At 41.2% G+C, this 57,671-nt stretch carries 45 protein-coding genes (1 of these 45 running past the window's edge); 22 read left to right on the plus strand and 23 right to left on the minus strand.

Annotated features, from left to right (window positions below):
* Window positions 1–908 precede the first annotated feature (908 nt).
* Window positions 909–1,178: a hypothetical protein gene (locus tag RMX98_RS26360; RefSeq protein WP_322676450.1), complete on the plus strand. Its 270-nt coding sequence runs from the start codon at window positions 909–911 to the stop codon at window positions 1,176–1,178.
* Between the two features lie 72 nt (window positions 1,179–1,250).
* Here the strand turns inward: RMX98_RS26360 and RMX98_RS26365 are convergent, their stop codons facing one another.
* Both RMX98_RS26365 and RMX98_RS26370 read right to left on the minus strand, forming a co-directional pair.
* Window positions 1,251–1,817: a hypothetical protein gene (locus RMX98_RS26365; protein WP_322676449.1), complete on the minus strand. Its 567-nt coding sequence runs from the start codon at window positions 1,815–1,817 to the stop codon at window positions 1,251–1,253.
* Between the two features lie 214 nt (window positions 1,818–2,031).
* Window positions 2,032–2,727 (minus strand): class I SAM-dependent methyltransferase, encoded by a 696-nt coding sequence (locus RMX98_RS26370; RefSeq protein ID WP_322676448.1) that lies wholly within the window; start codon window positions 2,725–2,727, stop codon window positions 2,032–2,034.
* A gap of 458 nt (window positions 2,728–3,185) precedes the next feature.
* On the opposite strand from RMX98_RS26370, the gene RMX98_RS26375 reads away from it, so the two are divergent.
* A complete protein-coding gene (locus tag RMX98_RS26375; RefSeq protein ID WP_322676447.1) occupies window positions 3,186–3,311 on the plus strand; it encodes a hypothetical protein in 126 nt (41 codons plus the stop codon).
* 101 nt (window positions 3,312–3,412) lie between these two features.
* Here RMX98_RS26375 and RMX98_RS26380 read toward each other — a convergent pair whose 3' ends face one another.
* The 3 genes from RMX98_RS26380 to RMX98_RS26390 form a co-directional block, all read right to left on the minus strand.
* A complete protein-coding gene (locus RMX98_RS26380) occupies window positions 3,413–4,759 on the minus strand; it encodes an NAD(P)/FAD-dependent oxidoreductase (RefSeq protein WP_322676446.1) in 1,347 nt (448 codons plus the stop codon).
* 445 nt (window positions 4,760–5,204) lie between these two features.
* Window positions 5,205–6,536: a TonB family protein gene (locus RMX98_RS26385; RefSeq protein ID WP_409881537.1), complete on the minus strand. Its 1,332-nt coding sequence runs from the start codon at window positions 6,534–6,536 to the stop codon at window positions 5,205–5,207.
* A gap of 188 nt (window positions 6,537–6,724) precedes the next feature.
* Window positions 6,725–7,267, minus strand: coding sequence for an NADPH-dependent FMN reductase (locus RMX98_RS26390; protein ID WP_322676444.1), 543 nt, complete (start codon window positions 7,265–7,267; stop codon window positions 6,725–6,727).
* A 504-nt stretch (window positions 7,268–7,771) separates the two neighbouring features.
* Here RMX98_RS26390 and RMX98_RS26395 point away from each other — a divergent pair.
* The 4 genes from RMX98_RS26395 (at window position 7,772) to RMX98_RS26410 (ending at window position 14,890) form a co-directional block, all read left to right on the plus strand.
* Complete coding sequence (locus RMX98_RS26395; RefSeq protein ID WP_322676443.1) at window positions 7,772–9,229, plus strand: MFS transporter; 1,458 nt, start codon at window positions 7,772–7,774, stop codon at window positions 9,227–9,229.
* A 200-nt stretch (window positions 9,230–9,429) separates the two neighbouring features.
* On the plus strand, window positions 9,430–10,233 hold the full coding sequence (locus RMX98_RS26400) for a phytanoyl-CoA dioxygenase family protein (RefSeq protein ID WP_322676442.1): 804 nt from the start codon (window positions 9,430–9,432) through the stop codon (window positions 10,231–10,233).
* A 120-nt stretch (window positions 10,234–10,353) separates the two neighbouring features.
* Window positions 10,354–11,616: a glycosyltransferase family 4 protein gene (locus tag RMX98_RS26405; protein WP_322676441.1), complete on the plus strand. Its 1,263-nt coding sequence runs from the start codon at window positions 10,354–10,356 to the stop codon at window positions 11,614–11,616.
* 2,077 nt (window positions 11,617–13,693) lie between these two features.
* Window positions 13,694–14,890 (plus strand): glycosyltransferase family 4 protein, encoded by a 1,197-nt coding sequence (locus tag RMX98_RS26410; protein ID WP_322676440.1) that lies wholly within the window; start codon window positions 13,694–13,696, stop codon window positions 14,888–14,890.
* Window positions 14,891–15,043: 153 nt separating this feature from the next.
* Here RMX98_RS26410 and RMX98_RS26415 read toward each other — a convergent pair whose 3' ends face one another.
* A complete protein-coding gene (locus RMX98_RS26415) occupies window positions 15,044–15,496 on the minus strand; it encodes a DUF1392 family protein (protein ID WP_322676439.1) in 453 nt (150 codons plus the stop codon).
* 355 nt (window positions 15,497–15,851) lie between these two features.
* Between RMX98_RS26415 and sugE the strand changes: the two genes are divergently transcribed.
* Window positions 15,852–16,172 (plus strand): quaternary ammonium compound efflux SMR transporter SugE, encoded by a 321-nt coding sequence (gene sugE, locus RMX98_RS26420; RefSeq protein WP_322676438.1) that lies wholly within the window; start codon window positions 15,852–15,854, stop codon window positions 16,170–16,172.
* Window positions 16,173–16,194: 22 nt separating this feature from the next.
* Here sugE and RMX98_RS26425 read toward each other — a convergent pair whose 3' ends face one another.
* The gene (locus RMX98_RS26425; protein ID WP_322676437.1) at window positions 16,195–16,560 is read right to left on the minus strand and encodes a Lin0512 family protein; all 366 of its coding nucleotides are present in this window, start codon (window positions 16,558–16,560) and stop codon (window positions 16,195–16,197) included.
* A gap of 160 nt (window positions 16,561–16,720) precedes the next feature.
* A complete protein-coding gene (locus tag RMX98_RS26430; RefSeq protein ID WP_322676436.1) occupies window positions 16,721–17,089 on the minus strand; it encodes a cyclic nucleotide-binding domain-containing protein in 369 nt (122 codons plus the stop codon).
* A 293-nt stretch (window positions 17,090–17,382) separates the two neighbouring features.
* On the opposite strand from RMX98_RS26430, the gene RMX98_RS26435 reads away from it, so the two are divergent.
* Window positions 17,383–18,894 (plus strand): DUF1565 domain-containing protein, encoded by a 1,512-nt coding sequence (locus RMX98_RS26435; protein ID WP_322676435.1) that lies wholly within the window; start codon window positions 17,383–17,385, stop codon window positions 18,892–18,894.
* A 227-nt stretch (window positions 18,895–19,121) separates the two neighbouring features.
* The gene (locus RMX98_RS26440) at window positions 19,122–19,904 is read left to right on the plus strand and encodes a hypothetical protein (RefSeq protein WP_322676434.1); all 783 of its coding nucleotides are present in this window, start codon (window positions 19,122–19,124) and stop codon (window positions 19,902–19,904) included.
* Window positions 19,905–19,955: 51 nt separating this feature from the next.
* Here RMX98_RS26440 and RMX98_RS26445 read toward each other — a convergent pair whose 3' ends face one another.
* Window positions 19,956–22,025 carry a tetratricopeptide repeat protein gene (locus RMX98_RS26445; protein WP_322676433.1) on the minus strand — a complete coding sequence of 690 codons (2,070 nt, stop codon included), beginning with the start codon at window positions 22,023–22,025 and terminating at the stop codon, window positions 19,956–19,958.
* A gap of 528 nt (window positions 22,026–22,553) precedes the next feature.
* On the opposite strand from RMX98_RS26445, the gene RMX98_RS26450 reads away from it, so the two are divergent.
* Both RMX98_RS26450 and RMX98_RS26455 read left to right on the plus strand, forming a co-directional pair.
* Window positions 22,554–22,814, plus strand: a complete 261-nt coding sequence (locus tag RMX98_RS26450; RefSeq protein ID WP_322676465.1) for a hypothetical protein — start codon at window positions 22,554–22,556, stop codon at window positions 22,812–22,814.
* Window positions 22,815–23,235: 421 nt separating this feature from the next.
* Window positions 23,236–23,895 carry a class I SAM-dependent methyltransferase gene (locus RMX98_RS26455; RefSeq protein ID WP_322676432.1) on the plus strand — a complete coding sequence of 220 codons (660 nt, stop codon included), beginning with the start codon at window positions 23,236–23,238 and terminating at the stop codon, window positions 23,893–23,895.
* A 223-nt stretch (window positions 23,896–24,118) separates the two neighbouring features.
* On the opposite strand, the gene RMX98_RS26460 is transcribed toward RMX98_RS26455, so the two are convergent.
* Window positions 24,119–25,075, minus strand: coding sequence for an aldo/keto reductase (locus RMX98_RS26460; protein ID WP_322676431.1), 957 nt, complete (start codon window positions 25,073–25,075; stop codon window positions 24,119–24,121).
* Window positions 25,076–25,678: 603 nt separating this feature from the next.
* On the opposite strand from RMX98_RS26460, the gene RMX98_RS26465 reads away from it, so the two are divergent.
* A complete protein-coding gene (locus RMX98_RS26465; RefSeq protein WP_322676430.1) occupies window positions 25,679–26,419 on the plus strand; it encodes an SDR family oxidoreductase in 741 nt (246 codons plus the stop codon).
* 252 nt (window positions 26,420–26,671) lie between these two features.
* On the opposite strand, the gene RMX98_RS26470 is transcribed toward RMX98_RS26465, so the two are convergent.
* From RMX98_RS26470 to acsF, 3 genes are all read right to left on the minus strand, one after another.
* On the minus strand, window positions 26,672–27,718 hold the full coding sequence (locus RMX98_RS26470; RefSeq protein WP_322681935.1) for a cyanophycinase: 1,047 nt from the start codon (window positions 27,716–27,718) through the stop codon (window positions 26,672–26,674).
* Between the two features lie 834 nt (window positions 27,719–28,552).
* A complete protein-coding gene (locus RMX98_RS26475) occupies window positions 28,553–29,740 on the minus strand; it encodes a glycosyltransferase family 4 protein (protein ID WP_322681936.1) in 1,188 nt (395 codons plus the stop codon).
* A gap of 635 nt (window positions 29,741–30,375) precedes the next feature.
* A complete protein-coding gene (gene acsF / locus RMX98_RS26480) occupies window positions 30,376–31,452 on the minus strand; it encodes a magnesium-protoporphyrin IX monomethyl ester (oxidative) cyclase (protein ID WP_322681937.1) in 1,077 nt (358 codons plus the stop codon).
* Window positions 31,453–32,139: 687 nt separating this feature from the next.
* Here acsF and RMX98_RS26485 point away from each other — a divergent pair.
* On the plus strand, window positions 32,140–32,637 hold the full coding sequence (locus tag RMX98_RS26485) for a TM2 domain-containing protein (protein ID WP_322681938.1): 498 nt from the start codon (window positions 32,140–32,142) through the stop codon (window positions 32,635–32,637).
* Window positions 32,638–32,811: 174 nt separating this feature from the next.
* Here RMX98_RS26485 and RMX98_RS26490 read toward each other — a convergent pair whose 3' ends face one another.
* The 3 genes from RMX98_RS26490 to RMX98_RS26500 form a co-directional block, all read right to left on the minus strand.
* On the minus strand, window positions 32,812–33,450 hold the full coding sequence (locus tag RMX98_RS26490; protein WP_322681939.1) for a DUF2996 domain-containing protein: 639 nt from the start codon (window positions 33,448–33,450) through the stop codon (window positions 32,812–32,814).
* Between the two features lie 181 nt (window positions 33,451–33,631).
* Complete coding sequence (locus RMX98_RS26495) at window positions 33,632–34,000, minus strand: pentapeptide repeat-containing protein (RefSeq protein WP_322681940.1); 369 nt, start codon at window positions 33,998–34,000, stop codon at window positions 33,632–33,634.
* A gap of 117 nt (window positions 34,001–34,117) precedes the next feature.
* Window positions 34,118–34,645 (minus strand): hypothetical protein, encoded by a 528-nt coding sequence (locus tag RMX98_RS26500; protein WP_322681955.1) that lies wholly within the window; start codon window positions 34,643–34,645, stop codon window positions 34,118–34,120.
* A gap of 482 nt (window positions 34,646–35,127) precedes the next feature.
* On the opposite strand from RMX98_RS26500, the gene RMX98_RS26505 reads away from it, so the two are divergent.
* Window positions 35,128–38,709 (plus strand): AAA-like domain-containing protein, encoded by a 3,582-nt coding sequence (locus tag RMX98_RS26505; protein ID WP_322681941.1) that lies wholly within the window; start codon window positions 35,128–35,130, stop codon window positions 38,707–38,709.
* A gap of 250 nt (window positions 38,710–38,959) precedes the next feature.
* Here RMX98_RS26505 and RMX98_RS26510 read toward each other — a convergent pair whose 3' ends face one another.
* Window positions 38,960–40,045, minus strand: coding sequence for a response regulator (locus RMX98_RS26510; RefSeq protein ID WP_322681942.1), 1,086 nt, complete (start codon window positions 40,043–40,045; stop codon window positions 38,960–38,962).
* Between the two features lie 2,024 nt (window positions 40,046–42,069).
* Here RMX98_RS26510 and RMX98_RS26515 point away from each other — a divergent pair.
* Window positions 42,070–42,534, plus strand: a complete 465-nt coding sequence (locus tag RMX98_RS26515; protein ID WP_322681943.1) for a helix-turn-helix domain-containing protein — start codon at window positions 42,070–42,072, stop codon at window positions 42,532–42,534.
* Window positions 42,535–42,625: 91 nt separating this feature from the next.
* Here RMX98_RS26515 and gatA read toward each other — a convergent pair whose 3' ends face one another.
* Entirely contained in the window at window positions 42,626–44,086 is a 1,461-nt protein-coding gene (gatA, locus tag RMX98_RS26520) for an Asp-tRNA(Asn)/Glu-tRNA(Gln) amidotransferase subunit GatA (protein WP_322681944.1), read from the minus strand.
* A gap of 406 nt (window positions 44,087–44,492) precedes the next feature.
* Between gatA and RMX98_RS26525 the strand changes: the two genes are divergently transcribed.
* A complete protein-coding gene (locus RMX98_RS26525) occupies window positions 44,493–45,845 on the plus strand; it encodes an OB-fold nucleic acid binding domain-containing protein (RefSeq protein WP_322681945.1) in 1,353 nt (450 codons plus the stop codon).
* 202 nt (window positions 45,846–46,047) lie between these two features.
* Window positions 46,048–46,644: a hypothetical protein gene (locus tag RMX98_RS26530; RefSeq protein WP_322681956.1), complete on the plus strand. Its 597-nt coding sequence runs from the start codon at window positions 46,048–46,050 to the stop codon at window positions 46,642–46,644.
* Window positions 46,645–46,759: 115 nt separating this feature from the next.
* Here the strand turns inward: RMX98_RS26530 and RMX98_RS26535 are convergent, their stop codons facing one another.
* The 5 genes from RMX98_RS26535 to RMX98_RS26555 form a co-directional block, all read right to left on the minus strand.
* On the minus strand, window positions 46,760–47,362 hold the full coding sequence (locus RMX98_RS26535; protein WP_322681946.1) for a heme-copper oxidase subunit III: 603 nt from the start codon (window positions 47,360–47,362) through the stop codon (window positions 46,760–46,762).
* A 96-nt stretch (window positions 47,363–47,458) separates the two neighbouring features.
* Window positions 47,459–49,120, minus strand: a complete 1,662-nt coding sequence (gene ctaD / locus RMX98_RS26540; protein ID WP_322681947.1) for a cytochrome c oxidase subunit I — start codon at window positions 49,118–49,120, stop codon at window positions 47,459–47,461.
* Between the two features lie 13 nt (window positions 49,121–49,133).
* Window positions 49,134–50,060, minus strand: a complete 927-nt coding sequence (locus RMX98_RS26545; protein ID WP_322681957.1) for a cytochrome c oxidase subunit II — start codon at window positions 50,058–50,060, stop codon at window positions 49,134–49,136.
* Between the two features lie 101 nt (window positions 50,061–50,161).
* The gene (locus tag RMX98_RS26550) at window positions 50,162–50,779 is read right to left on the minus strand and encodes a DUF2231 domain-containing protein (RefSeq protein WP_322681948.1); all 618 of its coding nucleotides are present in this window, start codon (window positions 50,777–50,779) and stop codon (window positions 50,162–50,164) included.
* Window positions 50,776–51,276 (minus strand): DUF2231 domain-containing protein, encoded by a 501-nt coding sequence (locus RMX98_RS26555; RefSeq protein ID WP_322681949.1) that lies wholly within the window; start codon window positions 51,274–51,276, stop codon window positions 50,776–50,778. Before RMX98_RS26555 ends, RMX98_RS26550 begins: the two co-directional genes overlap by 4 nt.
* Window positions 51,277–52,070: 794 nt before the next feature.
* Between RMX98_RS26555 and RMX98_RS26560 the strand changes: the two genes are divergently transcribed.
* From RMX98_RS26560 to RMX98_RS26580, 5 genes are all read left to right on the plus strand, one after another.
* Entirely contained in the window at window positions 52,071–53,069 is a 999-nt protein-coding gene (locus RMX98_RS26560; protein WP_322681950.1) for a metal ABC transporter substrate-binding protein, read from the plus strand.
* Window positions 53,070–53,218: 149 nt separating this feature from the next.
* Complete coding sequence (locus RMX98_RS26565; protein WP_322681951.1) at window positions 53,219–54,001, plus strand: metal ABC transporter ATP-binding protein; 783 nt, start codon at window positions 53,219–53,221, stop codon at window positions 53,999–54,001.
* 41 nt (window positions 54,002–54,042) lie between these two features.
* Window positions 54,043–54,906 carry a metal ABC transporter permease gene (locus RMX98_RS26570; RefSeq protein ID WP_322681952.1) on the plus strand — a complete coding sequence of 288 codons (864 nt, stop codon included), beginning with the start codon at window positions 54,043–54,045 and terminating at the stop codon, window positions 54,904–54,906.
* 77 nt (window positions 54,907–54,983) lie between these two features.
* Entirely contained in the window at window positions 54,984–55,556 is a 573-nt protein-coding gene (locus RMX98_RS26575) for a chemotaxis protein CheB (RefSeq protein WP_322681953.1), read from the plus strand.
* A gap of 4 nt (window positions 55,557–55,560) precedes the next feature.
* Window positions 55,561–57,671 carry the 5' portion of a response regulator gene (locus RMX98_RS26580; protein WP_322681954.1) on the plus strand. The gene runs 109 nt beyond the window's last position, so only the first 2,111 of its 2,220 coding nucleotides appear in the window; it begins with the start codon at window positions 55,561–55,563; the stop codon falls past the right edge of the window.

Raw genomic sequence — 57,671 nt, forward strand, 5'->3', positions numbered from 1 at the left:
ATTGCAAGTAATTTGCAACTTTCCCAATTATTGAAATGCTGTAATTATTGATTTGTCAAGGTTATGGCGATTTTGGCAGATCCCCCAAGGTTTTAGCGCCGCTTTGACTTGCCAAACATCAAACTGATTCAATCATCATAAGACTATTGTTTGCTCTTGTCGAGGAATTTCGGAACCGTATCTAATTCTTCGTTTGATTGCGATCGCTGTTATTACTTTGTGATACTATCTAAAACAACAGACAGAACCTTGAAAACTTAATCTAACGTTTCCAAATGAATCTCAAAGTACTTGTTTTTACTTTGTGTACGTAAATTTTTCGCGGGGGTGAGGCGATCGCCAAAACTCTTATGATTTCGTTGATCCCCGCGAAAAGCTTTCTGAGTAAGCTTTTGAGAAGGGTCTACTATAACTAAATTCTCAATAAATGTAGCTTCTTGACAGGTAAATTAGACCCACCACGAAAATGGGTATCTGTAACCCTGTCTGCATAAGGCTTCTAAATGGGTAGGGTTTTAATTCCTTTACCCCTCACGGGGATGGAAACCAAAATATTTCACCGCCAAATCCATTGCCTCTTTGCAGTTGTTTTAATTCCTTTACCCCTCACGGGGATGGAAACCTGCTAGAGTGAATCAGGTTCATGATCAAGCCGTGACGGGTTTTAATTCCTTTACCCCTCACGGGATGGAAACCAGTAGGTGCTGCATTTAAAGCGTATCTTTGTAAATAGTTTTAATTCCTTTACCCCTCACGGGGATGGAAACTTTCCTGTATTTTTGTACTGAATCGTCATCAATACAGGATTTTAATTCCTTTACCCCTCACGGGGATGGAAACCTCAGCTCGATACTGAGCACAATAGTTGAAATAACGAACAGGTTTTAATTCCTTTTCCCCTCACGGGGATGGAAACATCGCATCAAATAACGCCAGGACGTTTTCCTTGCAATGTTTTAATTCCTTTACCCCTCACGGGGATGGAAACCTTTGTGTCATTTCTTCTTCATTGGCTTTCAATGAGTTTTAATTCCTTTACCCCTCACGGGGATGGAAACCTTTACCCAGCCCCACTCGCCTTTCTTGGCGACTACCGAGTTTTAATTCCTTTACCCCTCACGGGGATGGAAACGATCGATTTTTCTGCCATTCAGGTAATACGCAACAATGTGTTTTAATTCCTTTACCCCTCACGGGGATGGAAACGTTCCGCCAGTTCCTGGCATTCCTCCTAAGACAGTATAGGGCAACTAATTCAAGTATCGAATTGATTGCGAAACTTTGACTGCTTCTTGAGGAGTAACGTTACTGCAATTAGACAATTCTGGTATTACCCCTGTACCAACAAATCTGTAAAAGGGGCCATTTTGCTCTCCCAACCACTGCGATAGCAATGTTGGTTGTTTGGCATTACCATATAATCCCTGCTCTAAAACGCTTTTTCCAAATATCGGAGAATTTATTGGGTAACTGCGCGATCCAGAAGGCAAATCGCCAATACCACCAGATGCTGACTCAATCGCAAAGCATTGATTTGCACTTAAATTTTGGTAAACAACTAAGTAACGCAAGCCGTCAACATTTTCGCGCCCAGCCGAGACTAATACTGTGTCGGCATAAAAATTTGCCGGTACGTAACTTGGTAATGCTACTTTTAAACCTAGCGATCGCAATATTTTTAACTGAGTCGGTGTTAATTTTATTACTGAATTGGTTTGTGAAGGTTTGGGTTGAGCAATTACCGCAGCCGTAGAAGCGATAATACAGGCGATAACGCAAGAGGAAGCAAGCTTAATTGAGTATTTTAATAATTTCATAGTTAATAACTATACAGAAAACTCGATTATAAAGCGCGAATTAGTTGATATAGGAATCCGGTTTGATTACTGAAATCACTTGGCTTAGTAGGTAATAGGCAATAGGCACTCTTGCAAGAGGATTTCAGAAGATTAAGGTATACCAAATTGTTTTCACGCAATCAAATACGAGTCCTATATCTGAATAACAGCAATAGAAGTCGAGCATTAATTACTATTTGCTAAGAGGATTATGTCTTTGATATTCAATCCGCATCTGCTTAACGTCAATTTGCCCAGCAGACTCTAAAAACACAAGTTGCTCTATTTGGGATAATCCTAAATTTTCAAACTGTGCTAATTCTGAGTTTGATAATGGCCAAGGTGGGCCAGAGGGTTCAACTTCTGTATCCCGAACACGAGTAATCAGCAACAGCGTTCCACCTAAAGCGATGAGAGAGGTAACTGAAGAAATAACTGAAGAACGCACATTCAAGGGCAAAGCTTGAATATTGCGACATTCAAAAACAAAGTCAAAGGCTTGATGCCATTGTGAAGGAATTGCTAATAAATCTGCAACTACATAGTTAACAGTCGAATCGGGAAATCGCTGCTGACACCAGGCGATCGCTGTCGGTGAAATATCAAAGGCGGTTACTTCAAACCCCAGATTTGCTAAAGCTTCGGCATCATCTCCTAAACCACAACCAATTACTAATGCCTTTTGCTGTGAAATAAATGGTTCATGATTAGTCAACCAATCTTGGAGATAAGGATGAGGAGCTAACTTAGCCCAAGGAATTTGTGCTGTGTCCCCTTTGGCTTTATCATATAAAATTTCAAACCATGACGATGGTTCTGATTTTTCTAAAGCTTCTGTCGCTAACTGTTTAACAAAAAACTGTAAATTTTCCGGTTGTTGTTCCAACATAAAAATTGATACGAATTTGTTATGAGAAAGAGTAAGAATTAAAGGGTAATTTTTAAGAGAATAAATTATTGGTCATCGTAGTCTTAGTGGAGTAAATAAGTTTTTTCTAGTTATAGTTAGTAATTATGTACTGTATCATACTTAATGCTCAGTCTTAGCTGTACAAAGAAAACTCCTGTTATATGTATGATGTCCGCTTGATTACTTATTAAACCCGAAGAACCCCACCCCGCCAAAGCTACGCGTCTCCCCTCCCCAAAGCATCCTACGGTGTACATATAAGTCGAATTACCCCCCTTAATTCCCCCAATACGCTTGGGATAAACCAGAAACCCCTCATGTAGAGACGCGATTTATCGCGTCTAAAAGATTGGCACGTTACACAGACGCGATTGATCGCCGTCCTGAGAGAGAATATACTCGTTAATTATTCCTTGATAGACTACCATTTCCGACTTGTGTGTACACGTCGGGCAGACCGACAACAAACGGTGATTGATACGAGAGTTGATAGTGTTGTGCGGCATCCCATGTATGCGTCCGGCTCTGGTAATGTTTTATCTACTACAGAGGGCGTTGCATAATTGCGGGATGATTTCGCAAGTTATAAAATCTCCCCCCCTGCAACGCCAGCACCCCCTGCCTCCCCTGCCTGCCTAAATTCATCCCTCTGTTCTGCAACGCCCTACAGAGGTGTCCCAGAAGGCTGTTGCACTCTAGTGTTAACAGTTTTTGGTTCTACAAAAGCTTCCCGGCCTGTAATCAATCTAGAGCGACGATTACGAGTGATATAATTCCACGCCCATTGAAATACTACTAGTAATTTAGTGTCAAACTCGATTAAGAAGTAGATGTGAACTAATAGCCAAAATGCCCAAGCAATGAAACCTGTGAGTTTGATTAAGCTTAAATCTACAACAGCTAAATTTTGCCCAATCATTGCCAAACTACCTACATCGTTGTAATGAAATTGTGGCAAAGTTTTACCTTGAAGCCGTCGTTGAATTAGTTTACCTACATACTCTCCTTGTTGTTTAGCTACGGGTGCAACACCAGGTAAGACTTTACTATCTTGGTGGGAAAAGTTAGCTAAATCTCCAATTACGAAAATGTTGGCATAACCCTCGATAGACAAGTCAGGTTCTACAATTACACGCCCAGAGTAATCGCACTCTACACCTGTACTTTCTTTTAAGACTTTCCCCATTGGGGAACCTTGGACACCTGCTGCCCACAATATAGTTTTTGAGGCAATTTCTGTAAATTCATTGTCTTGCTTGAAAGTAACAATGTCACCTTCAATATTTGTCACCCTGGTGTGAGTGTGGAGTTCTACACCCAACTTTTGCAAAGATACTGCTGCTGATGCGGATAATTCTGGCACCATGTGCGGGAGGATGCGAGGGCCCCCTTGTAATAGTAAAATTTTCGTTTCTGAAGTGTCGATGCTGCGGAAATCTTCTTTGAGAGTTTTGTATGCCAACTCTGCGATCGCACCTGCTAATTCTACACCAGTCGGGCCACCCCCCACAATCACAAAACTCAACCAAGCCCGGCGTTTTTCAGGATCAGTTTCTTTTTCTGCTGCTTCAAATGCGCCAAATATCCGGCGACGCATTTCTATCGCATCTTCCACAGTTTTCAAACCAGGAGCAACTTTTTCCCAGTGATCTTTACCAAAATAGGAATGGTTAGCACCTGTGGCAACAATTAATGTATCATAAGGTACTACTTCATCACCCAAAATAACTTGTTGCGCTTTTGGATCAATATCACTTACTTCTCCCAACAACACCTTTGTATTCTTGCTTTTCTTAAATACAGATCGCAATGGTGCAGAAATATCAGAGGGTGATAGCGTACCTGTGGCAACTTGATATAAAAGCGGCTGAAATAGGTGAAAGTTACGTTTATCAATGAGAGTAACATTTACATTCGCTGCATTCAAAGCTTTTGCTGCATACAATCCACCAAAACCACCACCAACGATAACAACCTGATGTGGTGCATTCTTTTCTAGTGAGACTGCCATAATCAATATTTCCTTGTATTAAGAACTTGTAACTATTCTTAACAAAGATGTAACAGCATTATGATATTGGTTGCTGTTTATCTGGAACAATTGAAAAACTAGTGAAAGTAGTCAAAGTTATTAATGAGTCGTTTAGGACTTATGCACACTCTACGAATTCTTCTCTACGAGACCTACGCGAACGTGCAGCGTTCTATTGGCGCAGCCTCTCGTAGAGAAGGAAAGGCGGTTCTAGATAATTAAGCTTTTTAGCAATTTTTGCGTAAGTCCTGTCATGATTAACAGAGAAAAGTTTATTGCAAAGTTCTTGTTGATGTTGAAAAAACTCTACTAGAAAAACTGTACCAAATTCTAAGTTTCCGTCTCATCCCTACAACCATCAGCTTATACCAAGTTGCGTTCAAAAATATTAGTTTTGAACGCAACTTGGTATCAATCCAAGCGGTTAGCCACCATCCCTCCATAAGTTTAGTTCGCCATAAACATTGATATCAAACGTAAATTCGATATCAATGTGGTTCTTGGGATATCCTGTGGGTAAAGGTGCAAAAGGTGCAGCTCGCTGTATAGCATTGAGTGCTACTTCATCAGTTACACTGAATCCAGAGGTTTGTACAACATTGAGATTGCTAACTTGACCTGAACGGCTAATAGTAAAGTTAAGCACCGTTCGCCGGTTAGATTGGCTCATTCCTGGTAGCCACTGCTGCCGAACGCGTTGCTTTAGCTTGTTTAAGTAAGAGGTGAGGTCTATATCTTGACTGCGGGCATCAATACCAAAAGTTCCTTGGCGATCGCGGTTAGAATTAGGCACAGCTGCCAGTTGATCGCCGCGATAATTCTGACTAGATACGCCCACAGTACCAGCCAACAAACTTGCTGCACCTGTTTTTGGAGATGACTGAGCTTGGGTTGGTGTTTGCCCATTTAATCTAGTTCTCGACTGCCCTAACTTCTTAGGATTGCTGGGTACTGGTAATGTCGTAGCTCTTTTATTTTCCAGTGGTGCTGGTAATGGTGTAGCCATTGGTGCTACTGCAATTTTTTTAGAATTAGGTACTTGTACTGTGTTTGTACGTGCTGGCGCTATTTGCTTTGGGTTGAGTACTAAAGGTTTTGTCAAAGGCGCTGTTTTTCTCAGTGGAACTGGCAGTGGTGTAGTCATTGGTGCTACTGCAACTTTCTGAGAGTTAAGTGCTTGTGCCTCACTTGCAGGTGCTGAAGGTATTTGTTTTGGCTTGGGCGCTGTTTTTCTCAGTGGAACTGGCAGTGGTGTAGTCACTGGTGCGACTGCAACTTTCTGAGAGTTAAGTGCTTGTGCCTCACTTGCAGGTGCTGAAAGTATTTGTTTTGGCTTGGGCGCTGTTTTTCTCAGTGGAACTGGCAGTGGTGTAGTCACTGGTGCTACTGCAACTTTCTGAGAGTTAAGTGCTTGTGCCTCGCTTGTAGGTGCTAATGCTGGTTTTCGAGGTTTGAATTGCGGTTGTTCACGAGATAGATTTGGTGATTCTGTTTTCTGTTGCTGCCGTCCTGTCTGAAATACTTCTGTTGGAGATGAGGCTGTTAAGTCAAAAGAGCGCTCGTTATAGGCTTTATGTCCTGCGGGATTCCCTGACTTCACCGCCAAAACAGGTCTTTCTGGCAAAGCTTTACCACCAGCAATAGAATTTTTGTTAGCCCGGAATAAGGTTTGAGGAGGTATTTCTGTTTTATTAGGAGGAACTTCAACTACCTCGATTGGAATCTCTTGGCTAATTTGTTGCTTTGGCTCACGCATCAAAGCTCTATGCCAATATTTGCTCCCTATTAATAAAATAGAGTGCAATAGGATAGAAATAACTACACCTTGGAGCATATCGAAAGAGCGCACGCTCCGATGGCACAGAAATTTATCAGACGAAGCCATGTGATTGCACTTTCTTTAATAGCAGCTTCAACAGTCTATTTATAGAGTACAAGCTTCTGTTATTTTCGGTTCTCTATAATTCCTCGCACAAGCGCATCAAGGAGAAATTTGAGCGACTGCAACGTGTTCAGGTCTGTAATTTCCCCATTGGCGTTTAGTTTTTTACCAATAAACGGGATAGTTACTGATCCACCTTCAACAAGATTCGCAGCTAAGGCAGTCAGCGTTAGTATTAGTGAAGCATGAGCTCTTGAACCTCCCAATTCCGAAGGAGATGCACTAATAGTAGCTACTGGCTTGTCTACTAACTCACCAGATGAAACGATCCAATCCAGTGCGTTTTTCAGAACACCTGGCATTCCGTAAGCATACTCTGGTGTACTGATCAGCACTCCATCAGATTTTTCAAGCAGCACGCGCCAATCTCTGACTGCTCTGGGCAAAGTATCACCATCAAGTTCAGGGGTAAAGTGTGGCAGATCAGCTAACCCTTTGTAAATGGTCAAATCCAAATCTTTAGGGGCAAGTTTTGCTACAGCATAAAGCAAGGCAGTATTCGTAGAACTGGGTCTGAGACTTCCAGAAATAGCAATGATTTTCATAGAGCATTGAGTGGCTTTGTGTCGCCCACCCCATAAGAGGGAGCAATGCGATGAGAGTGAAGTGGGCAAGCTCTTGAGGCAGGGGAGGCAGGGGAGGAGAAATAAATTAAGTATATTTTGAAGTGTTTATAGTAGCGTATGTTACTAAATTCTCTCTTCACTCCCCCTGCTCCCCCTGCTCCCCCTGCTCCCCCTGCTCCCCCTGCTTCAAAAAGCGATGATCTCACATTTTCGCGTTGCTCCCCCATAAGAAGTAGTTGAATATTTTTTTGTTTGGAAGTTTCTTAGCTTATGAATCAGTTATTTTTGTAATATGCTTGCTGGTCAAATATAGCCGTAGTCACATAAGTTAGGACATTTGGAAAGGGTGAATGCTAGAGCTAGCAATAGTTTTACCTCCTGCCTCACTTCGACTACGCGGAAATCGAGCGAAGTCGAGATTCAGTGACCACCTGCCCTCTGCCTCCTGCTATAAGTTTATTTTCTTTCTTAAATACTAGATTTATGGATTCTTCTCAGCTTGAAACAGGTGCACCTCTTTCTATAGAAATTGCTCAAGAAATTGCTCAGATTGCCTCACCATCAACAACACTCGCTCCTACCTCAACACTCAGCCCTGCTATTTCTAAAGATGGTATTCGCAGGAGTTTGACGGCTTCTACTGTCGATGGTGTTTTTGCAGCAATTTTCTCTATTGCCACTGGCGGAATTTTGCTAGGTAATTTTTTGGTGGAATTGGATGCTAGTCCGGTGGTATTTGGCATGGTAAGTTCTATTCCCATGTTGGTGAATCTTTTTCAGCCGATGGGTGCTTACTTATCTGAACGCAGCACTAGCCGCTTTCAATATGCCCTCCGCACTCATGGGATTGGTCGGCTACTGTGGCTGATTTTGGTAATTGGCATTGTTAGTTTTGGTATGGGAGGGCTGAATTCCAACCAATTAGTGATATTGTCGCTTTTGATTCTCGTATGCAGCCATTTTTTAGGAGGATTAGGAATTGCATCGTGGTTCAGTTGGATAGCAATGTTAGTGCCACGACGATTGCGAGGTAGATATTTCGGGCTACGCAATAGTGTTGCTAACTTAACCGAGTTGATTGGCTTGCCAATAGGCGGTCTAATTGTATCACATTGGTACGGAGGAACTATCCAAGGTTATGGGGTGATTTTGCTCTTAGGCATTATCTTTGGAATTGTAAGCTTGGGGTGTCAATATTTCCAGGTAGATATAAATCCTCAGTTACAAAATACTTATTATGTTAATTCATCTCAAACAAGCGAGATTCAGTCAGACTCGGCATCAAATGAATCTGCTGAGACATCTGAAGCAATCTCTCTGCCACAAATGCCAGCTCCCCAAAACCAGATAGATAGCAGCATTTGGAAAAACTCTAATTTTTTGGTGTTTCTGCTTTATTATGGCTCATGGACGTTTGCTGTTAACTTGAGTGCCCCGTTTTTTAACCTCTACTTACTAGATACGCTGAACCTGGATGTGAGTTGGGTAACTTTCTACAACAGCCTGCGAGCAGGGGCACACATGCTAATGCTCATTGTGTGGGGTAGATTAGCAGATAAAATAGGCAATCGTCCGATTCTAATTTTTAATGGAATTCTAATTGCAGTCATACCCTGGCTGTGGCTGAAGATGGGTTCTAGTCCTCTCGATCTTTGGCTGTGGTTGCCACTGTTACACATTTTCATTGGGGCTAATTGGGGAGGAGTTGACTTGTGTAACAACAATCTTCAGATAGAGATTGCACCTGTAAAAAATCAGTCTATCTATTTTGCGACAGCTGCTGCTGTCGCTGGAGCAAGTGGTGCTTTAGGAGCAACTATCGGTGGCTTCATCGCTCAATTTGCTGGGTCTTTTGGCATAGCAGAAGTATTTATTGTATCTGGTGTATTACGATTAGCTTCACTTGTGCCACTCATTGTTAAAAAAGATTTGGGTAGTTAGGATGAAATTTCTTGGTTACGGCTATGAACAAAGAATGTTGTACTCAATCTGGAGATTTATCCACCTATAGGAAGAACTGCTAACTTACATGTTTACTCTACAGTGAAAAAGATTCATAATATAGCGACCAAGTTAATGTCAGGAAAGCAAATTACAGAAATCTGTGATTACATAAATCTGACTTTATTCATTTTTTCGTAATGCTTAAGGTAGACACATCAAAAATTACCACCCAACAAGTTGAAGCTTTTCAGCAAGACGGTGTTATCTGCGTCAAAAATGTTTTGGATGACATCTGGGTAGAACGGATGCGAACAGCCGTTGACAATAATTTATTAATCCCTGGCCCTTTAGAAGTTAAGGGCATTCCCAAATCAGAAGGTCATGTGGAACATAGCAGTAGCTTATGGCTCACTGATGCTGATTTTCGTGCTTTGGCTTTTGAATCTCCGCTAGCAACGATTGCCGCTCAAGTCTTGAAATCGGAAAAACTGAACTTTTTGACTGACGGCTTCTTCGTTAAAAAACCAAAAACAAAAAGCCGTGTTGGGTGGCATAATGACCTACCTTACTGGCCTATACAAGGCTGGCAGTGTTGCAAAATTTGGCTGGCTTTAGATAATGTCAACCAAGAAAATGGTCGATTAGAGTATATCAAAGGCTCTCATCGATGGGGCAAAGAATTACGTGAGGGATCAGACCCCTTGTGGTTTGTGGAGCCAAAGCCTGACGAAATTTTATCTTGGGATATGGAGCCTGGAGATTGCTTAGTTCATCATTTTCTGACAATTCATCATTCAGCAACAAACATATCTTCTACACAACGACGTGCGGTAGTCACGAATTGGACTGGCGATGATGTTACTTACTATCACCGCCCGAAAGCATGGCCTTTCAGACCGATTGAAGAAATTGATTTACCAGAATTGAATTCATTTAAAGCCAAAAAACCTGGTGAGCCGATAGACTGCGATATATTTCCGAGAGTTGAACTGCATCATTAATTGGTGCAAATCAATAATTTGATCAAATTGGAAGATGATTTGTACTAATATTTAACCAGCTACCGATCATGCTTAGGTAGCTTTAAATTTTCTATTAGTTAATAAACAGTTAAATCAAGAATGATTAAACCTCTATTGGTTAACACTTACGATCCCAAGGGAGGAGCAGGAGCTGCTCGTGCTGCTTATCGGCTACATCAGGAACTACTGAGGTTAGAAATTGATTCTCAGATGCTAATTCAAGATAAAAGAATAGCTGACTCTACTGTGATCAGTTCTCCCAATAAGTTAGCCGAGGGAATCTGGAAAGCTCGTCCGCTTTTAAATGATTTACCACTAGAAATTTATAGAAATAGGCAACGTAACCCTACATTTTTCCGGCTGCAATGGCTGCCTAATACAGTTGCGTCGCAAATTGCTGGGCTTGAGCCAGATATTATTAACCTGAATTGGATATGTGACGGATTTATACCAATTGAAGCACTGGCAAAATTTAATAAGCCTATTGTTTGGACATTTCATGATATGTGGGCATTTACAGGTGGATGCTGCTATTCTCTGGGGTGCGATCGCTATACAAAATCTTGTGGAAATTGCCCTCAACTTGGTAGCAAGCAAAGCTGGGATTTATCTCGCTGGGTTTGGCAGCGTAAAATTAAAGCATGGCAAAATCTCAAGCTTACTATTGTCACTCCTAGTAATTGGCTTGCTGAATGTGCTAAATCCAGTTCACTATTTTCAAATAGTGACATCAGAGTTATTCCCTATGGGTTAGACATCAACATTTATAAACCAACAAATAGTGAAATAGCCAGAAACTTACTGAGCCTCCCGCAAAATAAGCAACTAATTCTATTCGGAGCAATTAATGGAACTAGCAATCCCAGAAAAGGATTTGAACTATTGCAATCAGCGTTGCAAAAACTTAGCGAGTCTGAGTGGAAAGATAAGATTGAACTGATTGTTTTTGGTTCATCTCAACCTCAAAAGGCAGTTGATTTAGGTTTTAAAGTACACTATTTAGGCAAAATCGATGATGAGAATAAATTAGCGCTTCTGTATGCATCTGCGGATGTGATGATTGTGCCATCAATTGAAGAAGCTTATGGACTGACTGCTTCTGAATCCCTGTCCTGCGGTACACCTGTGGTTTCTTTTGATTCAACGGGACTCAAAGATATTGTTGAACATCAAAAAAATGGATATCGAGCGCAATGTTTTAGTTGCGATGACTTAGCAAATGGTATTGTCTGGGTAATAGAAGACAAAGAGCGGCATCAAAAACTTCGCGCGAGCGCACGTGAGAAAGCCGAACAAGAATTTCCGCTCGAACTACAAGCACATCGTTACTTATCCCTCTTTGAGGAAATGGTTACGCATTAATTTAACAACCACTGACTGGGAATTAAAAACCTTTTAAAAGCGTTTGCCCTACAGTCATTTGGGTATCTTACGGCGGGCGTTGACAAAGCGATCGCAGTCTCAACCGACTCTTAATTAACCTGAGTTCGGGATAAGAAAAACGACAGTTACTTTTTCGATTTCACCGATAATGAGTCACGTGGAAGAAGTCTTTGCTAAAAAGCTAGGGTTTTTGCCGGATAAAGACAACCAAGTTCTTAATTTTGGATAAAGTCGAGCTTAGAGGATGCTTTAAAAGTGCTGGCTAATGTATCAAAACTTCAGATCCTCCTAAATCTACGCCAGTTCAACCAAATAGTCATTGCTCAAATTCAAACACTAGCCATCAAAATTTAAACGTTTGCAACAAATGCTTTTCCATGTATAAGAAATGCTTAAGCATTTCTTGCAAAGATATAATCAATTGCTGCAAACGCTTAATACTTTGCAACAAATGATCCTCCATGTATAAGAAACGCTTAAGCATTTCTTGCAAAGATATAATCAATTGCTGCAAACGTTTAATACTTTGCAACAAATGATCCTCCATGTATAAGAAACGTTTAAATCATTGCAACAATTGTTGTAATAAACTTATGAATTGATTAGTTATATCATGTCCGTCTGATTGCTTATTAAACCCGAAGAACCCCACCCCGCCAAAGCTGTGCTTTGTCTCCCCTCCCGAAGAGCAGGGAGGGGTTCTTTTATTATGGGTAATTTAGCGGACATGATATTATTAGTCCTTTAGAGCAAGTGGCGTGAAGTTTAACTAATGACTCTGTGCAGTTAATGTATTTACTACTCAAAAATAAAAATGAGTTCAGTAAAATTAACTAGAAAGTTTAGATGTAATGTTTACACCTGGCTAGACTTAACCCAATACGCTGGGCTTTGTGAAAAATTACTTTGTTGGCTTAACAAAGCGCAACCCAACGAAGCCCAGCACTAAGTAGACCAACGTAAATAATTATCGTTGGGATAAGGCAGGGGAAAAGAGAGTTTGAGCCTTGTTTACTTTTCTTTACCAGTTTGCTTTTATTATGCCGACTCGCTTACTAAAAAATTGACAAGTTCATCAAAAGATTATCCATTGCGATCGCACCTGGCATTCTGTAAATTTTAAAGCGTCATATATATTTTTATTAAATTTTAGTTTCAAACCCTTAAATTATTTTTCCTATAAAATTCCAACAAATTAAGAAACGACAAAACAATAGATTTCAAGGAATTGAATATTAAGGTTTTGCCAGACTCAATAATTCATATTTACTTACCCTCATCTTTGCCGTATTATTTAGCTAATCGACAATTACTTTATTTGCAAAAACATCAAAGTTTCTGAAACTAGCTAGAATTTTATTATTAGTATCAGAGGATTAATGTTATATTTACTTGTGTATTTTGTTAGCATCACGCTTTATCTATCATTTGCATGGTGTTTGTTAAACCAATGGTTATTTTTCTTTATTAATGATAGAGAAATGAGTCGAGAACAGCGCTTTTCGTCTAAAATGATTTTAGCCTTAATCACTATTTTTTGGCCATTAATAGTACCATTTGCTTATTTAGAATTACTAAAATTTCATCGCAAATACAGCAAAGAGATTGATTTACTGAGAGATTCAAAAAGTATTTAGTACAATTAAAGCAATGAAATTTAAACACTAAGATTTTTTTTAAGCATCCCACCGGGGTAATAAAATTTTGATGAGTTATTGTATATCCATAGTCATTATTTGGCTCTCCACGAGATAGGATATATTAAAATATAGTAAGCTATCAGTGAATCCAAAACATTTTACTATCAAGTTTGTGTGGGTGAGGATTGCTTTTCGAGGATCAGAACCAGCTTGATTAGCTTTTGATTTTAAAAATGTTCTCTCTAAAACCCATTAGGTTATGATCAAAATAGTTTTTATGTGAAGTAAACATCTATACAAAAAAGTATTTTAAGGTATAAATTTATCGTTTAAACACTGGAACTTTGGCAATAATTAATGTATGTTTTTTAATTTAGCAAATTTTTATCAAATTATAACTATCAAGTCTTATTAAAATGAAAACTAAACTAAAGATATCGCTGCTTGTATGGAATTTATCTACTAATGATGGTTTCATTCGAGCATCTTTGTTAAAATCAGCATTAGAAAACTTGGGTTATGAAGCAGAGATATTAGGATTTATATTTAACAAAAATCTCTATGCTGCCATTCCATCTGATACGAAAGTTTTTGCTATAGAAGGTGCAAATTACCCGAAATTTTTTCAAGCCGCCAATAAAGTTTTAAAACATATTGATGGAGATATAATTTATGCTATTAAACCACAAATAGCGAGTTTTGGAGTAGCACTGTTAAAGAGCTTATACAGCAGAAAACCAGTGATTTTAGACATAGATGATTGGGAACTTAGCTGGCATGGTGGTGACAACTGGCGTTATTGTCCGACATTGAAACAATTAGCTAGGGATTTATTGAAATCAGACGGCGCACTTAGGAGGCCATATCATCCTTTGTACGTTAAATGGATGGAAGGTTTGGTAAATCATGCCGATGCTGTGACAGTGCATACTAAATTTTTGCAGCAGCGTTTTGGTGGTATGTTGGTTCCTAATGGCAAGGATACCTCCTTATTTAATCCGGCTCGATGTAATCCTGATTTTAGTAGAAGTCGCTATGGTTTATCTGAATACCGAATTTTAATGTTTCCTGGCGCACCTAGACCCTATAAAGGTTTAGAAGATATTCTCATAGCCCTAGATAAAATTAATCAGCCAGATTTAAAATTAGTAATTATTGGTGGCAGTCCTTATGATGATTACGATCAACAACTTCAACAACGTTGGGGACGCTGGATTATCAAACTACCAAAGTATCCAGTTGATGCCATGCCGGATCTTGTTGCTGCTGCTCACATTGTTGTCGTTCCCCAGCGAGATACTCCAGAAACTCGCGCTCAATTTCCTTTGAAATTGACTGATGGAATGGCAATGGCTAAACCTGTATTATCAACACGTGTTGGAGATATTCCCGAAATTTTAGGTGATACTGGTTATTTAGTTGAGCCTTCTTGTCCTGAACAAATTGTTAAACAAATTCGATTGATATTTGAGAATTTAGAGTCAGCAAATCAGCGAGGTATTAAAGCCAGACAAAGATGTGTAGAAAAATATAGTATAGAGGTTATGGCTTCTAGACTCGCACCGCTAATTACTAGTCTCCAGACTCCAGGAAGGAGCAAGGTTTCAAAGTGAGGTGTGAAAAATTACGGCTATAAGCCCTGGCTGTCTAATTGGTATTTTAGAGCTTGAGACTCAATGCCTCTTGCCTATTGCCTATTGCCTGTTGCCTGTTGCCTCTTGCCTATCTACGCAAGTAATTTCAATAATCAAACCGGATTCCTATAGTTAGACACCAACATTGACTAAATCAACATCAGCAAGCCATATTGTTCTGCTTTGGGCTGACACTTCTTCTAAAATTGGGGAACGCCACTCTACCCCATAAAGCCAATTATTTTTGAGACTAAAAATTCCTTGAATAATACGGCGTGTCGGCTGTTCACCGAAATCAACCTCAACTATGTCCCCCAATTCAAAAGCTGGAGTAGAAACAGTGGATTTTTCTAGTATATTTGTTGGATGAAATTCTTGTTCAGCTAAGTAGAAAGTTTGATTCTGACAAACAATTGCATAAATCCATTCCTGTCCCGACCACTCAACACCACAGCAGTAGCCCGACAAGTCTGAGATTGGCAACAATACTTTTTCAAACATTCTCACTGCTAGTGGATGCATATTCTTACTCCACCCAAGAGAAATATGCCAACAGGATTCTAAAGCGGTAATTTGGTTAATCATCTGGGAATGTAGTTCTCTTTTTTATACATACACTCCTTGCATCAGCCTGATCCGGAATATAATTCAAAATTTCTTTATTTCTAATATTAAGAAAGAATTGTGAAGAAAATAAAAGCTAAGTAGGTGGACACAATTATTTAGAAGACGCATTTCGACTTCTCCCAAGGGGAGACGCTACGCGAACGCTCAATGCTCGGTAAGGTTATTCCTTGAGGGTTGAGTTTCGACACTTCGACTACGCTCAGTGCATCGCTACGCGGTAATCGAGCGAAGTCGAGATTCAACTTCCGCGCAGTCGAAACCCGGCCAGATCGAGTTAGGTTTAATTTAGTCCTTCTACTTAGGAGAATAAATAATGGCGTGGGTGTATTTGTTGGTTGCGGGATTGTTAGAGATTGCATGGGCAATTGGTCTGAAATATTCACAAGGCTTTACTAAGCTGATTTTCAGTATTCCCACAGTTGTTTGTATGATATTGAGTTTTTTCTTTTTATCGATCGCACTACGCACATTACCAGTAGGTACTGCTTACGCCGTTTGGACTGGGATAGGGGCAATAGGTACGGCTTTATTAGGGGTATTTTTATTTGGTGAACCTGCTTCTGTAAAGCGTTTTATTTGCATTGGCTTAATTTTGGCAGGTGTACTGGGACTCAGGTTAGTATCAAGCCGTTAATCTTGCCTGACAGAAGCCTTAATTACTCATTTTCAACCAGAACTGTAACAGCTGCGATCGCGATCAACATTTCATCATTTTTATCGTTGAGTTCAGGAATCGCCCGCCCTTGAACTATCATTCCCCCAGATTCTACGATCAGAGTTTTTCGACCAAATGGTAGTACGGCTAGTACTTCTTCTTCCCTAACTTGTTCTGGATATGGCACTGCTACCTGAACTTCTATAATCATTTCATTGGGGTGACTTAAACCTGCAACTTCCCAAACACCAGGTAAAGCATTGTGAGCGATCGCATTACGTACAGCCCTAGATGCTGCTACTGTTGGTTCTTGCCCATGCTGATCTATTCCCATCCCCATCTCAATAATCAACCGTTTACGCGCCATTGCTACCTCCGGTAAATTCTGTATCTTTCACCAAAAAAGGCAGCTATGCTGAGGGCAAAAAGCAGAGGCAATACTGTACTTTCCTTTATCTACCACACCCTTCCTGCATAGTCCTGCAATCAAAGGCACATGTTCATTGCACCTCTGCTTCCTGCCTCCTTTACAGCAGGTGCTGCAAGCGACTCAGACGTTCTGAGTAACTTTTCATCACCTGTAGGGCAAACATGGGTGTTTCCTGAACGGCAAACAGAAACCCTTCTTCATCAAGGAAACCCAACTTGGTATCAATTTTAGCAATAGCTGTGTAAGTTCTATTTTTTACTCCTACAAGTACTCCGGCACCAAAAACTTCGCCTGTTGCAATGGTTTCTACAATCTTGCCATTGACTAATATATCTACTTCTCCTTCCAGAATGGCGTACATTTCATCACCAGACTGTCCTTCTTCAAAGATGACTTGACCTGCTGAGAATACTTTAGGATCGGGTTGTTTTTGAAAGATAGTGACCGTTAACACAGGACTTAGCATTAGAGCAACCCCAAAATTCTTTGTTTTTAAGCGAAAATTTTTGATAGCTTTAGGCAACCCAGAAAAGTATACTACTTTCTGTTGATTAACTCTCAATCTCCGCAAAATTCCTGATTATTCCCCTGGTTGAAAGCCAACCGGATGAGGTGAAGCGGAAAATCGAGTCAAACAGAGAAGATTAGGGACTAGGAAGATTGGATATCTACTTATTAGGTTTCACTAACTAGAAAACCTCTGTCCTAAAATTATTCTTTAAGATTGTCATAATTAAAACAATTGACTCTCAACTATCAATGGTGAACTCTACCCTCGTTGTTACACTCTATGTCAACCCTTTGACAGGGAATGATACCAATACTGGTTCACGGTTGAGTCCGTTTAAAAGCCTCACCCGTGCCTTAAACTTAACCAAAATCCCGACGATAATTCATCTGGAATCGGGGACTTACAGCGCCGCCAGTGGTGAGGTGTTCCCACTGATCGTTACTGGAAGGGCGACAGTGGTAGGTAACGAAGCGAACAAAGGTGCAGGAATTGTAATTTCTGGGAGTGGCGAGTATCAAAGCCCCAGCTTTGGTATGCAAAATATCACGCTGCTCTTACTAGATAATGCCAGTCTTTTAGGTGTAACTGTCACCAACGCCTCAACCAAAGGTACTGGTATCTGGATTGAATCGGCTGCACCGACTCTAGCTAATAATACTTTGAGTGACTGTGGACGGGAAGGTGTCTTTACCACTGGTACTGCCAGGCCCGCAATTTTAGATAACATATTTGTGCAAAATACTGCTAGCGGATTAGTGATGGCAGGTCATAGCCAGGGAGAAGTACTGCGGAATGTATTTCAAAGAAACTCGTTAGGCATAGCAATTAGTGATTTTGCCGCTCCGACGATCGCCAATAATAAATTATCAGAAAATCGCACAGCGATCGCACTTTCTCGCAACGCTCAACCTGTGCTGCGTCAAAATCTTATGACTAAAAATACCCAAGGTGGTCTATTAGTCAATGGTAATGCAGTTCCCGATTTAGGTAATATCCAAGATCCTGCTGATAATATTTTTCGCGATCATCATGAATTTGATTTATATAATGCCACTACACAAAAACTGATTTCCGTAGGTAATCAATTAAATCCTTCTTTAGTCAAGGGTTTGGTCGAATTGATCCCAAGCAATGGAGTAGCAGTTAGCACCACTTATTCAGAGAAACCGACAGCATCGCCATCTGAAAAACTCCTTGTGTCTCCCCAACTAAATGGACATTGGGGAGAACCATTTATTCAGGCATTAGCAAGCATGGATTTAACTCATACTTTTGCTGATGGCAGCTACCAGCCAGATAAACCCATGACTCGCGCCCAATATGCATCTCTGGTGGCGATCGCTTTTAAGCCATTTCCTAAAATTCCGGCATCTGATTTTACGGATGTACCCAAGGATTTTTGGGCTTATAGCGCTATCCAAATCGCGGCTAGCGGTGGCTTCGTTGGCGGATTTAGCGATCGCACTTTCCGCCCCGATCAAAATGTGCAACGATTACAGGTGATTGTCTCCCTAGTCAACGGGCTGGGACTACCAACTGTTAATAGCAATGTTTTAGAAGTATATAGCGATCGTCATACCATTCCCGACTATGCCCGAAAAGCTGTTGCTACTGCTACACAACAGCAAATAGTTGTCAACTATCCAGATCCAAAAGTGCTTGCACCTTCACGTCTGGCAACACGCGCCGAAGTTGCAGCAATGGTTTATCAAGCATTAGTTGCCATTGGGCGAACACCTGCGATTACAGGTTTCAAGTAATTAAACTATACTACTCCCCGATCCCATCTCATTCGTGGTATAAATACTTGAAAATTGCTGTAAATCAGTCTATGTAGGGTTGCATTCTAGAACTTGGCAAGTAGAATAGGAAACACTGCTTATCGGCTTGGTAACTCTTGGAAAAAAAACCATGTAGTTAAAAGCACGTTAGGCTAATATGCGATGGGTGACAAATCTTAGACCTATTGCCTGAAGCTAATAGCCCCATGTTAACAACACTTCCAGATACCTCTGCCAACTTGGCGATCGCATTATTAATTAACTATAGTTTTGATCTCAGTGGATATAGTGCCAATGAGCTAGTTGAACGTTGGCAAACACAATACCCACTTAATTGGTTACATCTGGCAGTGATTGAGGCACTATATCAAGGCCGTTATAAAGCGGTTTCCGTGCAACAAATCTTAGTATTTTGGCAGCGTCGGGATCAGGCTACATATCATTTCAATATGGAATTTGAACGTATGGTTTGTAGCAAATTTCCCCAAAATTTAACCTCGTCGCCTGCACCAGCCCTACCGCCAGCCAAGAAAAGCCCCATTGTAGAGAAAGTAACGACTCCTCAATTACCAGCAGCAACGACTCCTCAATTACCACCAGCTAAGATTCGTAACGGCTATCAATACAGCAATACAGCAACTCTCCAACTGAAAAGTTCCGAACAAAAGGCATCTTTAGTTGAAGAAGAGGAGAAGCAAGAAGCTAGAGAGAATAAAACTGTCTTGAAATCTCCGCTTTCTGGGAAACTTGCCTCTTCGGCAACCCTTCAGCTATCGTCTGCTGTCAGCCAAAAGCAAATTGCACCAGAAAGTCCACCACCCTCGCCATCACCAAGCCATCAACGACAGCCAAAATTGTTGCCACCTGCTACTATTCATGCCCCTATAGGGCAATTTACTCCAGAAAAAAGCGATCGCTCTGACTCCTTTACATCTAAACTCAAAGCTATGTCTGGAGAACAAAATCGAAGTGTGGGAAGTGGGGAGTGAAAGAGAAAAGGGAAATAACCAATCCCCAATCCCCAATCCCCAATTAAATTTTTACTCTGCAACCAACAACTTAAAACGCTCATCATCAGCAATTTCATCAAAATCTAAGTCAGTTGCTGCATCTTCTTTATACCTGGGATCAAGTTCAATTGCTTGTTGAAGAGTTAGCAGAGATCGTTCAACTTGTCTTTGCAGTGCGTAACAAGCTGCTTTGTTGTAATGGGCACTGGCATAATCTGGTTTAATTTCTAAGGCTTTGTTAAAACTAGCGATCGCTTCATCATCGCGTCCCAATCTTACTAAAGTATAACCATGTTTATCCCAGATTTTGGGAGAATTGGGTTGAATTTCTAAAGCTTTATCCAAAGACGCTATTGCCTCTTCATATTCTTCTAATGCTATTAGGGAAAGACCACGATTCAACCAGGCAACGGCATCATCAGGCTTGATTTGTGTAGCTTTATCAAAGGAGGCAAAGGCTTGCTGATGCTGTTGTAAGTTTCCAAAGGCAACACCGCGATCGCACCAAGCTTGATGATAATCTGGTTGAATTTGAATAGCTCTATCATAAGATGCGATCGCATCTTTGTAGCGTTTCAATCTTCCGAGAGTTAGACCGTGTTTTAACCAAGCCACAGGTTCATCAGGTTCGATTTTCAGCGCTTGGTTGTAAGCTGCGATCGCATCTTCATAGCGCCTTTGAGAAAATAGCTTATCTCCTTGTTTCACATACTCATCACCCGTGAATTCCGGTTGTTTAGGCTGTTCCTGTATTTCTTCCTCAACTTCAGATTTCACCACCTCTGCAATGGATTCAGAAGGAATTTCGGTTAATTCTTGAATAATGAGATTTTTTCTTTCTTGGGCATCCAATTGTAACTCAGATAGTTGAGAGACAAACTCAGTTTCTAATCTTTCTAACTTCTCCAAAATTAGAATCTTTTGTTGTTGAGCATTCCATTGTATTTCTGAGAATTGCGAACTAAATTCTGAACCAGACTTTTCTAAATTCTCAATGATTAACTCTTTACATTTTTGGGCATCTAATTGCAATTCCGATAGTTGAACAGCAAATTCTGACTGCAATACAGCTAAACTTTCAACAATTTTATTTTTTTGTTCCTGAGCATCTACTTGTAATTCCGATAATTGCAATCTTAATTCTTGATCGAATTTTCCTAAATTTTCAAGTGCGATCTCTTTTTGGTTTTGAGCATCTCCCTGTAATTCCGATAATTTATCAGTAAATTCTGACTGCAATTTTGTTAAGCTTTCAAAAGCTACATCCTTTTGCTTTTGAGCATCAGACTGCCATCCAGAAAGTTGAGAGATAAACTCAGACCTTGATACCTCTAAATCAGTAATGGCTAATTCTTGCTGTTGCTGCACACCTAACTTTAAATTAGACAGTTCCTCTGTTATAACAGATGCTAATTTTCCTAGATTATCGAGTGCTATATCTCTTTGTTGTTGAGCATCCAACTGCAACTTAGATAGCCCAGAAGCAAATTTTGACTCTAAGTTTCCGATATTTTCTTGAGAATTTTTAAGTTCAGTTTCTAATCTACTTAATACCTGTGCTTTCGCTAAATTTAGATCGGATGTAAGGTTAGATATATTTTCTTGCTCACTTCTGATTTTTTGTTGTAAAGCAGTCGTTTCTTGTTCTAATTCATAATTAATTTTTTTAGCTTCTTGAATAACATTTTCAGCCTCTTGTTTAACAGTGGTTAGCTGATTTTGCAGATTTTCCATTCCTTGTATTTGTTGCATTGCTCTATCAACAATTTCACGGATTATCACCCGTCGCAGAAGCCATAATAAAGCAATAACTGCGATTGGAAATAGACTTAATATAACTAGCCAAAGATCAAGTAAGATAGTTGTACGGCTAAAAGCGTTCTTAAAATCAGATTGCGCTTGCTGTTGAATTCGCTTTTCAACTCGTAGTCGTGTTAATTCTTCCCGTTCCTGATTCGATAACACCGGAGTAGGAGTTAGTGCTGGATTGGGTGATGGTGCAGATTGTCCACTGGCAATACCAGGGGATAGCAGTAAGGGTAAAAATATAATAGTGCTTTTGACAATTAAAGCGAAAACAGCTTGATTTTTGCTCTTCATAACAACCATCTCAGTCTGTTGGTCAGTTTTTGAAGCGGCGTGCCTCTTTCCAATCTATAACAGAATTATGTAGTGAAATGTTATAGAGGCAATGATAAATGCTGAACAATCCTTAACTAATCTGTTTTGTCGTCTCTTAGTGTACATACAACTTCGGTGGTGGAGTGCAATCCAGTTTTTGACATTTTCTTTTGCAATCTCCCATTATAACATTACTAAGTTGTACCTATTGCCAAAGATGCCAAAAACCAAGTAGCACAAATAATAATTTATTAATCAGTGGAAGACAGATTGCAGATTTTTACAGATGAAGTAATTTGTCAAGGCAATTTGGAAGGATTGTAGTAGGTAGAATCTTGGAAATCACCAAATTAGGTATTTTCATACTTGCACTTTATCCTCTTAATTACGAATTACGAATTACGAATTAGTAATTATTGGTCAGGTGTGGAGACTTCAGACTAACATTAGATTATCCAGGATAAGTAGATGACTTATCCGAAAATTAACTTAACAAAGGCGGTAAAAATGAGTCGCATAAATCCTTATACACTGCAATTGCAGATTACCCGAATGTTTGAGCAAGGGCAATCATTTTTTGCCACAACCAAGGTACAAGAATGGTTGAAAGAACACAAACACAATCCAGCAGATTATGACATTATTTTCCATAAAAAACCAGCACCTCCTGGTTCTAAAGAAGTGATGGTAGTGGAAATTGAATTACGCCGTAAAGATGGAGAACCTGTAGATCCCTGGTTACAAGAACAAGCAAATCTCCATGCTTGATTTTAGCAAAGAGCAATTTTCAATTTAAATTCATATTATAGGAATCCGCTTTGATTTCTGTATCCCTCACGGGAGCGTAGTCATACTTATTTGGGTAGGAGGCAATAGAGAAGAGGGAAGAGGCAATAGGCAATAGGCAATAGTTAAGAAGACTTCCTAGTTGTACTGAGCTTTTTCACGTAATCAAATATGAGTCCTATATCTTAATAGAGTTTACCAAAATAGAGCGTTCCCAATTGCGGAACGCTCTTTGTTATCTTTGGATGGAGCATAAATACCTTTTAAACTATCTAAAGTTAATCATAATCACCCTATCAGGTGAATCTAATGGGTGAGGCATAAAAAACACAAAGCATAGTACCTTGAGGGTATAAATGGTTGCTTGGTACAGCAATTTATACCCTCAAAAATTAGGAAGTAGATGATGACTGTAAACCAAATTATGGGAGATTCACCAAATCAAAATTATGATAACTTTGGTAAACGTTTTTTTGCCTGGATGATGGCTAAAACTAGCGGCACGTATGATAAAATCGTCAGCGATCGCAAACGTTCTCTTTTTGCAAACCTCCAAGGTAAAGTGTTAGAAATTGGCCCCGGAACAGGCCCTAACCTACCTTACTACCCTAAAGATATCCAGTGGATAGGAATCGAACCAAACCCACACATGCATTCCTATCTCCAAAAAGAAGCCCGAAAACTGGGTTTAAACATCGACCTCCGCATTGGGAATGCTGAATGGTTAGATGCGGAAGATAATAGCATAGATACTGTTGTTAGTACATTAGTTTTGTGTTCAGTGCCGAATATAGACTATACATTAAAGGCAATTTTAAGAGTACTTAAACCAGGTGGACGCTTCTTATTTATAGAACACGTCGCCGCACCTCAAGGAAGTTTATTGCGACAACTACAAAACACAGTTAATCCGATTTGGAAAGCGATCGGTGATGGTTGTCATCCAAATAGAGAAACTTGGATAGCTTTAGAAAATGCTGGTTTTAGCAGCGTCAATTATGAGCGATTTGATGCCCAATTACCGATTGTTAGTCCTCATATTATCGGCGTAGCAACAAAGTGAATGAAGTTTTTGGCGTTGCTGAATAAATTTATCGAACAGAATTCAGGAGTCAGGAGTCAGAATTCAGAATAGTTAAAGAATCAGGAGAACATTTGATGAATAAATATACTAATCATTCTAGATTCCTGATAAATTTTAACTCCTGACTCGTGGGTGCTGAATTCTTATCTTTTTGAAGAAGAACCCTACAGCTTGACCGATGGGGTTTGTGACATTAGAGATTTTATGGATTCTCGCGTAAGAAATCAGCAATCTTCTCTACTTCCTGCTGATTGAGGCGAAATTCTCCAGCACCGATAATTCCTTCCACTTGTTTTGGATTGCGTCCGCCAACGATCGCAGCTGTCACCGCCGGATTGTTTAAAGTCCAAGCGATCGCTACTTCACCAGGCGAGCGATCGTGTTGTTGACCAATGTGCTGTAACACCTCCACCAGCTTCAGGTTACGAGATACACGTGGCTCCTGAAATTCACTACTATTCTTGCGCCAATCATCATCTGGTAAATTAGCAATCCGCTCAGGTGTCATCTTTCCTGTGAGCAAGCCAGATTGCATAGGTGAATACACAATTACGCCTATATTATTTTCCTTACAAAAAGGCAGAATTTCCTTATCTACATCGGGCTTCACTAGTGAATAAGGCGGTTGCAATGAAGTTACTGGTGCAATCTCCTGAATACGTTTCAACTGTTGTACATTGAAGTTTGAAACCCCGATATAGCGAACCTTCCCCTCATCCTTGAGCTTGGCGAGAGTCGTCCAGCCTTCTTCAATTTCTGACTCTGGGTTAGGCCAGTGGATCTGGTAAAGGTCAATGGTTTCAATATTGAGTCGGCGCAAACTGGCTTCAACCTCCCGCCGCACAGAATCAGCCTTGAGGCTGCGACTGATTTCGCCCTTTTCATCCCAGATCATCGAGCATTTAGTAAAAATGTAAGGGCGACTAGATCGACCTTTGAGCGCTTTAGCAACAACCTCCTCAGAATGCCCTAGACCATAAATAGCTGCGGTATCAATCCAATTAACGCCAAGGTCAAGAGCGCGATTGATTGCTGCGATCGATTCCTCATCATCCTGCGTTCCCCAACCAAAAGCCCATCCACCTCCACCGATCGCCCATGCACCAAAGCCAATTGGGGTAATGTGAAGCTCCGAATTTCCAAGCTGTTTGGTTTGCATATCTACCCTCTTCCAGAATTTTTGAGTCAATTGCTACTTTAAGCTGCAAATATTCTCTCAACAGCTATCTGAGGTGTGAATTAGTACTGGTGCAAACACAACACTCAAGTAGGGCGCGGGGCGCACAGTTGCTACGTGCCCCTACAAATGTAAAAATAGGCGTTGCTGATTGCGGTATGAAAAATAATTTTGCGTTATTTCAAAATCCTTGTAGAGACGTTGCAATGCAACTTGTAGAGACGTTGCAATGCAACGTCTCTACATCCAAATTCATACCTCGATTCAGCAACTCCTAAAAATAATTTAGCCAGCACAGTAGTAGATTTATTAGATTCGCAATAGGACTCATATTTGATTTCTAAAAAAATTCAGTACAACTCAAAAAGCCTTCTTGCCTATTGTGCCTCTTGCCTCTTACCTATTGCCTCTTCCCTCTTGCCTCTTCCCTCTTCCCTCTTCCCTATTGCCTATTGCCTCTTGCCTCTTGCCTCTTCCCTCTTCCCTCCTACGCAAATAAGTTCAAAAATCAAATCGGATTGCCCTACACTAAACTTACTGCAAAATGTTAATAGTTATCAGTGTTGCTCAAAATAGAGAAGTAATATGCCAGAAGATTTAAAAGGCAAAGTTGCGCTGATTACAGGTGCAAACAAAGGTATTGGTTATGAAATTGCCCGCCAATTAGGTTCTAGAGGTGCTACTGTTCTTGTTGGTTCAAGAGATAGAGGGCGTGGTGAAGAAGCGGCGAATAAGCTTTGTTTAAATGAGATCGATGCTCGAGCAATTCAACTTGATGTCATCGACCAAAAAACAATCGATTCTGCGGGCAAACAAATCGAAAGCGAATTTGGAAAACTTGATATCCTTGTAAACAATGCTGGGATCGTAAGTGATGGCGATCGCGTTCCACCGAGTCAAGTTGATATTGAAACACTGCGACACACTTATGATACAAATGTATTTGGAGTGTTTGCAGTTACAAAAACGCTGTTGCCACTGTTAAAGAAGTCAACAGCAGGGCGAATAGTAAATTTATCAAGTGGTTTAGGTTCTCTGACTCAGAACTCCGATCCAAATTATGAATTCGCTAACATTAAGCTTCTTGCTTATAATTCATCAAAGACAGCAGTAAATGCAATCACAGTTTTGTTGGCTGCTGAACTTAAAGATACCTCGATTAAAATCAATGCTGCCGATCCTGGTTTTACAGCAACTGACATTAATCAATACCAAGGGTATCGCACTGTTGAGCAGGGAGCGATCGCAGCAGTGAAACTTGCTACTTTACCTGATGATGGTTCTACTGGAGGGTTTTTTGATGAAAATGGTGTGGTTCCCTGGTAAAAAGTAGGAAAATTGAGCCTCAGAAGGTCAACGTTGAGCCTCAGAAGGTCAACGTTGAGCCTCAGAAGGTCAACGTTGAGCCTCATGAAGGTCAACTTCGAGCCTCAGAAGGTCAACGTCGAGCCTCAGAAGGTCAACTTCGAGCCTCAGAAGGTCAACTTCGAGCCTCAGAAGGTCAACATTGAGCTTCAGAAGGTCAACGTTGAGCCTCAGAAGGTCAACATTGAGCTTCAGAAGGTCAACATTCAAAATTTAATAGGGATTTGAATCAATCCGTCCCCTTTTGACACTCCTGAGATAATACCCAGAGGTTGGTCGATTTCTTAAGTTAAAGGTGTCGCCACTGCGAACTTTCCAAATTTTGTAATTAGAAAAGGTCAAAGGCGTTCGGGGTTCGCATACTTCCGGTAGATGATTGCCAAGTACAAAGTACGCCGCACCCCTACCCATAACTTTCACCAAACCGTTTTTATCGATCAGAACCGATGTACTTTCGCTAACTGCTATACCTAAAACACTGCTAGATACACCATCCTTAATTTGACGGGCAATGAAAGTCATAATTCGACCCATTCTTTCCCGCCTGTCGAAGTGTGTATCTACAATAGTTCCCTTCAAATTACTCCAATTGAAAAAGTTGTAAGTAAAAGTAATGTCTCGATAAGGATCTTCGAGTGCATCTCTAGTTTCAATGCCTTTTTCCGAAGAAGCGCAAGCATCATAGACACAATCACTTTGGATCATTGCACCTGCACTAGTGCCACCAATACCACCTCCCTTAAGGTAAACTGACTTAACAGCAGCCTCAAGCTTGGTATCTTTCCAGTTGCGGATGTATTGACATTGATCGCCGCCAGCAAAGAAAACTACATCAGCATTTCGGATTTTTTCATAAATCTCGGCTTTGTTTGCCTCTTGTCTATCCCTAACCAGAAGAGTTTCCACAAAATTTACGCCCTTCATGGCATAAATTAGCCGATTGTAATCGTGATTACCATTAGTGCGGAGAACTACAACATTAACTTTAGTGCTGGAGTTACTACCTCCCCTAACTTGGTTAATCATCCACTGGATAGCATCATCGACATCGGGGCCTCCCCCACCCAAACTCAGGACTGGGCCCGCTAAGGAGGGACGGACATCAAAGGAAGGAGTGGAGGGACGAACATCAACAGTGTCACCCAGGAAGTAGCGTTTCCAGTTTTCGATAAAACGGGTTATTAGGAAGGTTCCCATCTTCAACAACTTGATTCCTGTGTTTTTCAAGCGCCTTGCTATGCTTGGGAATGCCTTTGTCATATTAAGCTTCTAGAGCAAACTGCAATTATTGCTAGGCTGTTACGCACTTTAATAGCTTATTTATTCGTGAAATTCGTCCTTTGCCATTAGTCATTTATCAGTTACCTTTTATGAATAATCAATGACAAATGACAGTTTTAACGAAAAATGTGCAACTTAAATGCGTACTAGCTTAACTCTGGCACTAGAGAGGGTAAAATTTCCAGCGTACAGGCTTGTACTGTTTTTTAACGCAAAATAACGCAGAGTAATCATTAATTCTCTGCGCTACTGTCCAAAAATCCTTATATTACTTGTAGCTTTTAATTTCGGCGAGATAAAATCTAAAATTGGTGTTGCTGAATCGAGGTATGAATTTGGATGTAGAGACTAGCAATTGCTAGTCTCTACAAGGATTTTGAAATAACGCAAAATTATTTTTCATACCGCAATCAGCAACGCCCTAAAATTTTATCGAAACAGAATTCAGGAGTCAGGTGGTCGCCGAGCCTGTCCTGAGCGTAGCCGTTGGCGTGGTCACTGAGCGTAGTCGAAGTGCAGCCTCTCGTAGAGAAGGGCGTAGTCGAGGTGAGCCAGAATGGGCTAAACCTTAGCTATCCGCTAACAGAATAAATTTTGTGCGACACTTCCACTAGGCTCAGTGCATCGCTGGTGGATGAATCCAGGGGTTTAAGACCCCCACTAAATATGCAGATTTAGCGGTCAACAAGACAGTGGGGGATTCAGATCCGCCACTGATGAATTCTGACTCCTGAATTCTGACTCCTGAATTCTGACTCCTGAATTCTTCTTTAATTTAGCTCCCCGACTTCTTCAAGAAGTGGGGGATCTGTCTTACCACATTATTTGCGATCGCTCTTGTACAACTTGTTGATATACTTCCTCGGTTTTCTTGGCTAATTTTGGCCAGCTAAAGCGTAGTTCTAAATCTTCATAAGCATTATCCACAAGCCATTGGCGATATCCTGGATTTTTCAACACTTCCAAAATTCCCCAAGCTAAAGAATCAGGATTGTTCACCCAAGTTACAATACCTGTTTTGGTATGTTGCACCACTTCTGGAAAACCACCAGTATCAGAAACCACTACAGGTACACGAGAAGCAAAGCTTTCTAAAGCTACAATTCCAAAGGGTTCGTAAAGACTCGGAAAAACGGCACAGTCAGCGACAGTTTGAAATTTATCTAAGTATTCATCAGAGAGAAAACCGGTAAAATAGCAATGATGCCAAATTCCCAAATCCCAGGCTTGGCGTTTGAGATGGTCAGTATTGCCGCCACCAACGATCACAAATTTAACATTACCTCCCATTTGGGCAAGGATCTTGGGTGCGGCATTGAGCAATACTGGTACACCTTTTTCGTAGGTCATGCGACCAAGGTAATAAACTATTTTCTCATTGTCTGTGGCAAATTGGCGGCGAAAATCCAAAGCATGAAAATCTACGTGATGCCGTTTCTTTTCGGCTCGGATACCGTTATAAATGACATCGATTTTGTCCCAAGGACTATGTAGCGCTCGTTCTACTTCTTGGCGCATATAGTTGCTACAAACGATAATCCGCCAAGCGTTGTAAGCCAACAAGATTTCTTTACCATTTATATAACGTTGGATGTCTGTGTGAATACCGTTGTAGCGTCCGTATTCTGTAGCATGAATTGTGGCAATTAGTGGTATTTTAAAATTATGCTTGAGAGCGATCGCAGCATCTCCGACTAACCAATCATGGGCATGAATTAAATCAAAAGATCCTTCCTCTAAGATCAACTTACCACCGTGATCTCCCATACTCAGGTTGAGATTAACTATCCAGTGGAAAAAGTCGTTACTATGTGCCACTGGCACTCGATGTACTTTTACTCCTTCAACTACCTCATACATCGATGCCTGACCAAACTCTGCTGTAATCAGGTGGACTTCATGTCCTAGCTTTACTAGTTCCGGGTACAACTCCGCTACATGCCGTGCAATTCCCCCAATAATCCTTGGTGGAAACTCCCAACTCAATACCAGTATCTTCATCTAGTAGACTCCCCGACACTATATAAATATCTAACAAACTACATTTACCTAAAAATACAAGTCTGGCGAATGCAGTGAGTATTTTTACTAAATTTTTAGATTTTTTAACAGTTATTTTGTTAAAGCTTATCAAAGGTTATCAACTGTAGGCTACGGGTAGGAAGCAAGGTATGATACTAATTCGTCATGACGCTCAAAGACTCGCTAACGTAATTAGGACAATTGAGCGATCGCACAATGGTATGAAAAGCAGCGTCTAGGTAGGGCAAGGTTAGCACCTTAGAATACTGTTACCTTCTCACGGCTACAAGTTTACGCGTTCTAAATTTGGGTTGAATTCAGAGCGATCGCTTCTTCTGCCAAGGATCAAGCATTCATCTTATACCAATTTAATATGAAGTTGCAGGCGGAAAGAACCCCACCCTAACCCTCCCCGCAAGCGAGGAGGGAACCAGATTTTCCCCTCTTTTGCAAGCGGGGAGGGGATTAAGGGGTGGGGTTAAATTCTATGCAGCTTCACAAAGAATTGGTATTAGATGTAATCATCAGCTTGGAAAATTACCTCGCTGGCAAAAACAAAAAAAGTGGTTCTGCAATCAACAGAACCACTAAAGCTTTCGCAAGCCTGTTATAACTTAACGAACTGCCCCTTGAGTAGAAACAGTATCAATCGGTTTCATCAGGTACAGCAGGAATAACTGCCAGCCGTTGGAGATGTAAAGCGGCAGTTTTTGGAAGATTTGCAAGAATTTGGGAGTGTTGGAATTAGCGATCGCACTCAGCTTCTGATTATTGCTGATACAAATATCCAAGCGCTGATAAAACTCTGGATTCTCTACATCCAGCATCAGAGGGAACACTCTACCTGCATTTTCGTTGGTCTTCTTAATCACATGGATATCGTATTCTCGTGCATCCAGTCCAAGGGTGGCATAAAAGTCCTTGCGTTGGATGTCATTAAGATACATAGTCGCAAACACCGACAATAAGAAGAACCGACTCCACAGCCGCGCTTTCCAATCATTCAACATTTGCGGCTGAGATTTCATGATTGCATCAAAGAAATCGCCGTGACGGTTTTCGTCTTGACACCAGTTCTCAAAAAACCGGAAGATTGGATAAACCCGGTCTTCGGGATGTGCTTCTAAATGGCGATAAATGGTGATGTAGCGCCAATAACCAATCTTCTCAGAAAGATAAGTAGCGTAGAAGATAAATTTCGGTTTAAAAAAGGTATAACTGCGGCTCTTAGTCAAAAACCCTAAATCTAGGGACATATTAAAGTCCGACAAAGCTTTGTTCAAAAAGCCAGCGTGACGCGCTTCATCCCGTGACATCAGGTTAAAACACTCTGCCAAGACGGGGCTTTTTCCTTTCAAGCGACGGCCAAGTTCTTTATACAGCAAAAAGCCGGAAAACTCTGCCGTACAAGAACGCTCTAGAAATTCAACAAACAATTTACGAGTTTCCCCGTCAATATGATCCCAGGATTGGTCAAACTCGGCATCCCGAACAAAGTGGTGGCGGTTGTAGTCAATGCGGAACTCTTCAAGAATGGCTTTTAACTCGTCTTCGTTGACGGAGATATCCATCCGTGCCATTTCATCAAAATCGGTAGTATAAAACCGAGGTGTTAACAAGGTTTCTTTTGCCGGGACTTTAACCCCTGGCCGGATTTCTTCAAAGCCTGGTTTTTTGAGGGAATCTACCATGTCTTGATTGCTCTTTCGTCTTTATTATCTTAAGTAGACCTTTCGGGTGACGCTCTTACGTCCCTACCGCCACAGTAACAGCAGTTTTTCGTCTCTCACTTAGCGAGAAGACCAGACTGCATCACCAGAAATGCTCTGGCAAACTGTAACAGCCCACAATAATCCAATTGTATAAAGTTCAGTCTACCAAGGTGCGGGTGAGAAATTTCTAAGCAAAACATTAAGAGTTGCAACAATCATTCAATATTTGCGGAATCAAAAATCGCGGATTGGTAGTCAAATAAATCATAGTTCAGCGAACAAGCACGATTAGGGTTAAGTGGAGTAGCACCTACCTCTTGATTCTTAAAGCACTACTATCACAGTAATTTTCTGTGGTTGTTACTAGAATAAATTCATGGGGTTCTATTAATACGTTAAGCATCTTAAAATTAACAATCCATGAGTAGCATAATTACTGAAAAACTCTAAATACTTTAGTAATATCTTGCACTGTTTTTGAATAACTGGAGATTGGATAATGCCCACAATTTCAAATCAGAGTCGGAGCAAACAGTAGTATTTACTACGAAAATTATTAGAAAGCAATTGGTGCAAGATGTAAGTCAAGCTTTTAATACTTAGTATAAAAACAGCCTAAAAACCCATTTTAAACAACAAGAGTAAATCCAAAGGGTTGAAAACAAGATGAATCTTGAAAATAATCAGCAGCATAAAGACCGACTTTTTGTTTCTTATATCTTGTGTGCAGGGGTCTTTTTCGGATTAGGAGGACTGCACCGTTTCTACAATGGCAAGATCGGGACTGGTTTATTGTGGCTGTTGACCGGTGGTGTGTTTGGTATAGGGCAGTTCGTAGATTTGTTCCTCATACCCAATATGGTTGACGAATACGAATACAGCCTGAGATTAAAAGCGGGTGTATCTCCCTTTGGCGTGCCGTTGAGTCAAGCAGTGGTTGCCTCTCAAGTCCACCGCCCAACAGGCAACCAACTCATGATTAAACTGATCGAAGCGGCAGAAAGCAAAGGTGGTATTTTAACTGTCACTCAAGGGGTGAAGTTCACAGGAGCCAGCTTTGCTGAAGTGGAAGCTACTCTCAAGGAGATGTACAAATCAGGTTATGTAAAAATTGATAACGACCCCAATACTGGAGCCGTTACCTACCATTTCCACGAACTTTAAATTGTCATTTGTCATTTGTCCTTTGTCATTTGTTCTTTCTTAAAAACTAATGACCAATGACCAATGACTAATACTTCGGCTCCCTTCTCTACGAGAGGCTGCGCCAACGACTTTGCTACCTCGACTTCGCTCGGCACAAGCCAGGGCAAGTCGCTCAGTACAAGTGACCAATGACTAATTTCTACCTAACCACTTTTGACCGTTTAAGCGCTGAACTAAGCCATATACCAACAAATCGAGGGTAATTTTGCGCTCATCGATTAAGAATGACTCAAAAGTGCTGGGTTTTTTGCCTTCATTACAGGAAAATCCCTTTTTCCCTTGAATATCTTCTTCGGTGAAATACAGGTTAAACTGACGCCGACCAGTTTCAGGCCAACTGCCGATAATTTGCCAGCATTCTTCGGCGGATTCAAAGCCAGTAATTGGCACTTTTTGCTTGGCAAAAGACACCTGTAAATCCTGCACACCTTGTTGAGCGATCGCTTTTTGTAAAGCTGGCAAGTAGTCTTGCTCAATGAACTCTACAAATGGCTTATTTTCAACAGATGGGGCTTTTTCCTTTTTGGCGGCTTTTTCTTCTGTTGCGGCGGCGGGTTTTTCTCGCTTTGGTGATGCAGCAGCTGGTTTAGCAGCGTTAGGGTTATCTTCGGGATTTGCGGCTTTCGGATCTGGCGTATTAGCAGTAGGAAGGTCTGTGGCTTCGGGTGAGTTCGTACTAGGAGCGTGTTCTTCAGCCACACTAGGAGCTTGTTTATCAACAGTGCTGGGAGCTACTTCTCCCGCTTGATTGTGATTGGTTTCGTCTGCCATTGCTCAGGTCAATCCTTTAATCTAGCTTTTGGAGCGATCGCTCACCTTGATGTATCGGGTATTTTCATTTTGACATATTAGTACCTCTGTGCAGAATTCGTAATTTTTAATTCTTATACCGCAAGGGTTTCATTAATTGGGGATGGGTAGTGTTCAGTTTGAAAACACACTCTAGTGATTTTCACACCTTCTGCATATTTCTACTGATGGGGTCAAAACCTCTCGAAAACCGTGTACTGTCATCGTAGTAAGCGCCAGTCAGATTCGCTCCATACAACTTGGCATGGTTGAGTTTTGCTCCCCGAAGATTTGCTTCATTCAGTTTGACACCACTTAAATTAGCTCTGGTTAAATTTGCTTTGGCTAAATTAGTTCTACTTAAATCTGCTCCCCAGAGTTTAGCCCTAGCTAGGTTAACTCCACTCAAGTCAGATCCCCATAAATTAATTCCCGGCAAATAGGCTCCAATCAACTTATCCCGACTCAAGTTGACGGCTGGAAAATATCTTTCCCCTGCGGCAAAACGCCTTTTTAATTCTTCAGCATTCATGGGTCGCCTTTACCTTCCTTAGCAATACAGAAGTTATTTGTTCCCATTCCTGGCTTAGTTCTCCTGAAAATTCTGGCTGACCACTGCGTTGATACCAGATATGGGCATTGTTCACATTTACTTAACTGGAATCAGTTCAAACTCGAAAGTACCGATCAAACGGTCATCAATATAGACTTCTATTCTATGCTTACCAACTGGATCGCCAGGAGCGATCGTCCAAAAATTCTCAATCACACCCTCTGGAGCCGACTGTGTGCGCCGTGTTATAGATGTCGTGCCGTCTGCTGATATTGAGAAGTCTTCACCATTATCTGTACCCCAAGTTTCTGGAGGTTTTGGTAAATGCAAAACTTCGCGCCATTTCACTTCACCTTGGTAGTTCTTGAGTTTAATCCGCCATCCGTAGGTGTTTCCTTCCTGAAGTGGCACTCTTTTTGTCTGGAAAATAGTAACGTTTCCTTGGGAATCAACTCTCTTGAGACCAAACTCGGTCTTACTGACAATAATCTGTTTCGCATTCGTTAGCGTAGGAGACGATATAGGATTTTCTCGCAAAACAGAAGCAGCGTTGCTTGGCTCAAAACCGATGACTCCAGATATTAGCCAAGAAGCTAGCACAGCAGTAATAGTCCAAGTTCTCATTAGTATGGTTTTCCTGTCAGACTTTTGGTACTTATTCAAGTCATCTGCCATGTTTTCCGGGTCAAGGTTAGCGATGGTTAGACAAAGACGAAATTGCTCGGAATTTGGCGGATTTAACCAATTCACTGACTTTGAGCAACATCCAATCTAAAATCAGTAAATCATAGTCTTTGCAAAAGGCAAACCTTGCCTCGTTTTTCCATCTGCGTAGGCGTAGCCCGCACTTCTCTACGAGATGCTCCGCGTAGCTTGCTTCCACGAAGTGGTACGGCTGCGCGGAAATCGAGCGAAGTCGAGATTCAGTGACCGCCGTAGGCATCGCATCTCCTAATATACCTATTGATCACCGCCTTTTTCTACGAAACGCTTTGCAAACAGAACGGTGTGGCATAGATATAATATTCTGGCTCCTGAATTCTGACTCCTGAATTCTGGCTCCTGAATTCTCACTCCTGAATTCTTTTTTTAATTCACACTTTTACATGAGATACCAAGTTGGCGGTAGCCTCCACAGTGACGATCCCAGCTATGTTGTGCGTCAAGCAGACGAACAACTTTATACCAGTCTAAAAGGTGGTGATTTTTGCTACGTTTTCAATTCTCGCCAAATGGGTAAATCATCCCTACTACAGCGAATAAGCCGCCGTCTCAAGTCAGAAGGCTATAAATGTATTTACTTAGACGTAACTCAATTGGGCAGCGAAGATACCACATCAGCACAATGGTATAAAGGAATTATTGTCAGCATGTTCTATGCATTAAATTTGGCGGAACACGTCAACTTTAAGCAATGGTGGGATATGCAAACAGGTCTTTCTCCTATACAAAAACTACACCACTTTGTTGAAGAAGTGTTGCTGCCCAATGTCAAGAGCGATTGTGAAACAGAGGGCACCAAAGGTATTTTCATCTTTATTGATGAGATTGATAGTTTGCTGAGTTTGAATTTTCCAGTCAATGACTTTTTTGCCTGGATTCGTCACTGCTACAATCAGCAGGCACACGACCCGAATTTTCAACGCCTGGGATTTGCATTGTTTGGAGTCGCCAGTCCATCTGACTTAATTGCTGACAAACGCCGGACACCTTTTAATATTGGGACGGCTATAGAGTTATACGGCTTTCGATTGGATGAAGCTAGCCCATTGCTAGATGGATTAAAGGAAGCAATCAGCCAACCAGAAATCGTGCTGCAAGAGGTGATCTACTGGACAGGGGGACAACCGTTTCTAACTCAAAAACTCTGTCAGTTAGTTCTCCAAGCTGCTTTAAAGACATCAGAGCGGAAAATTATTTTATCCCCAAAAAGTGTAGCGTATTGGGTAGGAAAATTGGTGCGATCGCAAGTTATCCAACACTGGGAATCACTAGATGAACCCGAACACTTCCGCACTATTCGCGATCGCTTACTTTTCAACCAACAACAAGCTGGACGGTTGTTGAGTCTTTATCAGCAAGTATTGCAAGCGGAAGAAGTAGGGGAATGGAAAGACGCAAATAGAGAAGATACTAGCAACTCTTGGCATTCTCTACCTCAAATATCTCCCGTGCTTACCGATGATAGTCGAGAACAGACAGAGCTTTTACTATCAGGACTGGTCGAGAAGTACAACGGCTATCTCAGAATAAAAAATCCGATCTACCGCAGTATTTTTAATTCTGAATGGGTGTTAAGGCAGTTAGACAATTTGCGCCCTTACTCACAGCCATTCAATGCTTGGGTAGCATCGGACTTTCAAGATGAGTCACGCCTGCTGCGAGGGAATGCCTTACAAGAGGTCTTGGACTGGACTCAGCGTAAAAGTCTCAGCGATTTGGACTATCGATTTTTAGCAGCCAGCCAAGAATTGGAACGTCGGGAAGCGGAGCAAAAACTGGAAGTAGAACGGCTCAAAGAAACTGAAGCGCGATTGGCGAGTGAACAAAAGAGTGCCCGCCGTCAGCAACGACTCCTGCTAGGGGTAAGTCTCGCCCTACTAGCGGCTATAGTGTTGGGGATCACAACAGTCTACGCCGATCGACAGGCACAGATGAGTGAAGTACGAGCGATCGCATCTGCCTCCAATGGTAGTTTTAATTCCAATCAACGCTTAGATGCACTGGTACAAGCAATCCGAGCTAGACGGAAATTTCAACGGCTCGATCTGCAAAATTTGACAGATGCCAATGCCCTAGATTTCCAAACCCGTAAAGTATTAGAACAAGCCGTCTACGGTGCTGATGAATTCAATCATCTGTCAGGGCATCAAGGGATTGTCTTAGGCGTTGATTTCAGCCCCGATGGTCAGTGGATTGTCTCATCTAGCATCGATCGCACAGTCAAGCTGTGGAGGCGGGATGGAACATTGGTGAGAACAATACCACACACTGCAACTATAAACAGCGTCCGCTTCAGCCCAGATAGCCGCCTGATAGTCGCTGGCGGCATTGATGGCGCTATCCGTCTTTGGACGCTCGATGGTAAATTGTTAACCATCTTCAAAGGACATAAATCTGCGGTGTGGCGAGTTGCCTTTAGCCCCGATGGACAAACCATCGCTTCTGCCAGTGGTGATTTTACCGTCAAGCTTTGGCAACTAGATGGCACTTTAATCAGAACTCTCAAGCATGAGCGTAGTATATGGGCAATTGCCTTTAGCCCTGATGGTCAAACCCTCGCTTCTTGCATGGTAGGCGGCACTAATCAGCTTTGGCGATTGGATGGAACGCTAATTAAAAGATTCACAGCCGGAAACGCAACTATTTGGAGTGTTGCTTTTAGCCCTGATGGACAAACTTTAGTCTCTGGCGGTGCAGATAAAATGGTGCGACTGTGGAATCGAGAAGGCACTCTCCTGAGAACTTTAAAAGGACACACATCTGAAGTATTTGGTGTAGCCTTTAGCCCTGATGGGCAGACTATTGCTTCCGGCGGTTCTGATAAAACCGTTAGACTCTGGCGGGTAGATGGTACTTTATTAAGAACTTTGCAGGGGCACACCTCAAATGTGCAAACCATCGCCTTCAGCCCTGATGGACAAACCCTCGCCTCTGCCAGTCACGACAACACCATCAAACTCTGGAGAGTCAACTCACCCTTAATAAAGCTACTCAATGGCCATCAAGAAATGGTCTGGCGGGTGGCATTCAGCCCTGATGGACAACGCCTAGCTTCGGTTGCTGGTAAAGAAGTCAAACTCTGGAGACGCGATGGTTCTTTAGCCAAAACCATTTTTGAAGACGATTCCCGAATGCTTAGTCTCGACTTTAGCCCGGATGGGCGAACTTTAGCGATCGTTGGTTCTGGTGGAGTTGTGAGACTGTGGCAACTAGACCGCAATCAGCGAACTATTCTGAAAGACCCAGGTATCGGTTTATTGGGTGTTAGCTACAGTCCTGATGGCAATCGGCTAGTGACTGTAGGTTTTGATTACAAGCTGAGACTCTGGCAACGCGATAATGGAAAGTTCCAACTTCACCAAATTATCCAAGCGCATACAGGCAGGATTTGGGACATTGTTTATAGTCGAGATGGGCAATTTCTCGCCTCTGCCAGTGCTGATGGTACTATCAAACTTTGGACTTCAGAAAATAGCGAACGCTTATTAGAGAAACCTGAACGAATCTTACAAGGGCATAAGAGCGAAGTTTTTGGAGTTGCCATTAGCCCAAATAGCCAATTTATTGCCTCCACTGGCGGAGATGGCCGTCTGTGGCTTTGGAAACGTGATGGCACTCTGGTAAGAATTTTTGATGGTAAAAGTATTGGTTTAACGAGGGTAGCATTCAGTCCAGATGGTCAAATGTTGGCAGCCGCAGGTTTTGACAACACAATCAAAGTCTGGAAAACCGATGGTACTTTGCTTGTCACCCTGAATGGACATACTTCCAATGTGAGCAGTATTGCCTTTAGCCCCGATGGCAAAACCCTTGCCTCTGGGGGAGATGACCAACTTGTAATTATGTGGGATCTAGAACAAATTCTCCATCTCAATCTGCTCAAATATGGTTGTAATTGGGTGCGGGATTATTTAAAGACTAATATGATAGTGGAAAATAGCGATCGCTCTCTTTGCAATCTCTGACGAAACTTGCATTGATCTATATTCAATCTTCTATAACTAAAATGCTAGCAATCAGATAATACTCAACCTTATATAGGACTCATATTTGATTGCGTGAAAAAAATTCGGTATACCTCAATCTTGTGAAATCCTATTGCCTATTGCCTATTGCCTATTGCCTACTAAGCCAAGTGATTTCAGTAATCAAACCGGATTCCTATACCTCTAAAATAATAGGTTGGATAAGTAAAATTATTTTTTAATTAGGTAATTAAACAATAATATGTTGAAAAATGACTTTTAGTAAATCTCCTTGTTTAATAGGCTTAGTTAAATAGCCTGATGCTCTGACCATCTTAGCTTTCGCTCTATCTAAAAATCCTACTTTTTCTGACACGAGAATCACAGGTGTCTTCTTGAAGTTTGAATGTTTACGTAGCAAAGAACATAATTCATACCCATCTAAATTAGGCATCGAAATATCCAACAGAATTATGTCGGGTTTTATGCGGACAATTTGCATTAAAGCTTTTAATGAATCACTAACTCCGATAACAGAAAATGTTTGCTCATCTAAATAACTTTTAATAGTATTTAATCCCGTAGGATTGTCATCAATACAAAAGATTGTGTAGAGTTTTTTGTCAGCAGGCGGTTGAATAATTTGCTGACCCCTGTATTCATTAGTATTAGTAGAGTAGGTTGCTGGTTTATAGCTATTTATTCTAGGCAACTTTGGTGGAGTTTTGGCTTTAGGTTGTAGCTCATTTATTTGGAAAAATTGTGAGCCATAGGATTGAGAATTTGAGGATGTTTGACCAGAAGCCACTTCACTTTGGGGCATTAGACATCGTTCAACTAATAAGCGGAGATTTAGATGACAAAACTTTGGCATATCATCCAGAAAGCTTTCAGGAATAAATTCATAACTCCCCTCTTCTAAGTTCAGAAATGACTCCAGAACTTCTAGCGCCAATTGCTCTATCAGCATTGCTGCTTGAGAAGGACTGATATATTTCTGATTGACTAACCAGCAAATTGCTAGATAATCTGGATTCGGTATTGCCTGATTTTCAATACCAGTTTCAAATATCGCCCGCAACTGGTCTTTGATTCCGTCAGGGAGAGTAGAAATTTGCTGACTCAAGCGTTGCAAATTTCTATAAAGCGGCTCAAACATTTTCTCTGAATAGCAAGCATAAATTAATTTACCCTCATCCACATATATTGACCAAGAGCCTGACGTGCTAAACACCTGTAAACAACCAGTAACCGACTTACCAGTGATTTTTTTCAATAAAGGTAGGGGCTGGAGCTTTTGAAAAAATCTGTATCTACTAATCGGAAGTGTCTTCATTGGGATTGCTTGGGAATAAAATCAATATTTGTTTGCAGGCAAAATTAGTGAATTACCTTTTCAGAATTCACCGCGACTTTGTTAGAAGCACTGTCAGATCAATATAGCGGTCACAATTGAGTTAGTACAGAGATTCCACACCCCCCAACTCTTAATTCACCAATCTCTGTTAAGCTATAATCCACAAGTTACAACTAAACCAATTTGTGCTACTGACCAATAGCAAAATTGCCCGACTAGTTGCCAGGATATAGTATTTCAAAAATTAGATTGGTTTTCTGTATCTTTAGCTAATCTAGCCAATCTAACAGTAACTCAAGTGCCACACAAAGACCATTGGCTCTCGCCCATCAGTCACAAAAGCATCATTGTCATCCGTATTTTGCAGCCTAAAATTGCAGATACTTTCGTCCTCTTACAAAAGTTTTTTTGCCTTTAATGCTAAAGTGTAAAGCAACCAAAATTTACTGTAACGTAGACGTAAATACCTTACAATCAAGGCTTTTAGGCATTAAACCCACGCTGAGTAACTATGTCTTTGTAGCCGTAACAAAGTCGTCGGGTACTTTTTTAAGAAGTTTATTCTTGAGGGGAACTTCTTCAAAAGAAAAAGTATGATTAAAAACTAAGCATTCAAAAAGCTCAATGTCTTACTTAGGTTGGTGATTGGAGAGCAACTCTTTAGGGGATGTTTGAAAAGTATTTTTGGTAACACCAAAGCTTCGGAAACTTAACTCCTCTTTCCCTACAAAGAAATGGGGGTTTCATAGCCTCTCAACCTTTCAGCGAGAGGAATAGAAGCGGAGTTTCTAGTATACTTTGCGACTTTTCAAACAACCTCTTAATGTTGGGATTGGACAAAATTATCGCACAACAAGAATAGTAAACCTCCGAACTAGGATGAGTTAGCTGACAATTGTCGCGTCGCCATGATGGTGTGGTGAGATGCACAGGCGACCAAATCAGCAGAAGGGAATCTCTTCATCAGTACTGGAAACAGATTCTAATGTTGTCTGTCTGCGGCTAAATAGTCACCCTGCACAATTTGGAGCGGCATCAAGAACTTACAGCGAAATTCTTGATTGGTAGTACATACCTGCAAAATAAATATTTTCAGCTAGATGGTAGATAACAATTCAGGAGGCAGAAGAAACCCAAGTGCAACTGCGTGTGGCTTAGGCTGTGGAGACTTTGTATCGCACTTCTCTACGAGACGCTTTGCGAACGTGCCGGTACGCTAACGCGCTACGCGTCTTTTATGAGTATCTTCTTTTTAAACTGCGGCTCTAAACCCAAAACTAAAGTTTTCAATAATACTTCTTTCTTCCTGCCTCCTGCCTTCTCTAATAACGTACTCACTAAAATTCAGGTTACTATAATTTTCAAAAAAAGTTAGCAGAAACATATAAACTTCATGAGAAATCAGTAAAGCAAACATGAAAACTAATTAATAGCATTTCCCAGATAATTGTCATAAATATTTATTTGTTTAGATATCCGGGAAGGCTGAAAATGTACAGTAAAAGATAATTTTAGATGCTTATTTAATGACACTTATAAATAAGTGAATCATTTTATGATAGCAATTTGCTCGAAAAATCCCAAGTTTTAAAAGTTACAAATATAAATACAACTTTATACGTGTGGGTGTAGCCCGTACATCTGTTAACGATACAGAAGCGTCGTTTTTCGAGACAGATATCGCCTTCGTTAACCCATAAGATAAGTTGTTCAACATTTAAATTGGATAATATGGGCGGGCAAGATGCCATTGGTGTTAAGTCATTGACAAAATACTTGTATTATAAGTTGCAACTTAGAATTTTTACGCTCAATTATTTTTTGAACAAAAAGTATTTATTGATACAAAAAACTACGTAGTTAAAATTGCCCTAGCATTTTAAAATCCCAGATTAAGCCATTCTCAAAAAAATTTATCCGAAAATCAAATATCCAGTAAATTTACGTATGCGGATTGAAGTCTTCTCAATGAATAGTAGAATTAGCCCATACAGGAGAAGACTGTGACACTCTTAAATGAAGCTCAAGTAGAGCAACTAAAGGAAATAACCACACGCTTGCGACAAGTAAGACAAGAAAAATCTATCCGCATAGAAGAAATAGCCTCTCAGACAATGCTTCGAGTAGGCATTTTGCAAGCTTTAGAAGAAGATCGATTTGAAGAATTGCCTGAGCCGATTTTTCTTCAAGGATTCATCCGTCGTTATGGAGATGCTTTAGGGCTGGATGGAAATGCTTTATCCTACAGCCTTATAACCAACGTTGTCCGTGAACATTCCAAAAATGCTCATCACAATTCAGACAACAAACAAAATACATACATACCTCTTGTTCTGACCTATATTTTATTACTGGTCGGTGCATCTGCCGGTCTTCTTCATATACTTAATCCACAACTGACAGCTGAATCTCTGACTCCAGAAAATAATAATCAACAGTCAATAGTCAGTAATCAGACTAACAAATGACCAAAAATACAGAAGGAGTGGAAAGACGCGATTAATCGCGTCTGTACCGAGTAAAGGAAAAGAATTAATAACCAATGACAAATGACAATTTTCAAGATATTTGCGGTTTACGCAGATGCCAAGTAGTGGATTGCTCATAAGCATAAGCTACCTGAAAGAGTTGGTCTTCTCGCAGCACATTGCCAATTAGCTGTAATCCTATCGGCAGCCCCTGATCATCAAAACCACATGGCAAACTTAAACTAGGTAAACCAGCAAGATTTACAGGAATAGTCATCAAGTCAGTTAAATACATACTCAAGGGATCAGTAGTTTTTTCCCCTGCTTTGAATGCTGTAGTGGGAGATGTGGGACAAACTAACACATCAACCGCGCCAAAAGCCTTTTCAAAGTCTTGCTTAATCAAAGTACGGACTTTTTGCGCTTTCAGGTAGTAAGCGTCATAATAGCCAGCCGAAAGAGCGTAAGTCCCAATCATAATTCGGCGTTTGACTTCTGTACCAAAACCAGCAGCACGGGTACGAGTGTACATCGATAGCAGATTATCTGCATCAGGGGCGCGATACCCATATTTAACGCCATCGTAACGAGCCAGGTTTGCTGATGCTTCTGATGGGGCGATTATGTAGTAAGTGGGTAAGCCATAACGAAACCGGGGGCAGGAAATAATATGAATTTCTGCCCCTAAACTTTGTAATTGATCTACTGCTTTGGTAACAGCTTGTTCCACTACAGGGTCTAAACCTTCACCAAAAGTTTCTTTAATGATACCAATTCTCAGCTGACCTCTGGGTTTTAAGTTTGGTTTTAAGCTAGCAGCATAGTTGGGAATGGCAACTTTTAGGCTAGTGGAGTCTTTGGGATCGTAACCTGCGATCGCACCTAATAATATTGCTGCATCTTCAACCGTATTTCCAAATGGCCCAATTTGATCCAAAGACGAAGCGTAAGCCACCAAACCATAACGGGAAACCAAACCATAAGTTGGTTTCATCCCCACCACACCGCAGAAAGACGCAGGTTGGCGAATCGAACCGCCAGTATCAGAACCGAGAGCAACTACACATTCTTGAGCCGCCACCGCCGCCGCCGACCCCCCAGAAGAACCACCTGGAACTCGTGACAAATCCCAAGGATTAGCCGTGACTTGATAAGCAGAGTTTTCAGTGGAACTACCCATTGCAAACTCATCCAAGTTGGTTTTACCTACCATTACCGCCCCAGCATCGGCCAGTTTTTGCGTCGCAGTTGATTCATAAGGCGGCACGAAATTTTCTAAAATCCGGGAGGCGCAGGTGGTAGGAACTCCCTTGGTACACATATTGTCCTTGATACCTACAGGAATCCCTGCTAGCAACCCAATTTCTTCTCCCGCAGCAATTTTGGCATCTACAGCACCAGCCTGCTCTAATGCCCGATCTGCCGTCACACATAGAAAGCTGTGCAATTTCGGCTCTAACGCTTGAATGCGCTCTAAAGCTTCTTGGGTAATTTCGACGGCAGAACGTTCTTTTTCAACCAGCTGTTGGTGCAACTCGCGGATGGATGCCATGATTGCTCTCTTTATGACTCAAGTCATAGATTTTAGTACATATTGGCCGAAATTGGGGAGTGGGGAATGGGGAATAAAACAAGGGGAAAGACTTGTTGCAACTTCTCACTCAAGTCACCTTGTCCTCTAGTCCCCACTCCCCACTACGCATCTAAACTAAGCAGATTAAGCAGATTAATATGTATTGAAATGTGTTTAATATATTTCCAAAACAGCAAATATATGGCTACCAACCATCTATTGAAGAGTTTAGCAAACTTTTGATATATATTTGTTACTTTCGTGTAAGAGTATAGCAGTGTTTTCTAGTGATATAATTTTGTATTATAAGCGGTATTAATACTACAAAGTTCATAATTTTATCAATTAATTAATTTCGCAAAATTTTTTTCAGGGGTAGGGTAGGATGATCAAAATAGCCACACGCAAATATTTAGGCAAACAAAATGTTTATGACATTGGGGTTGAGCGTGACCATAATTTTGTGATTAAAAATGGCTTAATCGCTTCTAATTGTTTCAATAAATCTCATTCTACTGCCTATGGTTATGTAACTTATCAAACAGCATATTTAAAAGCTAATTACCCATTGGAGTATATGGCGGCGCTGTTAACAGCTAACAGTGGTGATACCGATAAGGTACAGAGATACATTACTAACTGTACAAATATGGGGATATCCATAGATCCGCCAGATATCAATCGTTCTGGTGTTGATTTTACGCCAACGGCAGGAAAGATTCTGTTTGGATTTTCGGCGGTGCGTAACGTGGGACAAAATGCGATCGCTTCTATTTTGTCGGCGAGAAATGAGACAGGAGAGTTTAAATCACTCGCTGATTTTTGCGATCGCGTGGATTTGCGTGCTGTTAATCGCCGAACTCTGGAGTCGTTAATTTACTGTGGAGCCTTTGACAAAATTGAATCCAACCGCCAACAGTTAATTAACGACTCAGAATTAGTGTATGATTGGGCACAATCTCGTGCTAAAGATAGAGCCAGTGGTCAAGGGAATCTATTTGATTTATTGGGCGACGGCTTTTCTTCGACTCAGAATAAAAGAGCAAATAATGCCTTTGAAACTGCTCCCAAATCTAAACCTGTGACAGATTTACCTCCACAGAAAAAGTTGCAGATGGAGAAAGAATTATTAGGCTTTTATGTATCAGATCATCCACTGAAATCCTTACGGCAAATAGCACCGCTTTTGACACCAATTAACCTTTCGCAACTGGGAGAACAAAGGGAAGATACACGGCTTTGTGCAGTTGTCATGTTAAATAATGTCAAAAAAGTGGTGACAAAAAAAGGCGATCAAATGGCGATCTTGCAAGTAGAAGACCTAACTACACAATTAGAAGCTGTAGTTTTTCCGAAAACTTATGAACGCATAAGTTCCCTACTCCAAGTTGATACTAGATTGATTATTTGGGGAAAAGTAGACCGACGTGACGAGCAAACTCAATTTATTCTTGAAGATGCAGAACCAGTGGAAACAGTACAAATGGTAATGGTGGAATTAAATCCCCAGCAAGCAGGTAATATGGAAGATTTACATCGCTTGAAAACGATTTTACAAGACCATTCAGTAGACAAAGAAAAGGCAAAAATGCCAGTGATTGGAATTATTCAAACTGAAACTTCTCGTAAACTTGTTCGCTTAGGTTGGCAATTTTCTGTACAAGATTCTCGAATAACTGTTCAAGCTTTGCAAAATGCCAGTTTTCCTGCTCATATAAAATCGCTGACTGGTAGCTGAGGCCAGGTGTGAAAAATCCACCAATACTGAAAAGCAACTTAAAAATTCCTTTGATTGAACTGTCAACAGTAAATTGCCTTAAGTATCTAGGATTTTAATCGTTTTTTTAGTTACTTATGCGGATGATAATTTCCTTGAGATAATGGTATCTTTTGATGCTAAGACCCTTAAGGCTGCGACCGGGGGAAGGAGTTAGAACTTGATGATTGTCAACGAGCTACATAGATTTGTTTCATACTGTAAAAAAATTCAACCCCAAACTCACGAGGACATTCAAAAATTTTTTGAAGGAGTGATATTATTTCCTTATGATAAGGAACTTCTATTGCAAGCTTATTTATTTCTGAATATTAAAGAATTGTTTCCCTCGTGCGCTGAATTACTGTTATTTGAAAAGTCTCCAATTTCAGATTATACAGATTTAGGGAAGTGTGATTTTGTCTTCCTAACCTTTAAGGGTAGTCTCTTTTTAATTGAAACTAAGTTTATTGATACAGAAGCAACTGGAGCAACAGAACGAAAAAGAAGAAATAAACATAGAAACAAGGTATTTGAGCAAGTTATTACTTTAAAAGGTAGATTTAGCGAATATTGGAATATGAGGCTAGATCAATTAGAGTGCGGAGTTTTCACAACAGATGCAGAAGTTGCTTGGCGAGGAAATGGTGTGAATGTCACATCTAAATCAATATCTATAGATAAGCTCGAACAATGGCGAAGAAGTTATCACAGTAGTGAAAAATTTTTATCTCGTCAAGATGGGTCAAAGTTTGAAGAGAAGGTTAATTTGAAAGGTTGAACTAAGACCCAAATTATAGTTATTACAGTGAATGGTGTATGGGGCATAAAAGTAATTAACAATGCCACATACACCAACCCAGAGAAATTATCTGGGTTTTTCTTCCCATCAATCTTTACTGCCAAACATAGATAAGGACAAACAAAATAATCCAGATAACATCGACGAAGTGCCAAAACAATGAAGTTGCATTGACGCCGAAGTGACCTGTATCGTAGTTGCCAGGTAGGAAAGAACGTACCAAAATTATCAACTGCAACAGAATACCAGTGAAAACGTGCAAACCGTGGAAGCCTGTCAGTAGATAGAAGGTTCCACCAAATACCCCGGAGGTGAAACCAAAGGCGAGGCCGTTCCATTCAATCGCCTGTCCAACTAAAAAGTAAGTTCCCATTGCCATTGTTGCCAAGAGAAACAGGCGAAATTTCACTAAGTCATGGCGTTGAAGGGCGCGTTCTGCTAAGTAAATTACAAAGCTACTAGCGACAAGAATTACTGTGTTGATTGCTGGTTCTTTTACTTCTAGTCCAGAAACACCTGCTGGTAGCCAGTTAGGGGTTGTTGTTTTGTAGATGGCATATCCGGCGAAAAAACTCAAGAAAATGACGCTTTCTGAGAGGAGGAAGACGATGAAGCCAAACATTTTGTTGCCTTCTTCGTCGTGGCTGTGTTCTGCGCTTGTATGGGGCAATTCGTGGGAATTGATATAGCTGTCCATTTTAGTTTTTGAGGGGGGGAATTTGAAACGCAAAGGTACGCAAAGGGAAGCGCAAAGGTGCGCGGAGGGTTTTTGCGTCTTCCCGATGGTTGGCGTTTATTCTGGGAGGTTGGCTGTTAAAGGTTCTGATTTGCCGTAGCCGTAGGGTTCGGAAATGATAATGGGAGTTTCTTCAAAGTTTTCTACTGGGGGGGGTGAAGAAACTAACCACTCTAGTCCGATCGCTCGCCAAGGGTTAGCGGGTGCTTTCTCGCCTTGCATCCAAGAAATCACCATGTTGAAGATGAAGGGCAAGGTGGACATTCCTAAGAGAAATCCGCCGAGGCTGGCGATGATGTTCCAGAATTGATACTCTGGGGCGTAGGAAGCAACTCGGCGTAGCATTCCTTGCAATCCTAATGGATGCATGGGCAAAAAGTTGAGGTTAGTGCCGATGAAGGCTAACCAGAAGTGGATTTTGCCCCAGCTTTCGGAGTACATCCGCCCAATCATTTTGGGGAACCAGTGATAGATGGCTGCAAATAAGCCCATTGTCACGGTGCCGTAGAGGACGTAGTGGAAGTGTCCGACTACAAAGTAGGTATTGTTAACGTGGACATCAACTGGCACGGAAGAAAGCATGATGCCTGTGATGCCGGCGAAGACAAACATGATTAATCCGCCCAAGGCAAACAGCATGGCGGTATTTAGCCGCAGTTTACCGCCCCAAATAGTTGCTACCCAAGCAAATACTTTAATTCCTGTGGGGACAGACACACACATCGTTGTCAGCATGAAAAGCAACCGCATCCAGCCTGATGTACCACTGACGTACATGTGGTGTACCCAAACAATGCCGCTTACTCCTGCAATCAAGATGGATGAAATAGCAACTACTTTGTAACCAAATAGAGGTTTACGTGAATAAACTGGGAAGATTTCTGAGAAAATCGCAAAGACAGGCAGAATAATCACGTAAACGGCGGGGTGGGAGTAGAACCAGAAGTAATGCTGGAACATAACTGGATTCCCACCCTTGCTTGGGTCAAAAAAGGCGGTGCCAACTGTGAGGTCAAGTAGCAGCATCACCGCACCTGCTGTCAATGCAGGTAGTCCGAATAGTTGGATAATCTGGGCGCTAAACACTCCCCAGACAAACAAGGGCATCCGAAAGAAGCCCATTCCTGGGGCGCGCATCTTCACGATTGTGGTGACAAAGTTGACTGCCCCCATAATTGAGGATACGCCTGATATTGCCACCGCTAAGAGCCAGAGAACTTGACCATTAATCAAGTTACCTGTGGGATTCTGGAGACTGACTGGCGGGTAAGACCACCAACCTGCTTGGGCTGGGCCACCAGGGACAAAGAAGCTACCCATCATCAAAATCCCAACTACTGGTACCATCCAAAAGGCGACGGCATTCAGGCGGGGAAATGCCATATCTCGCGCCCCAATCATCAGGGGTACTAGATAGTTGGCAAAACCAACCAGTGAGGGAAATGTCCACAAAAACAGCATCACAGTGCCGTGCATGGTGAACATACCGTTGTAGACGGTGCGATCGACTAAATCTGATTCGGGTGTCATCAGTTCTCCCCGCATCACCATCGCAAAGATACCGCCGACGAGAAAGAAGAAAAATGAGGTAACGAGATACTGAATACCAATTACTTTGTGGTCAGTACTAAAGCTGAAGTATTCTTTCCAGCTACTTGAAGATTCGTGGTTATGCTTCTCATCAGGGAGAAGAATACCTTCAATAGGAACATTAGTCATAGTTACTTTCCTTTCAACCAGGTGAATTGACTAGAGGAGGTGCAGCAGGTGAAACTGTAACCCAACCAGTTTGGACTGATTGATTGGATGTTTGAGCATACTCAGAAGCCGCTTGATTCTTTGCTGGGGATGGCTTTTGGGTTGCAGCTTGTGCCAGCCATTGCTGATAATCTTCAGGAGATTCGACGACTACATTCGCTTGCATCGTCGCAAAGTATGTACCGCTATATTGAGAATCGGTTAATCGGTATTGTCCGGGGCGGATGGGAGTAAATTCAAAGTCGATCGCGTGGTTAGGAATAATATCCTGCTTGAGGCGGAACGCAGGTATATAGAAGCCGTGGAGAACGTCTTGTGATTTTAGCGCTAAACGTATCCGGCGATCGCTAGGTAAATGCAATTCGGTACTGGTAATATCTTTTTCTGGGTAATGAAAAACCCACGCCCACTGTTTAGCTAGTACGTCGATTTTTTCTACAGGTTCCGCTAAAGCGTTAGCTGGTGCATTATTTGGTTCTGCATGAGCCGATTGCATTGCTAGCGGATTATGCAAATGAACTAATTCCGATGGGCCTTGAATCCCCATTTGTTCATAAACTTGGTAGCTGTAGCCTGCAATCCAAAACACCAAAAGAATTGGGATTGCTGTCCAGACAACTTCTAAGGTGACATTTCCATGAATTGGAGGGCCGTCAGTGAAGTCATCTTTGACTGCCCGATGGAAGATCACAGAATACATCAGAGTACTTGTTACTCCCAAGAAGATGAAGGCACCGAGGGTTACTAAGAAGCTAATCAAATCATCAATGAGTAGGGATTCGGCTGCTGCTTGGGGAGGAAGCCAGGAGTAAGCCTGCTTGCCGATCCAGAGACTCGTAACGGTCACTGCGATCGCGCCTGTAAGCAGCGTCAAAATATTTAAAATCTTCTGGATTTTCATGGTCATTGGTCATTGGTCATTAGTTATTGGTCATTAGTCATTAGTCATTGGTCATTAGTTAGTAACTCTAAACAAAGGACAAAGGACAAATGACAAATGACTTATTTGAGTATTGTGTTGAGGTCTTGGTGCGATCGCAGTAAATTATCTGCTGTATTGTGTACGCCAAATTCGGCGGCTAGTTGCGCTCCTAGTGTGCCGTGGATGTACATAACGAACATGATTGCTATGCCTGCAAACAGATAGATCCATTGCACTTCTCTATCTGTCTGTTTATATTCTTGTCTGCCCCAAACGAAGCGCTGCCATGCTCTCCAGATGGTCATACCAACAATCAGCGCTAATAAGAACACACCACCCACACCATGCCAAAGCATAGTTTCCATTGCCTGTAATCCCCAGGCACTCTTTATATCCGCTGGTGGTGTTGCCAACAGCATTTCGTAAAAGCCTGCTCCCACTGTGAAAAATGTGATGATGCTGGCAGCTAACATGTTGTACCAGCCAACAGCAAATAAGTTGTCACGTTCGACAGTAATTGCCAAAAATTTGAAGACCCACTTTTCAAAGGGGAACAGAACACCAACGATATCAAAGGCGATCGCAATGATGAACAAACCTATTGTCAGATGGACTAAGTTGGGATGAATGGGAATGGTGTAAGGTAATCCGTTTGCACCTAAAGAACCGTTCAATTGGTCAATTAATTCTGAGTTCATCGCAACACACCATCCTTTACTGCTTCCACAACTGGCACGGTATGCAATCCATATACCCAAACAAGCTCATCTCCGAGATATACTTGTAAGCCAACTATTAGGGTTAAAATTAGTCCGGCTCCCAAATAATAAATCGATACTTTTTGGGGATTGCGGGCACGAATTACATAGCGCCAAGCTGTAATCGCGGTGATAATTCCTGAAAGCGACCAACCAATTAGCGTATGCAAATTCAGCACCGATTTCGCTAGGCTGTAAGGCTGTGCTAATCCCGCTTCAAACTGACCAAAGATAATCGCAACGAAGATGGCGATCGTGGCAACTAACATATTCCACCAACTCACCTCAAAAAGACCGGATTTACCAGTAAAATAGCCGATTACATCGCAGAAGAAGGAAAATAACACCATCGCAATTACGAAGTGGACAACGATGGGATGAATCGTATCTGGATAAGGCAAATTGTGGTCGTTCAAAGATGTCAAATACTCAAGCATCGTCTTCTCCTGGACATATCTACCGCACTTTGGTCAATAAATTTTGGATTTTTGGATTGGCGATCGCGCAGTCTTAGCGAGCGTCTTTTAGATTTATTCCGTCCCAGACGAGATATAAACTAGAAGACCCTAATCAAAAATCTAAAATCGCTCGTCAAGTTTCAATAATTTCTGGATACTCACTAACATCACCACAAGTATCCATCCATAATTGACCGAATTCTGTTCAATATCTGCGCGGTGCAATACGCTTAATCATGTCTTAGCTTTTTGTAGCCAAATTTGGTTAAATTGCCTACATGGAATAATTTTTGTTTTGATTCATTTCCTTATGCCAATAGTCTGCAACAGCAATTCTTGATGTAGCTAAATCAAATCGCTGTCGTTTGTTGATTTGCTTAACCTATCCTTTAGCTTAAGTAAATTTTTATGAATTGTCAAAACAATAAATATTAAACTTTTAAAGGTTAGTTGTTTAACAAAAAAAGATTTTCAGAATGTATTTAGTTTTGCAGTTTTTTAAATACAAAAAAGCCGAAAAATCATATTTGTCTGTAAGTTATTTCACAATAGTCAAATATTTGTTTGTGATGTAAATAACAAAAATATTTGAATCACTCAAAAAAACCTTTAAAAAGACAAAAGTAAAGTATCAAGGTTAAGTCAGAACTCAGAAATACAGTTTATTGCAATAGGTTCGCTTTTTTGCTCTGAGATTATTTTCATAATTCTTTCATTTTTATCTTACTTCTGCTAAAGTGAAACAAAAGTGAGAAGATTATGAAATTGCTATAATGAGATTTAATATCAATAACTTTCAGATGCAACTACCGCAGCACGGGCAAAAATTGGCTTTAGCGTCTGGGCTGCTATTGTGGCTATGTTTGGCTGGATGTAGCCCGTCAATTTCCAATTCTCAACCACAGTTAAGTCCAAACCCAGGCACAACTAACACCAACCTAGATAAAAAAGGTAAAAAAGTAGTTCTTACCACCTTTACAGTCATTGCAGATATGGCGCAAAACGTGGCAGGAGACAAGGCGATTGTTGAATCTCTCACCAAACCAGGGGCGGAAATTCATGGTTATGAACCAACTCCTAGCGATTTGGTGAGGGCGCAAAAAGCAGACCTAATTTTGAATAATGGTCTGAATTTAGAGCGTTGGGCACAGAAATTGTATAACAGCGTTCCTAATGTACCTCATGTTACCCTAAGCGAGGGAATTAAGCCTGTTGAAATTGCTGAGGATGCCTACAAAGGGAAACCTAATCCCCATGCTTGGATGTCACCAGAAAACGCCTTGATTTACGTAGAAAATATTCGTAAGGCATTGGTTAATTTGGACTCAGCAAATGCAGAAACTTATAACACCAATGCCAAAGCATACAGCCAAAAGATTAAGGAAGTTGATGAGAAACTGCGAAAAGCCGTGTCGGTAGTTCCAGCAGACAAGCGCTACATGGTAAGCTGTGAAGGCGCTTTCTCATACGTCACCCGCGATTATGGCTTGAAAGAAGCTTATCTCTGGGCGGTTAACTCTGAACAACAAGCTACTCCCAAACAGCTAGAGAAAGTCATTGATATAGTTAAAAAAAATAAAATACCTGTAGTTTTCTGTGAAAGTACAGTTAACGATGGAGCGCAACGTCAGGTAGCGAGAGAATCGGGAGCAAGGTTTGGTGGAGTATTTTACGTTGATTCCCTATCTCCAGCCAACGGGCCAGCACCAACTTATCTCAAATTGCTAGAAGGTAATATTAATACTCTAACTCAAGGATTAGAGCAAAAATGAGCAAGTATGCAAGAATAAATCTAACTATTGAAAATAAGCTTGTAGTAACGAATTTAGTCCGATTTTGTTCTCTGGAAAACGTTACGTCTTTAGAAAGATGACTGAAGCCGTTCACTACGAACTATTAATTAATTTTAGAGGTGATTTTAATGAAATCCATTAGTATTGATGTCGAAAATTTGACAGTTGCTTATCATGGCAAAGTAGCTTTACATGGTGCTTCTTTGCAAATTCAAGCAGGTTCAATCAGTGGTTTAGTAGGGATGAATGGTAGTGGTAAATCAACCCTATTTAAAGCGATTATGGGTTTTTTGAAGCCAGTTACAGGAAGGGTTTTGATTAATGGTTTACCGATAAAGACTGTACAGAAAAAAAGCTTAGTTGCTTATGTACCACAGTCAGAAGAGGTGGACTGGAATTTTCCAGTAAGTGTCCATGATGTGGTGATGATGGGGCGCTACGGATACATGAATATATTACGAATTCCGTCGGCGAACGATCGAAGAGTGGTGAAGGAAAGTTTGGAAAGGGTGCAAATGTGGTCAATGCGCGATCGCCAAATTGGAGAACTCTCTGGCGGACAGAAAAAACGTGCCTTTCTCGCCCGTGCTTTGGCACAACAGGGAACAGTTTTACTATTAGATGAACCTTTCACCGGGGTAGATATCAAAACAGAAAAAGCGATGATTGACTTATTGCTGGAATTGCGAGAGGAAGGTCATACAATTTTGATTTCTACCCATGACTTAGCTTCTATCACTACTTTCTGCGACCAAGTAGTACTCATTAACCGTACTATTTTAGCTTATGGTGATACATCCGAAGTTTTCACAGAAGAGAATCTCTCACGGACTTTTGGCGGTTCTCTGGGAGATTTATCTCTTAACAAAAGTCAGCTAATTCGTGGAAATCAAGGTGAATCGATTGATTGATAATTTTTAGTTGATATTGCTTGGATTAAAGTTATAAAAATATGAATACTCTTGCATTCTTAGACTGGTTCACTACACCCCTACAGCATGAATTCATGGTGAAGGCAATTTGTGTAAGTGCCTTAGTTGGGGTGGTTTGTTCTGTTTTATCTTGTTTTATGACCCTAAAAGGTTGGGCATTAATGGGAGATGCTGTTTCCCATGCAGTAATGCCTGGGGTTGTAATTGCTTATGTTTTAAATATCCCTTTTGCTGTAGGCGCTTTCGTCTTTGGAGTGGGTTCAGTTATTGCGATCGGTTATATCAAAGCGAAGACGAGAATTAAAGAAGATACTGTCATTGGACTTGTATTTACAGGATTTTTTGCTCTGGGTTTGGTACTAGTTTCCAAAACTCCCAGCAGCGTAGATTTAACGCATATCTTGTTTGGTAATGTCTTAGGTATTTCTAATGAAGATATTATCCAAACGGTGATTATTAGCGTAATTACTTTAGTAACAATAGCTGTTTTACGTAAAGACCTACTATTATTTTGTTTTGACCCCACTCATGCACGTTCCATCGGCTTAAATACAGGAGTACTGCACTATATTTTACTATCATTACTCTCGTTAACTGCTGTTGCCGGACTTCAGACAGTGGGGATTATTCTGGTTGTAGCGATGTTAGTTACTCCGGGAGCAACAGCTTATTTATTAACAGACCGTTTCGACCACATGATAGTAATTGCAATGGCATCGGGCGTATTTTCTAGTGTCATGGGGACTTACATCAGCTATCATATCGATGGTGCAACGGGGGGTTGCATAGTTGTGTTGCAAACCTTGTTGTTTATCGTAGCAATGATTTTTGCACCTAAGCATGGGTTACTGGTAAGAGCAAAGAAGCAAGAAAACACTGACTGATTCAGTATGAAATACTCTTTGCTATACTCTTTGGTATTTACGTAACTCCCCATTCCACAGGTATGAGAGCGAAAGAAGTGTCGTTTAAAATTGTGGTAATTGGTACTTCTTTAGGCGGATTATCAGCACTGAAAATCGTCTTGGGCAATTTACCAGCAGACTTCCCTGTAGCGATCGCGATCGTACAACACCGTCATAAAGAATCTAGCAACACACTCCAGAATTTATTGCAAGAATCCACTTTGTTGAAAATTCGCGAAGTGGAAGACAAGGACGAAATACTACCGGGATATATCTACATAGCCCCAGCAGATTATCATTTACTGGTTGAACCAGGTCACTTTGCTCTTTCGACTGATGAGCCTGTTTCTTATGCTAGACCATCTATTGATGTGCTGTTTGAGTCGGCAGCTGATGTCTACACAGAAGAAGTTATTGGTGTAATATTGACAGGAGCAAACCAAGATGGTATGCAAGGTCTTAAGAAAATAAAAGCGCGGGGAGGAATTACTATTGTACAAGAACCTGCCACAGCTGAAAGCGACATTATGCCAGAGGCAGCAATTTCTGCTATTGAAGTAGACTGGATTTTGACACTCTCAAACATTGCTTCCCAGATGGTCAAGCTTTGTCAATCATCACCGAAATAAACCGATGCAGATGGAATCCAAAGTCAACATCCTCCTAGTAGATGATAAACTAGAAAATTTGCTGGCACTAGAAGCAATCCTAGAAAAACTAGGGGAGAATCTTGTGAGAGCTACTTCCGGGGAAGAAGCTTTGAGGTGTCTGCTGCATCAAGACTTTGCAGTGATTTTGCTGGATGTGCAAATGCCAGGGATGGACGGTTTTGAAACTGCTACCTTAATTCGCAATCGGGGGCGATCGCGTCACACTCCAATTATCTTTCTTACCGCCTTTAGCACCAGCGACCAAATGCTGTTTAAAGGCTATGCCTTGGGTGCTGTTGATTATCTGCTCAAACCACTAGACCCCAATATTTTGACTTCTAAAGTCACAGTATTTGTAGAACTATTTAAGAAAACAGAAGCCATCAAGCAACAAACAGCGCAACTGGTAGCTGTGAATACCGAACTCAGGCAAAGTGAAGAACGATTCCGATCGCTAAGTACCTGCTCACCGATTGGCATTTTTGAAACTGATACAGAGGGTGGCTGTAAATATACTAATCCCCGATATCAGATAATTTGTGGCTTGAAAGCGGCAGAGAGTTTAGAGAAGAGATGGCTAGAATCTGTTCATCCAGAAGATAGAGAACGAGCGATCGCTAGTTGGTCTGCTTACATTTGTGAAGGTCGGGAATACTCAGAAGAATTTCGCTTTCAAGCCGCTCACGGTAACATTCGTTGGGTTCAGGTTCGCTCATCACCGATGCTTTCCAGTCAAGGAGACTTGTTGGGTTATGTAGGCACTCTCGAAGATATTACCGAACGCAAGCAAGCAGAAGAAGTCCGCGCTCAAGTGATTCGCGAACAAACGGCAAGACACGAAGCAGAAGCTGCAAATCGGATGAAAGATGAGTTTCTAGCAGTTCTCTCCCACGAACTCCGCACGCCTCTAACCTCAATGCTTGGCTGGTCAAAAATCCTCCGCGCCAAGAAACTTGACGAAAAAGCAACTTCCCGCGCTTTGGAGGCGATCGAACGCAACGCCATATCTCAGATGCAACTAATTGAGGATATCTTGGACGTATCTCGGATTATCCGTGGTCAGTTGCGGTTAAACGTATCGGCAGTGAATCTGCTCACAGTCATGGAGGCGGCATTAGAGGCAGTTCGTCCCCTTGCAGAACCGAAAGATATTCAATTATGTACTGTGCTGGATACTTCGATCGGGTCAGTTTATGGCGATCCAGCCCGTTTACAGCAAATTGTCTGGAACCTACTAACTAATGCAATAAAGTTTACCCCTAAAGGCGGTAGGGTAGAAGTCAGGCTGTCAAAGCATTTTGGATTGCCGATTTCCGACTTTGGTGTGAGCGCTACTTCCACCAGCCTCAGTACAATCCAATCGAACAATTTTGGATTTGAATCTCATAGTGAAAATTTAGACTCTTCAAACACTGAAGAAAGCAATAATCTAAAATCCGTTTTGGAAAATTCTGATGGTCGGGAACCGAGCCTTAAAGTTTCCGCAAAATCTCAAAATTTAAAATCTCATTACGCTCAAATTCAAGTTATTGATACAGGGATTGGTATCAGTTCCGAGTTTTTACCCAAAGTATTTGAGCGTTTTCGCCAAGCAGACAGTACCACAACGCGATCGCACAATGGATTAGGACTAGGATTAGCGATCGTCCGCCATCTAGTCGAACTGCACAAGGGGACAATCTTTGCCCAAAGTTTAGGTACTGGGCAAGGAGCAACCTTTACTGTGAGATTACCACTGCTACAAGACAATAGGGGGAATAGAGAAGCAACAGGAAAAAGTTCCTCTCCTGTAGCATCTACGCCCCTTGCTGGATTAAGAGTGTTAGTTGTAGATGATGAAGCAGATACGCGTAACTTTCTCAGTTTTATGTTTGAGGAGTATGGGGCTTTTGCCACTGCGGTAGGCTCAGTTGATGAAGCGCTAGCAGTACTTGAACAAGCAAAACCAGATATCTTGATTAGCGACATCGGTATGTCAGGGCAAGATGGTTATACACTGATTCGGAAACTCCGCTCTTTAGAACCAGAAAAATGCGGACGCATCCCCGCGATCGCTTTAACAGCATACACGCGAGAGGAAGACCGCTTGGAAGC

This window comes from Nostoc sp. DedQUE02, assembly GCF_034531035.1.
GTDB lineage: Bacteria > Cyanobacteriota > Cyanobacteriia > Cyanobacteriales > Nostocaceae > Nostoc.

What these genes read in the sequence shown, in the direction of transcription:
- RMX98_RS26360 (WP_322676450.1), top strand. Translation starts at nt 909, where the DNA reads ATGGAAACATCGCATCAAATAACGCCAGGACGTTTTCCTTGCAATGTT.
- RMX98_RS26365 (WP_322676449.1), bottom strand. Translation starts at nt 1,817, where the DNA reads ATGAAATTATTAAAATACTCAATTAAGCTTGCTTCCTCTTGCGTTATC.
- RMX98_RS26370 (WP_322676448.1), bottom strand. Translation starts at nt 2,727, where the DNA reads ATGTTGGAACAACAACCGGAAAATTTACAGTTTTTTGTTAAACAGTTA.
- RMX98_RS26380 (WP_322676446.1), bottom strand. Translation starts at nt 4,759, where the DNA reads ATGGCAGTCTCACTAGAAAAGAATGCACCACATCAGGTTGTTATCGTT.
- RMX98_RS26385 (WP_409881537.1), bottom strand. Translation starts at nt 6,536, where the DNA reads ATGCGTGAGCCAAAGCAACAAATTAGCCAAGAGATTCCAATCGAGGTA.
- RMX98_RS26390 (WP_322676444.1), bottom strand. Translation starts at nt 7,267, where the DNA reads ATGAAAATCATTGCTATTTCTGGAAGTCTCAGACCCAGTTCTACGAAT.
- RMX98_RS26395 (WP_322676443.1), top strand. Translation starts at nt 7,772, where the DNA reads ATGGATTCTTCTCAGCTTGAAACAGGTGCACCTCTTTCTATAGAAATT.
- RMX98_RS26400 (WP_322676442.1), top strand. Translation starts at nt 9,430, where the DNA reads ATGCTTAAGGTAGACACATCAAAAATTACCACCCAACAAGTTGAAGCT.
- RMX98_RS26405 (WP_322676441.1), top strand. Translation starts at nt 10,354, where the DNA reads ATGATTAAACCTCTATTGGTTAACACTTACGATCCCAAGGGAGGAGCA.
- RMX98_RS26410 (WP_322676440.1), top strand. Translation starts at nt 13,694, where the DNA reads ATGAAAACTAAACTAAAGATATCGCTGCTTGTATGGAATTTATCTACT.
- RMX98_RS26415 (WP_322676439.1), bottom strand. Translation starts at nt 15,496, where the DNA reads ATGATTAACCAAATTACCGCTTTAGAATCCTGTTGGCATATTTCTCTT.
- sugE (WP_322676438.1), top strand. Translation starts at nt 15,852, where the DNA reads ATGGCGTGGGTGTATTTGTTGGTTGCGGGATTGTTAGAGATTGCATGG.
- RMX98_RS26425 (WP_322676437.1), bottom strand. Translation starts at nt 16,560, where the DNA reads ATGGCGCGTAAACGGTTGATTATTGAGATGGGGATGGGAATAGATCAG.
- RMX98_RS26430 (WP_322676436.1), bottom strand. Translation starts at nt 17,089, where the DNA reads ATGCTAAGTCCTGTGTTAACGGTCACTATCTTTCAAAAACAACCCGAT.
- RMX98_RS26435 (WP_322676435.1), top strand. Translation starts at nt 17,383, where the DNA reads ATGGTGAACTCTACCCTCGTTGTTACACTCTATGTCAACCCTTTGACA.
- RMX98_RS26440 (WP_322676434.1), top strand. Translation starts at nt 19,122, where the DNA reads ATGTTAACAACACTTCCAGATACCTCTGCCAACTTGGCGATCGCATTA.
- RMX98_RS26445 (WP_322676433.1), bottom strand. Translation starts at nt 22,025, where the DNA reads ATGAAGAGCAAAAATCAAGCTGTTTTCGCTTTAATTGTCAAAAGCACT.
- RMX98_RS26450 (WP_322676465.1), top strand. Translation starts at nt 22,554, where the DNA reads ATGAGTCGCATAAATCCTTATACACTGCAATTGCAGATTACCCGAATG.
- RMX98_RS26455 (WP_322676432.1), top strand. Translation starts at nt 23,236, where the DNA reads ATGATGACTGTAAACCAAATTATGGGAGATTCACCAAATCAAAATTAT.
- RMX98_RS26460 (WP_322676431.1), bottom strand. Translation starts at nt 25,075, where the DNA reads ATGCAAACCAAACAGCTTGGAAATTCGGAGCTTCACATTACCCCAATT.
- RMX98_RS26465 (WP_322676430.1), top strand. Translation starts at nt 25,679, where the DNA reads ATGCCAGAAGATTTAAAAGGCAAAGTTGCGCTGATTACAGGTGCAAAC.
- RMX98_RS26470 (WP_322681935.1), bottom strand. Translation starts at nt 27,718, where the DNA reads ATGACAAAGGCATTCCCAAGCATAGCAAGGCGCTTGAAAAACACAGGA.
- RMX98_RS26475 (WP_322681936.1), bottom strand. Translation starts at nt 29,740, where the DNA reads ATGAAGATACTGGTATTGAGTTGGGAGTTTCCACCAAGGATTATTGGG.
- acsF (WP_322681937.1), bottom strand. Translation starts at nt 31,452, where the DNA reads ATGGTAGATTCCCTCAAAAAACCAGGCTTTGAAGAAATCCGGCCAGGG.
- RMX98_RS26485 (WP_322681938.1), top strand. Translation starts at nt 32,140, where the DNA reads ATGAATCTTGAAAATAATCAGCAGCATAAAGACCGACTTTTTGTTTCT.
- RMX98_RS26490 (WP_322681939.1), bottom strand. Translation starts at nt 33,450, where the DNA reads ATGGCAGACGAAACCAATCACAATCAAGCGGGAGAAGTAGCTCCCAGC.
- RMX98_RS26495 (WP_322681940.1), bottom strand. Translation starts at nt 34,000, where the DNA reads ATGAATGCTGAAGAATTAAAAAGGCGTTTTGCCGCAGGGGAAAGATAT.
- RMX98_RS26500 (WP_322681955.1), bottom strand. Translation starts at nt 34,645, where the DNA reads ATGAGAACTTGGACTATTACTGCTGTGCTAGCTTCTTGGCTAATATCT.
- RMX98_RS26505 (WP_322681941.1), top strand. Translation starts at nt 35,128, where the DNA reads ATGAGATACCAAGTTGGCGGTAGCCTCCACAGTGACGATCCCAGCTAT.
- RMX98_RS26510 (WP_322681942.1), bottom strand. Translation starts at nt 40,045, where the DNA reads ATGAAGACACTTCCGATTAGTAGATACAGATTTTTTCAAAAGCTCCAG.
- gatA (WP_322681944.1), bottom strand. Translation starts at nt 44,086, where the DNA reads ATGGCATCCATCCGCGAGTTGCACCAACAGCTGGTTGAAAAAGAACGT.
- RMX98_RS26525 (WP_322681945.1), top strand. Translation starts at nt 44,493, where the DNA reads ATGATCAAAATAGCCACACGCAAATATTTAGGCAAACAAAATGTTTAT.
- RMX98_RS26530 (WP_322681956.1), top strand. Translation starts at nt 46,048, where the DNA reads ATGATTGTCAACGAGCTACATAGATTTGTTTCATACTGTAAAAAAATT.
- RMX98_RS26535 (WP_322681946.1), bottom strand. Translation starts at nt 47,362, where the DNA reads ATGGACAGCTATATCAATTCCCACGAATTGCCCCATACAAGCGCAGAA.
- ctaD (WP_322681947.1), bottom strand. Translation starts at nt 49,120, where the DNA reads ATGACTAATGTTCCTATTGAAGGTATTCTTCTCCCTGATGAGAAGCAT.
- RMX98_RS26545 (WP_322681957.1), bottom strand. Translation starts at nt 50,060, where the DNA reads ATGAAAATCCAGAAGATTTTAAATATTTTGACGCTGCTTACAGGCGCG.
- RMX98_RS26550 (WP_322681948.1), bottom strand. Translation starts at nt 50,779, where the DNA reads ATGAACTCAGAATTAATTGACCAATTGAACGGTTCTTTAGGTGCAAAC.
- RMX98_RS26555 (WP_322681949.1), bottom strand. Translation starts at nt 51,276, where the DNA reads ATGCTTGAGTATTTGACATCTTTGAACGACCACAATTTGCCTTATCCA.
- RMX98_RS26560 (WP_322681950.1), top strand. Translation starts at nt 52,071, where the DNA reads ATGAGATTTAATATCAATAACTTTCAGATGCAACTACCGCAGCACGGG.
- RMX98_RS26565 (WP_322681951.1), top strand. Translation starts at nt 53,219, where the DNA reads ATGAAATCCATTAGTATTGATGTCGAAAATTTGACAGTTGCTTATCAT.
- RMX98_RS26570 (WP_322681952.1), top strand. Translation starts at nt 54,043, where the DNA reads ATGAATACTCTTGCATTCTTAGACTGGTTCACTACACCCCTACAGCAT.